Origin of the sequence: Acinetobacter terrae (genome assembly GCF_013004375.1) — a bacterium.
Taxonomy (GTDB): domain Bacteria; phylum Pseudomonadota; class Gammaproteobacteria; order Pseudomonadales; family Moraxellaceae; genus Acinetobacter; species Acinetobacter terrae.
Map to the genome: position 1 here is coordinate 1 of NZ_JABERI010000001.1, position 57,671 is coordinate 57,671.

At 41.1% G+C, this 57,671-nt stretch carries 49 protein-coding genes; 24 read left to right on the plus strand and 25 right to left on the minus strand.

The window, feature by feature from the left end; genetic code table 11:
- Positions 1 to 407 precede the first annotated feature (407 nt).
- From HLH14_RS00005 to HLH14_RS16180, 6 genes are all read left to right on the plus strand, one after another.
- Entirely contained in the window at positions 408 to 1,361 is a 954-nt protein-coding gene (locus HLH14_RS00005) for an MlaA family lipoprotein (protein ID WP_067721793.1), read from the plus strand.
- A gap of 110 nt (positions 1,362 to 1,471) precedes the next feature.
- A complete protein-coding gene (gene gigA / locus HLH14_RS00010) occupies positions 1,472 to 2,440 on the plus strand; it encodes an RsbU family protein phosphatase GigA (protein ID WP_067721794.1) in 969 nt (322 codons plus the stop codon).
- A 113-nt stretch (positions 2,441 to 2,553) separates the two neighbouring features.
- Positions 2,554 to 3,072, plus strand: a complete 519-nt coding sequence (gene gigB / locus HLH14_RS00015; protein WP_067721795.1) for an anti-anti-sigma factor GigB — start codon at positions 2,554 to 2,556, stop codon at positions 3,070 to 3,072.
- Positions 3,073 to 3,094: 22 nt separating this feature from the next.
- A complete protein-coding gene (locus HLH14_RS00020) occupies positions 3,095 to 3,919 on the plus strand; it encodes a carbon-nitrogen hydrolase family protein (protein ID WP_067721796.1) in 825 nt (274 codons plus the stop codon).
- A gap of 111 nt (positions 3,920 to 4,030) precedes the next feature.
- A complete protein-coding gene (locus HLH14_RS00025) occupies positions 4,031 to 4,456 on the plus strand; it encodes an organic hydroperoxide resistance protein (protein WP_067721799.1) in 426 nt (141 codons plus the stop codon).
- A 276-nt stretch (positions 4,457 to 4,732) separates the two neighbouring features.
- A complete protein-coding gene (locus HLH14_RS16180) occupies positions 4,733 to 4,813 on the plus strand; it encodes a DUF4951 domain-containing protein (RefSeq protein WP_328703805.1) in 81 nt (26 codons plus the stop codon).
- Between the two features lie 73 nt (positions 4,814 to 4,886).
- On the opposite strand, the gene gspE is transcribed toward HLH14_RS16180, so the two are convergent.
- Positions 4,887 to 6,374, minus strand: coding sequence for a type II secretion system ATPase GspE (gene gspE, locus HLH14_RS00030; protein ID WP_067721804.1), 1,488 nt, complete (start codon positions 6,372 to 6,374; stop codon positions 4,887 to 4,889).
- 108 nt (positions 6,375 to 6,482) lie between these two features.
- Between gspE and HLH14_RS00035 the strand changes: the two genes are divergently transcribed.
- Together HLH14_RS00035 and HLH14_RS00040 are read left to right on the plus strand one after the other, a co-directional pair.
- Positions 6,483 to 7,295 carry a hypothetical protein gene (locus tag HLH14_RS00035; RefSeq protein ID WP_378320488.1) on the plus strand — a complete coding sequence of 271 codons (813 nt, stop codon included), beginning with the start codon at positions 6,483 to 6,485 and terminating at the stop codon, positions 7,293 to 7,295.
- Between the two features lie 8 nt (positions 7,296 to 7,303).
- Positions 7,304 to 8,230: a mechanosensitive ion channel family protein gene (locus HLH14_RS00040; RefSeq protein WP_067721808.1), complete on the plus strand. Its 927-nt coding sequence runs from the start codon at positions 7,304 to 7,306 to the stop codon at positions 8,228 to 8,230.
- Positions 8,231 to 8,330: 100 nt separating this feature from the next.
- Here the strand turns inward: HLH14_RS00040 and HLH14_RS00045 are convergent, their stop codons facing one another.
- On the minus strand, positions 8,331 to 11,036 hold the full coding sequence (locus HLH14_RS00045; protein ID WP_067721815.1) for a DUF2339 domain-containing protein: 2,706 nt from the start codon (positions 11,034 to 11,036) through the stop codon (positions 8,331 to 8,333).
- Positions 11,037 to 11,198: 162 nt separating this feature from the next.
- Here HLH14_RS00045 and polA point away from each other — a divergent pair, with 162 nt between their 5' ends.
- Positions 11,199 to 13,964 carry a DNA polymerase I gene (polA, locus tag HLH14_RS00050; protein ID WP_067721818.1) on the plus strand — a complete coding sequence of 922 codons (2,766 nt, stop codon included), beginning with the start codon at positions 11,199 to 11,201 and terminating at the stop codon, positions 13,962 to 13,964.
- A gap of 211 nt (positions 13,965 to 14,175) precedes the next feature.
- Here the strand turns inward: polA and HLH14_RS00055 are convergent, their stop codons facing one another.
- Genes HLH14_RS00055 through ppx form a run of 5 tightly spaced genes read right to left on the minus strand, consistent with a single transcriptional unit; the run spans position 14,176 to position 19,313 of the window.
- A complete protein-coding gene (locus HLH14_RS00055) occupies positions 14,176 to 14,745 on the minus strand; it encodes a YggT family protein (RefSeq protein WP_067721822.1) in 570 nt (189 codons plus the stop codon).
- 27 nt (positions 14,746 to 14,772) lie between these two features.
- On the minus strand, positions 14,773 to 15,603 hold the full coding sequence (proC, locus tag HLH14_RS00060; protein WP_067721823.1) for a pyrroline-5-carboxylate reductase: 831 nt from the start codon (positions 15,601 to 15,603) through the stop codon (positions 14,773 to 14,775).
- A 28-nt stretch (positions 15,604 to 15,631) separates the two neighbouring features.
- Positions 15,632 to 16,981, minus strand: coding sequence for a tRNA lysidine(34) synthetase TilS (tilS, locus tag HLH14_RS00065; protein ID WP_081406174.1), 1,350 nt, complete (start codon positions 16,979 to 16,981; stop codon positions 15,632 to 15,634).
- On the minus strand, positions 16,918 to 17,742 hold the full coding sequence (locus tag HLH14_RS00070; RefSeq protein WP_067721830.1) for an acetyl-CoA carboxylase carboxyltransferase subunit alpha: 825 nt from the start codon (positions 17,740 to 17,742) through the stop codon (positions 16,918 to 16,920). Before HLH14_RS00070 ends, tilS begins: the two co-directional genes overlap by 64 nt.
- Positions 17,743 to 17,792: 50 nt before the next feature.
- Complete coding sequence (gene ppx / locus HLH14_RS00075; protein WP_067721832.1) at positions 17,793 to 19,313, minus strand: exopolyphosphatase; 1,521 nt, start codon at positions 19,311 to 19,313, stop codon at positions 17,793 to 17,795.
- 258 nt (positions 19,314 to 19,571) lie between these two features.
- On the opposite strand from ppx, the gene trxA reads away from it, so the two are divergent.
- The 3 genes from trxA (at position 19,572) to HLH14_RS00090 (ending at position 22,186) form a co-directional block, all read left to right on the plus strand.
- Positions 19,572 to 19,898 (plus strand): thioredoxin, encoded by a 327-nt coding sequence (gene trxA, locus HLH14_RS00080; protein WP_067721833.1) that lies wholly within the window; start codon positions 19,572 to 19,574, stop codon positions 19,896 to 19,898.
- Between the two features lie 329 nt (positions 19,899 to 20,227).
- The gene (rho, locus tag HLH14_RS00085; RefSeq protein WP_067721834.1) at positions 20,228 to 21,496 is read left to right on the plus strand and encodes a transcription termination factor Rho; all 1,269 of its coding nucleotides are present in this window, start codon (positions 20,228 to 20,230) and stop codon (positions 21,494 to 21,496) included.
- A 420-nt stretch (positions 21,497 to 21,916) separates the two neighbouring features.
- Positions 21,917 to 22,186: a hypothetical protein gene (locus HLH14_RS00090; RefSeq protein ID WP_067721835.1), complete on the plus strand. Its 270-nt coding sequence runs from the start codon at positions 21,917 to 21,919 to the stop codon at positions 22,184 to 22,186.
- Positions 22,187 to 22,374: 188 nt separating this feature from the next.
- Here HLH14_RS00090 and HLH14_RS00095 read toward each other — a convergent pair whose 3' ends face one another.
- From HLH14_RS00095 to pheS, 3 genes are all read right to left on the minus strand, one after another.
- Complete coding sequence (locus HLH14_RS00095; RefSeq protein ID WP_004649746.1) at positions 22,375 to 22,671, minus strand: integration host factor subunit alpha; 297 nt, start codon at positions 22,669 to 22,671, stop codon at positions 22,375 to 22,377.
- Positions 22,668 to 25,049, minus strand: a complete 2,382-nt coding sequence (gene pheT / locus HLH14_RS00100) for a phenylalanine--tRNA ligase subunit beta (protein WP_067721836.1) — start codon at positions 25,047 to 25,049, stop codon at positions 22,668 to 22,670. Before pheT ends, HLH14_RS00095 begins: the two co-directional genes overlap by 4 nt.
- Before the next feature lie 147 nt (positions 25,050 to 25,196).
- Positions 25,197 to 26,177, minus strand: coding sequence for a phenylalanine--tRNA ligase subunit alpha (pheS, locus tag HLH14_RS00105; protein WP_067721841.1), 981 nt, complete (start codon positions 26,175 to 26,177; stop codon positions 25,197 to 25,199).
- 156 nt (positions 26,178 to 26,333) lie between these two features.
- On the opposite strand from pheS, the gene HLH14_RS00110 reads away from it, so the two are divergent.
- A complete protein-coding gene (locus HLH14_RS00110) occupies positions 26,334 to 27,377 on the plus strand; it encodes a hypothetical protein (RefSeq protein ID WP_067721842.1) in 1,044 nt (347 codons plus the stop codon).
- Positions 27,378 to 27,557: 180 nt separating this feature from the next.
- Here HLH14_RS00110 and HLH14_RS00115 read toward each other — a convergent pair whose 3' ends face one another.
- From HLH14_RS00115 to orn, 3 genes are all read right to left on the minus strand, one after another.
- Entirely contained in the window at positions 27,558 to 28,067 is a 510-nt protein-coding gene (locus HLH14_RS00115) for a pyridoxamine 5'-phosphate oxidase family protein (protein ID WP_067721843.1), read from the minus strand.
- A gap of 401 nt (positions 28,068 to 28,468) precedes the next feature.
- Complete coding sequence (locus HLH14_RS00120; protein ID WP_067721845.1) at positions 28,469 to 29,254, minus strand: tRNA threonylcarbamoyladenosine dehydratase; 786 nt, start codon at positions 29,252 to 29,254, stop codon at positions 28,469 to 28,471.
- Between the two features lie 195 nt (positions 29,255 to 29,449).
- Positions 29,450 to 30,004, minus strand: coding sequence for an oligoribonuclease (gene orn, locus HLH14_RS00125; protein WP_067721847.1), 555 nt, complete (start codon positions 30,002 to 30,004; stop codon positions 29,450 to 29,452).
- Between the two features lie 125 nt (positions 30,005 to 30,129).
- On the opposite strand from orn, the gene rsgA reads away from it, so the two are divergent.
- The 4 genes from rsgA to secB all read left to right on the plus strand — a co-directional run bounded on the left by rsgA (position 30,130) and on the right by secB (position 32,459).
- Positions 30,130 to 31,188 carry a small ribosomal subunit biogenesis GTPase RsgA gene (gene rsgA / locus HLH14_RS00130; protein WP_067721849.1) on the plus strand — a complete coding sequence of 353 codons (1,059 nt, stop codon included), beginning with the start codon at positions 30,130 to 30,132 and terminating at the stop codon, positions 31,186 to 31,188.
- A gap of 93 nt (positions 31,189 to 31,281) precedes the next feature.
- The gene (locus HLH14_RS00135; protein WP_067721853.1) at positions 31,282 to 31,689 is read left to right on the plus strand and encodes a rhodanese-like domain-containing protein; all 408 of its coding nucleotides are present in this window, start codon (positions 31,282 to 31,284) and stop codon (positions 31,687 to 31,689) included.
- Between the two features lie 21 nt (positions 31,690 to 31,710).
- Positions 31,711 to 31,965, plus strand: coding sequence for a glutaredoxin 3 (grxC, locus tag HLH14_RS00140; RefSeq protein WP_067721855.1), 255 nt, complete (start codon positions 31,711 to 31,713; stop codon positions 31,963 to 31,965).
- Positions 31,966 to 32,003: 38 nt separating this feature from the next.
- The gene (secB, locus tag HLH14_RS00145; protein ID WP_067721857.1) at positions 32,004 to 32,459 is read left to right on the plus strand and encodes a protein-export chaperone SecB; all 456 of its coding nucleotides are present in this window, start codon (positions 32,004 to 32,006) and stop codon (positions 32,457 to 32,459) included.
- Between the two features lie 164 nt (positions 32,460 to 32,623).
- Here the strand turns inward: secB and HLH14_RS00150 are convergent, their stop codons facing one another.
- From HLH14_RS00150 to HLH14_RS00185, 8 genes are all read right to left on the minus strand, one after another.
- Positions 32,624 to 33,430 (minus strand): enoyl-ACP reductase FabI, encoded by an 807-nt coding sequence (locus HLH14_RS00150; protein WP_067721859.1) that lies wholly within the window; start codon positions 33,428 to 33,430, stop codon positions 32,624 to 32,626.
- A 160-nt stretch (positions 33,431 to 33,590) separates the two neighbouring features.
- Positions 33,591 to 34,325, minus strand: coding sequence for a Bax inhibitor-1/YccA family protein (locus tag HLH14_RS00155; protein ID WP_067721860.1), 735 nt, complete (start codon positions 34,323 to 34,325; stop codon positions 33,591 to 33,593).
- A 176-nt stretch (positions 34,326 to 34,501) separates the two neighbouring features.
- Positions 34,502 to 35,323 (minus strand): TatD family hydrolase, encoded by an 822-nt coding sequence (locus tag HLH14_RS00160; protein ID WP_067721861.1) that lies wholly within the window; start codon positions 35,321 to 35,323, stop codon positions 34,502 to 34,504.
- Positions 35,323 to 36,300 (minus strand): RsiV family protein, encoded by a 978-nt coding sequence (locus HLH14_RS00165; protein WP_067721862.1) that lies wholly within the window; start codon positions 36,298 to 36,300, stop codon positions 35,323 to 35,325. The genes HLH14_RS00160 and HLH14_RS00165 overlap by 1 nt, the downstream gene beginning before the upstream one ends.
- A 67-nt stretch (positions 36,301 to 36,367) precedes the next feature.
- Positions 36,368 to 37,192, minus strand: coding sequence for a hypothetical protein (locus HLH14_RS00170; protein ID WP_067721863.1), 825 nt, complete (start codon positions 37,190 to 37,192; stop codon positions 36,368 to 36,370).
- A gap of 94 nt (positions 37,193 to 37,286) precedes the next feature.
- Entirely contained in the window at positions 37,287 to 38,879 is a 1,593-nt protein-coding gene (locus tag HLH14_RS00175) for a peptide chain release factor 3 (protein ID WP_067721864.1), read from the minus strand.
- A gap of 124 nt (positions 38,880 to 39,003) precedes the next feature.
- Complete coding sequence (locus tag HLH14_RS00180) at positions 39,004 to 41,073, minus strand: putative bifunctional diguanylate cyclase/phosphodiesterase (protein ID WP_067721865.1); 2,070 nt, start codon at positions 41,071 to 41,073, stop codon at positions 39,004 to 39,006.
- Between the two features lie 481 nt (positions 41,074 to 41,554).
- Positions 41,555 to 43,753: a carboxy terminal-processing peptidase gene (locus tag HLH14_RS00185; RefSeq protein ID WP_067721870.1), complete on the minus strand. Its 2,199-nt coding sequence runs from the start codon at positions 43,751 to 43,753 to the stop codon at positions 41,555 to 41,557.
- Positions 43,754 to 43,953: 200 nt separating this feature from the next.
- On the opposite strand from HLH14_RS00185, the gene nagZ reads away from it, so the two are divergent.
- Together nagZ and HLH14_RS00195 are read left to right on the plus strand one after the other, a co-directional pair.
- On the plus strand, positions 43,954 to 44,976 hold the full coding sequence (nagZ, locus tag HLH14_RS00190; protein ID WP_067721871.1) for a beta-N-acetylhexosaminidase: 1,023 nt from the start codon (positions 43,954 to 43,956) through the stop codon (positions 44,974 to 44,976).
- A 182-nt stretch (positions 44,977 to 45,158) separates the two neighbouring features.
- Positions 45,159 to 46,019 (plus strand): class I SAM-dependent methyltransferase, encoded by an 861-nt coding sequence (locus HLH14_RS00195; RefSeq protein WP_067721872.1) that lies wholly within the window; start codon positions 45,159 to 45,161, stop codon positions 46,017 to 46,019.
- A gap of 28 nt (positions 46,020 to 46,047) precedes the next feature.
- Here the strand turns inward: HLH14_RS00195 and HLH14_RS00200 are convergent, their stop codons facing one another.
- Positions 46,048 to 47,379: an alpha/beta fold hydrolase gene (locus tag HLH14_RS00200; protein ID WP_067721873.1), complete on the minus strand. Its 1,332-nt coding sequence runs from the start codon at positions 47,377 to 47,379 to the stop codon at positions 46,048 to 46,050.
- Between the two features lie 302 nt (positions 47,380 to 47,681).
- On the opposite strand from HLH14_RS00200, the gene HLH14_RS00205 reads away from it, so the two are divergent.
- The 4 genes from HLH14_RS00205 to pta all read left to right on the plus strand — a co-directional run bounded on the left by HLH14_RS00205 (position 47,682) and on the right by pta (position 53,202).
- Positions 47,682 to 48,947: a glutamate-5-semialdehyde dehydrogenase gene (locus HLH14_RS00205; protein WP_067721875.1), complete on the plus strand. Its 1,266-nt coding sequence runs from the start codon at positions 47,682 to 47,684 to the stop codon at positions 48,945 to 48,947.
- A 122-nt stretch (positions 48,948 to 49,069) separates the two neighbouring features.
- Positions 49,070 to 49,471 carry a hypothetical protein gene (locus HLH14_RS00210; protein ID WP_067721877.1) on the plus strand — a complete coding sequence of 134 codons (402 nt, stop codon included), beginning with the start codon at positions 49,070 to 49,072 and terminating at the stop codon, positions 49,469 to 49,471.
- Between the two features lie 313 nt (positions 49,472 to 49,784).
- Positions 49,785 to 51,005: an acetate/propionate family kinase gene (locus tag HLH14_RS00215; protein ID WP_067721879.1), complete on the plus strand. Its 1,221-nt coding sequence runs from the start codon at positions 49,785 to 49,787 to the stop codon at positions 51,003 to 51,005.
- A 55-nt stretch (positions 51,006 to 51,060) separates the two neighbouring features.
- A complete protein-coding gene (pta, locus tag HLH14_RS00220; protein WP_067721881.1) occupies positions 51,061 to 53,202 on the plus strand; it encodes a phosphate acetyltransferase in 2,142 nt (713 codons plus the stop codon).
- Positions 53,203 to 53,304: 102 nt separating this feature from the next.
- On the opposite strand, the gene HLH14_RS00225 is transcribed toward pta, so the two are convergent.
- Together HLH14_RS00225 and HLH14_RS00230 are read right to left on the minus strand one after the other, a co-directional pair.
- Complete coding sequence (locus tag HLH14_RS00225) at positions 53,305 to 53,748, minus strand: GNAT family N-acetyltransferase (RefSeq protein ID WP_067721883.1); 444 nt, start codon at positions 53,746 to 53,748, stop codon at positions 53,305 to 53,307.
- Positions 53,749 to 53,962: 214 nt separating this feature from the next.
- Complete coding sequence (locus tag HLH14_RS00230; RefSeq protein WP_067721885.1) at positions 53,963 to 54,637, minus strand: class I SAM-dependent methyltransferase; 675 nt, start codon at positions 54,635 to 54,637, stop codon at positions 53,963 to 53,965.
- Positions 54,638 to 55,275: 638 nt separating this feature from the next.
- On the opposite strand from HLH14_RS00230, the gene HLH14_RS00235 reads away from it, so the two are divergent.
- Positions 55,276 to 56,802: a fumarate hydratase gene (locus HLH14_RS00235; protein ID WP_067721886.1), complete on the plus strand. Its 1,527-nt coding sequence runs from the start codon at positions 55,276 to 55,278 to the stop codon at positions 56,800 to 56,802.
- 110 nt (positions 56,803 to 56,912) lie between these two features.
- Here the strand turns inward: HLH14_RS00235 and HLH14_RS00240 are convergent, their stop codons facing one another.
- Positions 56,913 to 57,626 carry a DUF2846 domain-containing protein gene (locus tag HLH14_RS00240; protein WP_067721888.1) on the minus strand — a complete coding sequence of 238 codons (714 nt, stop codon included), beginning with the start codon at positions 57,624 to 57,626 and terminating at the stop codon, positions 56,913 to 56,915.
- Positions 57,627 to 57,671 lie beyond the last annotated feature (45 nt).

The following is a 57,671-nucleotide window of genomic DNA, read 5'->3' on the forward strand; positions in this document are numbered from 1 at the left end:
CAAGTTGTTCTTCATAATCTCTTAATGATCTTCTTGCTACTTCGTCAGCAGCAAGCTAGGTCGGCTATATTACTCTCTATTGAAAGAAAGTCAACAGGTTTTATTGATTATTTTTAAACTTCTTCAAGACTTCAAGATTCAAACCCTTTAGGCTAAATCCTTGTTTCTCAACAAGTTTTAATCAACATCACCGCCGATGGATGTGCATTCTACAGTATTTCAGGCCAGGCGCAACCCCTTTTTCCAACCTTTCTTACCACATGGGTATTTTTTAATCGTTTTATCTTTTTTTCCTACATAATTTGATCAAATTTGTTTTAATACCATCATTCAAAGAACTGTTAATATACTTTATTAGGTATTTTTAGCTTTAAGCACTGGCTTACGATAAAGCTCTAGGATTTTTTATGCGTCACTTTCATTATGTTTGGGCTAGCCTTCTATCTTTAGGCTTGATTTCTCCTGTATGTGCAAATGATTCGATTGATACTTCTGAATCTTCGGCAACAGAAGACCTAAAAACTTCTACAGCAAAAATCCAAACAGCTCAACATCCTCGTCTTGAAGCGTTAAAAGAATTAAAAAATGTTAAAGCGAAAGATTTAAAAGTAAATGCAAATGCAACCCAACCCGAAAGTCAAAAAGATCCCTTACAACCTTTGAATAGACAGATCTTTGCTTTTAATGATGTGCTAGATCGTCATGTAGCTCGTCCTTTAGCCGTTCAATATAAGGATAAAGTACCCTCTGATGTTCGTGGGTCGTATCGTCAGTTTCGCAAAAACTTAGGTGAACCTTGGAATGTGGTAAATCAACTGATTCAAGGTCGTCCTGTTCGTGCTGCAGAATCTTTAGGACGCTTTACCATTAATACGATTACCTCTTTAGGCTTTGCCGACCCTGCGCGACGTCTTGGTTTGTCTGCTGAAGAAGAAAATTTTGGTACGACATTAGGTTATTACGGCGTTCCCTCGGGTGCATATTTAGTTTTACCGCTTTTTGGTCCAAGTACATTTCGTGACGGATTGGGTACCATAGTAGACAGTCAGGCGCGCCCACAAAAATACCTTCTGGAAGATCATGATGGGATTTATTGGGCAGACCAAGCTTTGCGCGGCATTGATGCTCGTTCGCAACTTTTAGATATAGAAGATGTCTTACAAGGCGATAAATATGCTGCAATTCGTGATATTTACTTGCAACGTAAAAATTTCGCAATTGCAGAAAAAAAAGGGCTAGAATCTGAAAGCATGTTCATTGAAGATGATTTAGATAACACTGAAGATGAAGTGCCAGAAGATAATCAAAATAACAGCACAGATGAAATGCAAAACGATGATGTAAACCCAACAACTAAATAAGTCTTTTCCATTTATTAAAAATATGATCAGTAGAGCGTCTTTCTTTGCTGATCATTAGCTTGTTATAGTACAACCATACGTTATCACCTTAAGGATCATACAATTTCTTTATGTATTTCATTCAACCGACTCGCAATATTCCTTATTTAGATCAGGTTCTAAGTACACTTCCCAGTGTACAAATGATTCACATAGATGATATTGATTTGTATGATCCTACAATTTTAGCGATTGCGGATGTACAAGACTATCTGACGCATCAATGGTCACTACCCACCATTGTGTTGGCTTTTGAAAATGAAGGCACAGCTTTAGCCCAAGCTTGGGAGCTGGGTGCTTTAGCGGGCTGGATTTGGAATAAATTGCCGAGTGATCCAGAAGCATCATTACTGAAAATTGATGCGCAATATAAACGTAATCAAGATAGTCGCGACCTACCCTCAGCTGCACATTTGCAACAGTGCCTACTTCCCAATCCGATTGAACTAATGAATTATAAAGTTGAAACCCTGTTTCAACCTTCTGCATACCTGTCAGGTGATTGGTACGATTACTGGAAAATCAGCGATAAAGAAATTATGTTTTATCTGGCTGATGTTTCTGGGCATGGGGTCACCAGTAGTTTATTAACTTCTTGGATGGCTGCCTTTCATGGTCGATCTAAAACACCGCGCGAGTTGATTAAAAAGCTCAACGGGATGCTGGTTCAAGAAAATATTGAAAAACATATTACGATGATTGCCGGGGTTCTAAATTTAGAAACTCATCAGCTACGTTGGTCCAGTGCCGGACATTATCCTCCTGCAATTATCTTTGAACCGAACCAACCACCGCGAATTTTAAATACCAGCAGCTTTCCTTTGGGACTCACTGAAGATCTTGAAGTTGAAGAATTTGAATGTGTGTTGAATCGTCAGGCCCGGTTTATTATTTGTTCAGATGGTGCACTTGAACCTTTTGATGGCGGACTGAATGAACAATTTGAAAAATTAGTCTTCCATTTACAGAATCAGTCCTTCCAAGCCCCTGAACATGTTGCAGACGATATTGCGATCCTAAGTTTACGCCGAATGAATTAATCATATAATCAATACGTTAACTTTCAACTAAGCGATATACGACTCTTGAGCACTTGAGTCTGTAGTAGCCCTATGTGATAATTTTAGAATCCTTCTCTGCAAATGGCATTTATATGTCAACAGGTCATGTTGAATATGCAAGCTTGAATGGAACGCATATTTTTAAGCTTATTGGCGAAGTGCGTGCCCAATCTTGTATCAGTCTAGACAAACTCCTTAGTAAAATTGAACAGCAATCCAATGTCGTTGGGGCAATCGTAGATTTAACCCAAACTACATTTATTGACAGCACTGTCTTAGGTATACTTGCCAAGCTTGGTTTAAAGCTGAAACAGACTCACCAAATTCAGGCAGTTATGTTATCCACCAATCCAGATATTACTACCTTGGCCAATAGCATGGGCTTGGGTCAGGTTTTTGTGATCTTAAATTACTGCGGTGATCCAAAAGTATGTACCCGTGAATTAATCGAAGAACATATTACTCATAACGCAATGTTAACCACTGTTTTAGATGCACATAAAACATTGATGAAGTTGAATGAAAGTAACCAAAACATGTTTGAGCCTTTAGTTAAACAATTACAAAAAGAACAGGACACCTTAGAACAAGTGTCTCAACAAAACGTATAAAATTATTATTTAGAGCCATCACATGACTTTACTCTCTGTTGTACAAATGAATTCCCAAGATGATATTGACGCCAATTTCATCGTGATCGAGTCTTTGATACAACAAAGTAAAGCAGATGGTGCAGAGCTGATTGTTTTCCCTGAAAACTTTGTCTGTTTTGCAGGTGGAAAGCAACGCGAAACCGCAGCGCAGTTCGAAGCGATTCAACAGCGCTTAGAAAAACTTGCACATCAATATCAAATCTGGATTGTGGCGGGCACTCTCCCATGCCCGTTCCGTCCAGATGGCTCTGTTATTACGGATGGTCGTGTACGTACGGTGAGTTTATGCATTAGCCCCGAACGTACTGAAGCGCGTTATGACAAGATTCATTTGTTTGATGTTCAAGTCGGTGATGCTGTCGGTGGCTATCAGGAATCTAAATTCTTTGAACCTGGAACAAATGTAGTCGTTGCAAAAACACCTTTCGGCAATATTGGGCTAATGGTGTGCTATGACTTGCGCTTTCCTGAACTGGCACTCACTTTACGTAGCCAAGGTGCAAATATACTGACTGCACCTGCAGCATTTACCTACACCACTGGTCAAATGCATTGGCAGTTACTGTTGCAAGCACGTGCGATCGATAGTCAATGTCATGTTTTAGGAGCTGCTCAACAAGGCTGGCATGGTGAAAAGCGTCAAACTTGGGGACATGCAGGTGCTACCAATAGCCGTGGTCAAATTTTAAATATCATTGATACTGACGGTGCAAGTTTAATTACGGTTCCTTTTGACCTTACTGAACAAGAGGCTGTTCGTGCATCTATGCCTTTAATTCAGCACCGTAAAATTATTAATTTTTAATTCAATTCAGCTTTAAATTTTTACTGTATAAAAATTACAAAATCCCTGCTTATTCTTTCATCAAAATCCCACACGATAACAGCTCATATCAGAATCACAGGGATCATAAAAATGCCTTTAGAAAAAGCAGTCTATACAGCAAAAGCAAAAGCAACCGGTGGACGTGATGGGCGTGCAACATCATCCGATGGAATTTTGGATGTCCAGTTAGCCGTACCTAAAGAAATGGGCGGTGCGGGTGGCGGTACCAATCCGGAACAACTTTTTGCAGCCGGTTATTCAGCGTGTTTCCTCGGTGCCATGAAATTTGTCGCCAACCGCGATAAATTAAATATCAGTAAAGATGCCTATATCGAAGGTGAAGTGGGGATCGGCCCCATCCCGACAGGTTTTGGGATTGAAGTGACCTTGAGTATTCATTTAGAAGGTATGGATCAGGCTGAAGCGCAAAAACTGGTCGATGCCGCACATATTGTTTGCCCTTATTCCAATGCAACACGTGGCAATATTAATGTGACTTTGAATGTGATTACCTAAGTAGAATCTAAATCTATCCTAAAATGAATCAGGTAATTTTAGGATAGAGTCTATTGATCACTCCTCAACTCTCTCATCTACATGAGCTAGACCTAGTGATCTGATTCACTCAGTAAAGCAAGGTAAATTTCAGGTGGATCTAGCCATTCGGTAATTGCCCCAAAAAACGCATAAAATTTACTGAATTTTATTAAAAGATAATTTGCTGAGAAAAGTCTTAACAGCATCATTAACAGATATAAAAAGCTCAAAACCTAAGATATTTTTACTTTAGAGATGATTCGAACCTGGCAGAAGTTTTATGAAAATGAAATCCAGCGCAATTCAGGTAACCCGACTGTGTCATTTCGTCTATAGCTGATGAAAAAATTGCCGAACTTTGTTAAGTTCAGCAATTTATCAAATCATAAATAGTAAACAGAATTTGGTTTTAGTCCGCCGCTTCATTGGTGACACGCAGTACTTCTTCCAAGGTGGTTTTTCCTGCCAATACTTTGCGTAAACCATCATCACGAATAGAACCTGACTGTTTGCGTGCATAAGCTTCAATTTCATATTCCGCAGCATTGCCATGTACCAAACGGCGCATTTGATCATCGACAGGGACAATTTCATAAATGGCGGTACGCCCCATAAAACCGGTATGCGAACAGTGTTCACAACCTTTCGGTTGCGGTAACTTCAGTTCAGTAGCGACATCCAAATGGCGGAAAATTTCAGTTTCAAAAGCATCAGCTTCATGCCATGTGACACAACGTGGACATAAGGTACGCACCAAACGCTGGGCAATCACACCAATCAAAGAACTGGCGAGCAAGAATGGCTCAATACCCATGTCTTTTAGGCGTGTGACCGCACCAATTGCAGTATTGGTATGTAAGGTTGAAAGCACCAAGTGACCTGTCAGGGATGCTTGCACTGCAATTTCCGCTGTTTCCAGATCGCGAATTTCACCCACCATTACCACATCAGGATCTTGACGCAGCATGGCTTTTAAAGCACGCGCAAAGGTCATATCCACTTTGGTATTAACCTGAGTTTGTCCTATACCTTCCAATTGATATTCAATTGGATCTTCGGCAGTCAAAATATTTTTTGAGCCATCATTCAGGTCAGACAATGCCGCATATAAGGTGGTAGTTTTACCCGAACCTGTCGGTCCGGTCACCAGAATAATGCCATGTGGACGATGCACCAGATGGGTTAAACGCTCATAATCCGGCTGCATCAAGCCCAAATGTGTCATATTCAAACGCCCGGCTTGCTTATCGAGTAAACGCATAACCACACGTTCACCATGTGACGATGGCAAAGTCGATACACGCACATCCACTTCACGCCCTGCCAGTCTTAAAGACATACGGCCATCTTGCGGGACACGTTTTTCGGCAATATCCAATTTTGCCATGACTTTAATACGTGACACCAAAAGTGGCGCCAATTCACGGCGGGGCTGGACAATTTCACGCAGTTGCCCATCGACACGTAAGCGTACGGATAATTTTTTTTCAAAAGATTCGATATGAATATCGGAAGCACCGACGCGAATTGCTTCAGACAATAATGCATTGATCAAACGTACAATCGGCGCATCATCTTCCTGATCCATCAGGTCTTCAGCTTCAGGCACTGAGTCCGCCAAACTGAGTAAATCGGGATGATCTTCCAGACCTGCAGCCACTTGTTGCGATTCGCCAGTATCTCCGGCAAAGCTTGAACTGAGCAATTGATGAAATTCTTGTTCGCTACATAATTGATGCTGTGCAGCATGGCCTAAATATCGACGTGCTTCTTGTATAGCCAGCAATGGTGTATTTTCACGGCGCACAATAAATGCCTGATCACCCTCGTATCGAAGCAATACGCCATGACGCTTGGCAAAACTATAGGGTATTTGTAATTGTTTAAGTACTTGCATCAAAGTTTATAATGATGAATAAATTGATTTGAGTGTACTCTAAGCATAAGACAGCGTGAAGTCTGTTTTTACTGATTAAGCAATAAAGGAAATGTGCCGTTGTCTAAAATCAATGAATTGATCGAACCAGAGCACCCGAATTTGAAATGGTGGGGTGAACACACTTTTGAATTGAATCAGCCTAAAGCATGGCAGTTTGGTTCACTGTTATTTCGTCTTACCCGTGGCTTACAAGAATGGCGGCTGGAATTTCATCGCCCGCCAGTTCAGTACGACTATGAACAAAAGTGGCATCAAATTGAAGATCCGAATTTTGGTTTTCCACAACCGGTCAAAGTAGAACGCTATATGTTCAAGTCAACGCAAAATAAGTTACAGCTTATGCCGCGTTTGGCAGATCGTTCCGTGGTGATCAAACCGGTTGATCCGATTTATATTCCTGCCGGACAACGTGGGACACTTTATATTAGTACCCCATTATGGATTGCCGGTTTTGTCGAAGGACAAAAAGATCCGCTGTTTGATATTCCAGTGATTCTGCCAAAAGACACCTGGTTTGGCCCGAATCATCGCACTGGGGAAATTTGCTATGCCACTTCGGTCGATGGGCGTACCGAATTACATCAGTTAAAACCACGTGCTTTTCGCGCTGTCACCCCAATTGAATTTCATAATACCAGTCATCAACAATTGCGTTTTGACCGGATGAATGTGCCTGTTTCTGCACTTCCCCTATTCTATAGCGAAAGTACCGGACGGTTATGGACTTCACAAATTAAAGTCTTGCATGAAGGTTCGGATCGACCGCCGCGAATTCGGATTGAAAACCGCACCCCACCCCATGCAGGCGAAGTGATGTATCTGCATCCGCCACGTGCTCCCGCAAGTGCTTTGTTTAATATGTTTGATTCATTTTTCTAGGGGGCAATATGGCAGATTCAAATATTCCAAAAGAAATTACCCAAAGCGTCAAAGGCATTTTTACCAATATCAATACGGAACGCCTGACTGAAATTATCGTTGCGGTGGTGCTGTGTTTTATCGGTTTTTTAATTGCCCGTTTTGTTTCAAATACTTTTATCCGCACCATCGGTTCACGTTTTAATGCACACCAAAGTCTGGTTTGGCGACGCGGTATTTTCTACTTCATCTTCCTGATTTTTGTGATGGCCAGTTTAAAAGAAGCCGGCTTTAAACTGAGTGTATTTTTGGGTGCAGCGGGAATTTTAACCGTAGCCTTGGGTTTTGCTTCACAAACTTCTGCTTCCAACTTAATCAGCGGCTTGTTCCTGATTGGTGAAGGTTCTTTTGAAATTGGCGATACGGTGCAAATGACTTTAATTCGTGGTCATACCATTGAAGGTGAAGTCATTTCGATTGACTTGCTCTCGGTGAAACTGCTGACTCAGGATAATGTCTATGTGCGTGTCCCGAATGAACAGCTGATTCGGGCACCCGTCTATAATCTGTCCAAGTTTCCCATTCGGCGTATTCCAATTACTTTAGCCATCAACTTTCATGAAGACATCATTAAAGTTCGTGAAGTTCTGCTAGATGTTGCCAATAAATATCCACTGGTTTTAGCTGATCCGAAACCTGCCGTTACCGTCACAGCCTTCCGTGAATCATCCATTGAACTGTTATTTGCGGTTTGGTGTGACCGTGAAAACTTTTTAAAAGTGCGTGATGAGATGCAGGAACGCATTCGTAATGGTTTCCTGGACAATCAGATCGAAATTCCTGTACCGAAAATGGGCTTTGTCGATCGTCCTGCGAATGTTCAGCCTTTAAATGAGGAAGATATTGACCAATATGCCAATGCCAAAGAAGTGAAGCGAGAGGCGGATTTAAAATAGTTTTTTAATCATTTAATCCTCCCCAACCCTCCTTTAAAAAGGAGGGAGAATCCAAGCAAACATTTATTTAGACTCGAGTCCCCCTTTATCAAAGGGGGATTTAGGGGGATTTTTCAGTCAGATGGCTTTCAGGAATCGGGGCAATATAAGCAATCACCAACATCACAAAGCCCGCACCCAAGAATGAAATAACGCGGGTTATAGTTCCGATATGTGACAAATCAAACAGCACCAACTTCAAGGTGACAATCACCAAAATACTGCCACCCAAAATCCAGACTGAACGTAGTTGTTTTCGGCTGGCAAGGCTCATGGTCATAAAGGCCAAACTCACCCACAGCAAAGTCAAACTGAGTTGAACGGTGCCATCTTCCCATAAAGCGAGTTCGTTAAACGGCGTATCTAAATACATGTGTAATGCACGTAGCACCATATAACTGCTTAACCAGAGCAGACTGAGTACCATCAGTACCGCCACGATGCCTTTATCTAAGCCCGTTTTAACCTGCAATGACAACATCCAGATAAAGCACGCCAGCATGGCAATACTGACCAAATCAAATGAATTAATAATCGGTAGAAAATAGCTTTGGAATGCTTGTTGAGTAAACAGTTGCGAACAGATAATCCATGTCGCCATCAGCACTAAACTACTTCGCGCTTGCCAGAACATTTTCCAGTCTGGATTATCCACCTGCCAATAACACCAAGCACAGAACAGCAAAGGCAAAATCACCACACTGATATAAGGCATGCTCGGAAGCAAAGTTAAGCTGGTCATGGCAAGGCTGGTTAGCGTCCCAAAACTGACCCATTCTTTTTCATTCCGTACGCCCAACATCGGACGTAGCCATAATGCAGTTAACATCAAGCCAGAGAGGGCAAAACCAATGCGATCAAACATAGATTCCCAAACAATAATCCCTTGCTTGCTCTGATCAATCACAATGATCAATGCAAAAACAAAGACTGGAATTAAGCCCAGCCATTTAGGAAATAGCCATGACCATGTGGCTTTGCAACGTAGTATGACCTCATTCATCAGCAGATATAATCCACTGACAATCAACAGACTCATCACAAGCTGGTGAGGACTGTCAATTTCATCAAGCAACAACACAATGAACATCGTGGTTGCAGACAACATCTGTAAACAGTGAAAAGCAATGGTTGAATTGGTCAGCTGATTTCTAAACGATTCTCGGCTATTTGCGACCACGACCACAGCAAAATAGCTCAGGCATAATCCCCAATACATCTCACGTGGGAATTCATTCAGTTCCACCAGATAATACAAACTGGATAATCCGGCAACAATCAGCAAACCCATGGCAAGATAACGACTGATCTCCGACTTGCGATACAAGGCATAAGTAAAAATGATCAGTCCTTCCACTGCCCAGCCAATGACACTCCATTGTTTGTGTAAAAGAATTGGTGGAATCAGGGCCAGGAAAATCAGCATTAAACTAAAATAGCTTTGTGAAATTAGCTGCACTGCCTGATTGCGTTTAGAGAGTTGATACAAACCTGCATAAACGGCTGCAAACGCCAGACTTGCACCTGCTTGTCGTAGCATTTCATCAAAATACATTAAATAAATAAAAATATAACCGACAATCGGTGCGCCAAAAATAAGGGCAATATCTAAAGCAGGTTTGAGTTTGAATTGGGCAAGATCATCTTTGGCAATCAGCTGGCTAAAACGAAAACTCAGCCATACAAATATGGCAGTATGGATCATGACCAATAAGGTTAAAGTATTGCATTCTTGCTCTTCCCCCTGATAAAAGGCATAGCCTCCACCGACAATCACGGTCATTAAAAAAGCAATTTGATTGAGGATTTTCCAGGGGCGTAATGTGCTTAGCACGACAACGGCAAGATTAATCACCACATAATAAGCAATCAATTCAATGGCGGTGGCATTGCGAACTGGCAAGGTAAATGGCGCAATATAGGCAATGATCATCGCCATCAGTGCCAGTTCAATCGATTGTTGTTTTAAGCTTAGACCGAGGGTCACGCTCATAATGACAGCAAAGCACAATGCAGCCATGCCTAAGGTTGGAATCACGGCATTGTAATAAGCAAAGAATAAGGTCAAAAATAATGCCGCTAAACCCAAGCCTTCTAAAGCCAGTGCAAAACTGCGGTTTTTATTCTGGAACCAATACCCCAATGCTGTAACTGCGACACTAACACTGGCCACAATCGCCAGTTTCAAGGCAAGACTGAGTTGCCAATGTTCGGTCGCAAAACGTAATAATAATACAATACCAATCACCAACACCAATATTGCCGCTTTTAAAACAGGATTTCCTTGAAAAATCCATTGTTTTAGCTGATCAATCAGTTCTAATGAAGGGGAAGCAATTTGAGATTCAGGAAGTTGAGTGGGTGGATTTTCGACAGTAGAAGGTAGGTTTATTGGCGTCTGATGTAAGCGCGTTTGCACTTGGTTTAATAAACCTTCTAAACGGCGTAACCATCTCAGAAAGAAAAAAATCCACGCCGTGATGCCAAGCCCCACGACAAAACCCCACTCCATTGCACCACCGACAATGGCAACAATTGAAGAAAGATATAAGGGAACTTTAGAGGTTTCCTGAACTGAAAGTTTTGTTTCTGCAGCAATTTTCACTGTGGGTGTCTGGATGGCATCGACATATTGCATCACGCTCATGACAAAGGCCAATCCACATAAATACGTGAATATGCGTAGCTCTAAAAACCAAGACCCCACCCCGACAATAATTAATACCATCAGCCAAATCATCCGGATTTCGCTCTGCCCTTTGTGCATCTTTTCTTTATCTCAATCCTTTTGACCCGATCATACAACAGCTCGGACTTTGATTTTTAAGCATTCATCAGATATTCGGTAACACGCTTGTTTGATGATGAGTCTATGTTCATGTGCAAAATCACGTACAATAAGCCCGATATTTGAATTAGGAATCCTTCAATGCCACCATTTGTTTTGGTCGATGGCTCATATTTTTTATTTCGTGCGTACCATGCACTGCCACCACTAACCACTTCGACTGGTTTACAGACCAACGCAATTCGTGGTGCCATTTCTGCGATTCAAAAGTTGATGCGCCGTATTCAACCGACCCATATGGCGGTGATTTTTGACACGCCTGAACCGACGTTTCGTCATGCGCTTTCACCGATTTATAAAGGTGACCGTCCAAGTATGCCGGATGAACTTTCTCAGCAGATTCCCTATCTTCACAACCTGATCCGTGCTTTAGGTATTCCTTTGTATACCCTTCCAGGCGCTGAAGCAGATGACGTGATTGGAACACTGGCTAAACGTGCTGAAAAAGAAGGTTATCAGGTGCTGATTTCCACGGGCGATAAAGACATGGCTCAATTGGTTACCGACAAAGTAACCTTAGAAGACAGCTTTAAAGACAAACCGATGGATGTCGATGGCGTGTTTGAAAAATTCGGGGTGTGGCCGAATCAAATTATCGATTATTTAACCCTGATGGGCGATGCTTCTGATGGTATTCGTGGCGTACCCGGCGTGGGCGCTAAAACCGCAGCTAAACTTTTGACTGAATACGGTTCAATTGGTGGCATTTTAGAAAATGTCGATCAAATCAAAGGTAAAGTCGGTCAAAACATTAAAGATAATGTTGAAGGCATTACCCTGGATCATCAATTAGCCAGTATTGTTTGCGACCTTGATATGGGCCTCACTTATGAAGATCTTAAACTTCTTGACCCCAATGTCGAAGAACTGCGTCGCCTGTATACCGAACTTGAATTCCGTAACCAGTTACAGTCTCTGGACCATCCAAATAATCCGAATAATTCAGTTTATAAACAAAATTCTAAAGTCATTGAGAAATCTGCACACTCAGAAGTCGTAATTGAAACTGAAGATCAGGCCGATATTACCAGCGTAGATGATCAACTGGGAAAAGCGAATTATCACACGATTTTAACTCAGGCGGATTGGGACAAACTCTTCACACGTTTAAGTACTGAAAAACGCTTTGCTTTCGATACAGAAACCACCAGTCTGGATTATCGTGTCGCTGAAATGGTCGGCTTTTCACTGGCTTTTGATGCCAACGATGCCTATTACATTCCGCTGGCACACGACTATGAAGATGCACCGGAACAGCTGAATCGTGAAACCATCCTCGCGCAAATCAAACCGATTTTAGAAGATGATTCCGTTGAGAAAATTGGACATCATTTAAAATATGATGCCCACATCTTGCAAAATCACGGCATTGAATTACAAGGCTGGTATTTCGATACCATGCTGGCTTCATACGTTTTAAATTCTGTGGCGACCCATCACGGCATGGATGATGTTGCGCGTTTATATTTGAGTCATTTGACCACAACCTTTGAACAAATTGCCGGCAAAGGGGTTAAACAGAAAACCTTTAATCAAATTGAGATTGAAACAGCAGCGCATTATGCGGCTGAAGATGCGCATGTCACTTATCGTCTGTATGAAGTTTTGTCTAAAAAGTTACAGGCCATTCCTGAGCTGAACAATATTTTGCACAATATTGAAATGCCGGTTGCCCGTGTTCTGACCATCATGGAAGAAAACGGTATCGAGCTTGATCTGAAATTCTTGGATCAACTAGGTGTGGAATTTTCAAATACCATTCAAAACCTCGAAAACCAGATTACCGAATTGGCAGGACAAAGCTTTAATGTCAGCTCGCCAAAACAGGTCGGTGAAGTGTTATTTGACAAGCTTGGACTCAAAGGTGGCAAGAAAACCGCGACTGGCCAATACAGTACCAGTGAAAGTATCCTGGAAAAAATTGACCATCCGATTACCGCTTTAATTTTGGAATATCGTGGTCTTTCAAAACTGAAAAGTACTTATACCGATGGTCTACAAAAACAAGCCAACAATGACAGCGGTCGTGTGCATACCAGTTATCATCAGGCTTTAACGACAACAGGTCGCTTGTCATCGACTGATCCTAACCTGCAAAACATTCCTGTTCGTGAAGAAATTGGGCGTCAAATTCGCAAAGCCTTTATTGCACCTGAAGGTCGTGTATTGCTGGCAGCCGATTATTCACAAATTGAATTGCGTTTAATGGCGCATCTTTCACAGGATGAAGCCTTGGTTGATGCCTTTAAGCATGGACAAGACGTACATCGTCGTACCGCTGCCGAAGTTCTAGGTATCGCACTTGAAGACGTGACCAATGACCAGCGTCGCCAAGCCAAAGCGGTTAACTTTGGTCTTTTATACGGTATGTCGGAATTTGGTTTGATTCGTCAACTCGGCTTTACCCGCCAAGAATCGCAAGACTATATCAAGCAATATTTCCATCGCTACCCGGGTATTTATGAGTATATGCAGCGTACTCGTCAGGTGGCTTTGGAACAAGGTTTTGTCGAAACGATTTTAGGTCGTCGCCTTTATACACCGGATATCGATGCACGAAATATGATGGTGCGTAAAGGCGCTGAACGTGCGGCAATCAATGCACCGCTTCAAGGCAGTGCAGCCGACATCATCAAGATGGCGATGATTGAAGTCGATAAAATATTACCGAAAGATCAAGCCAAAATGCTGCTACAGGTACACGATGAATTGGTATTTGAAGTGGATGCCGACATTGCCGATGAACTTGCACCGAAACTGGCTGAAGTAATGCAATCGGTGATTCAGCTTTCTGTACCGCTGATTGTCGAAGTGGGTAAAGGTATGAATTGGGATGAGGCGCATTAAAGAAGTAGAGAGTTCCCTCTCCTTTTAGGAGAGGGTTAGGGAGAGGTTAAATTTTTTAATATCCCTCTCCTCACCTCTCTTGCGCTTTACTTGAAAGCAGTGCTTTCAAGTAAAGCGCAAGAGAGGAACTCTCGAAGCCACTACGTTTATATAAAGCGTTTAACAGGCAATAAAAAAGGACTCCATCGAGTCCTTTTTTATTGAACAAATTTTAAAGCCCTGTTAAAAGCACAATTGCCACTTGATTCATGATGATTTCAGCAATATACAAAGTCAAAAATGCAATAATTGGAGATAAATCAATCATCCCCATATTCGGCAAAATACGACGGAATGGTGCAAGCAATGGTTCTGCCAGTTCTTGAATCACTTCAATATAAGGCGAGCGAGATTGTGTAAACATCACCACCCAACTTAGAATAATCGTTGCAAAAATCAAATAACGACAGAAACGGATCAAGTCCTGAATCATGGTGACAAAAGTCAAAATCACCAAATGTACTGGACTATTCGGCATGGCACCGGATAAATACATCACCCCAAAAATCTTGAGTAAATATAAAAGTACCACCAACGCCAAAGCCGCCAGATTGACACGACCTTTTGCTACAGTGGGGAAAATACGACCAAAGACATCCACGATTTTCGTGGCTTTAACCGTAGACATGACCACTGGATTATAAGCATTCACCGCTGCCAACTGCATGAGAAAACGGAAGAACACGAGCAAAATCGCTACGTTAATGATAATGCCAAAAATTAGCGCAGAGTTTGCACCCATACTGGAACTTTCCTAAATAAAAACGAGTTATTTGCTACTTTCACTTAGCTCTTGAGCAAGTTCTTGACTGCGCTTTTGAGCTGCAGCCAAAGCGGCCTGAATATTTTGCGAGATTTGTGCACGATCAAATACTTCGAGTGCAGCCTGTGTTGTACCGTTTGGAGAGGTCACATTTTTACGCAACTCAGCAGGTGTGTTTGCACTGGTGATCGCCATTTGTGCAGCACCTAAAGCCGTTTGCAAAGTCAGGGCTGTCGCCACTTTCTCATCTAGGCCCAAGTTTTTCCCTGCACGAATCATGCTTTCCATCATATAAAAGAAATATGCTGGACCAGAACCAGATACCGCAGTCACTGCATCAATCTGTGCTTCTGAATTTACCCAAAGGGTTAATCCCGTTGCAGCTAAAACCTGGCTTGCAAGCTCACGGTCTTTTGCATCAACCGCATCAGTGGCATACAAACCATGTGCCCCTGTTTGTACCAAAGCAGGCGTATTCGGCATTACACGAACAATTCGATCGGTGTCTAACAGATTTGCGATGGTTGCAATTTCAGCCCCCGCAACAATCGACATCACCAATTTACCGTCGAATAAGCCTTTCAGCGGTTTTAATACGCTCGCCAACACTTGTGGCTTCACCGCAAAAAGTACGATATCGGCATCACGAATGGCAGCAATATTGTCATCGGTCACATGCACATCTTTTTCTTCTAATAAAAGACGTACTTTTTCGACCGGATCAGAAACTGTAATACGTGTTGCTGGCAAACCACGCGAAATGAGCCCGCCAATTAAGGCTTGAGCCATATTACCGCCACCAATAAAACAAATATTACAATTTAAAGCTGCATTCATGAATCATACTCGAATTAGAATTTTTTAACTAAGAGATCAAATTTGGTTGCCAACCACCGACTTCACAATATTCAGATTGAGCCAACCAAAACCCTTTCGGTGTAAAAACACCAAGCATAACATTATCTATGCTTAATATTTGAATTCTATGACGCTGCCAAGGAAAAATTTGTGCTTCCTGAATGGCTTTTTTTAACGGCCAAGCACCAATTCGTCCATATAAATGAATTTTTTCTCCACCTTGGCGCATCACCAGATTCAATTCTTTGCCTAACAATGTCGCTGACAATCCTATTTTTGCAGTTTCAGCAACATACTGTCCTGAAAGCACTTCTATCTTTTTATTTAATTCCAAACGAATCACTTGCGTGGAAATATTAGATTCACTTTTTTCAGCCAGGTATTCTTCAGGCCTTAAACGAAAAAGTTTTTGCTGATAACGCACATAATAATATTGATTCCAGTGCAATGCAGCTTGCGCATCGGATTTAGATTCAATCACTTCATGCAACAAGCGTTCCACCATCTCAAAACTCGGGCGATAGGTATCCTGCCCTTTCATCCAAGCAGATAACAGTTGTCTTTGACGCGCCTTTGATAATTGGGATAATTTTTTTAAATCAAGTTCTGTTGCCGATCCGCAAAGTGCCAAATCTTGTTGTAATACTTCTTGCAGAATTTCATCAGCATCTTGCATTAAATAGCTGGTGCGGCTGAGTGCCTGTTGCATTTTAGGATAGCGTTTTTGCAACACTGACCACAATTCATGACGGCACCAGGCGCGATCATAATGGGTGTCTAAATTGGTGGGATCTTCAATATTTTGCACATTGAGGTGGGTTGCCCATTGGCAAATCTGCTCACGCGAGATATCGAGCAGCGGTCGCCAGATGGTAAATTGCTCACGAACATCGACCTGTTTCATGGCAGCTAGACCATGCACTCCGGCACCGGAGAGCAAACGCAACATTAAAGTTTCCGCTTGATCTTGCTGATGATGCGCCAGAACTAAAATTTCATTGGGTTTTAAATGTTTTGAATAGGCTTGATAACGTGCCGTACGTGCCTGATGTTCCAAGTTGCCGGCTTGCACTTTGACCGCTTCAACAATACAAGGCACATTCAGCGCTGCACATTGATCAGATACAAACTGTGCCCAATCTGCACTATTTTTTTGCAATTGGTGATCAATATAGATGGCACGGATTTTTTCAGGATATAAATAAGACATTAAATGCAGCAGCAGCATGGAATCCATGCCGCCACTACATCCAATTAAAAAAGTGCTTTCAGGAGGAAAGCACTGGATTTGATTTAAGACGCCAGACCTAAATTGTCGCTGCCAAACTTCATTAAACGCTGGTAACGTGCTTCGCATCTCTCATTCGCATCCATCGATTGCAATTCTTCTAAAGCCTGTTGTAACACATCTTTAAGATCTTGCATCACTTGTTCAGGCTGCAAATGTGCACCTTCACCTTCGTCAACCACATATTCCACAATACCCATTTTTTTGAGTTTTTCAGCAGTCAATGCCAAAGCTTCACTGGCTTGTTCGGCTTTTTCAGCTGTTTTCCATAAAATGGATGCACAACCTTCAGGTGAAATCACTGAATAAATACTGTGAGACAGCATCACCACACGGTCTGCCACACCAATACCCAGTGCACCACCTGAACCGCCTTCACCCAATACTGTTGCAATCACAGGAACTTTCAAGCTTGAAAGCTGGGCAAGACTGGTGGCAATCGCTTCTGCCTGACCACGTTCTTCTGCACCCACACCTGGATATGCACCCATGGTATCGATAAAAGTAAATACCGGCAGGTTAAAACGTTCAGCCATATCCAGCAAACGCTGTGATTTACGGTAGCCTTCAGGATTACTCATCCCGAAGTTGTGTTGCAATTTTTCACGCGTGCTACGGCCACGGTGTTGTCCAACAATCATGACAGGCTGACCATTAAAACGTGCCAAGCCACCGATCATTGCACCATCATCACCAAACAACCGATCACCATGTAAAGCATCGAATTCAGTGAAGATTTCACCAACATAATCCAAAAATTGCGGACGTTCCGGATGACGTGCAATTTGAACCGTTGTCCATGCCTTAGATTGAGCAGCTTTATTTTTCATAGGTCGACCATTATCCCAAAACTAACAATAGCTTGTTAACCAATAACTTGTTAATAGATAAATTGTTCCGACTGAATATTCAATTCAATATCCCAATGCTTAAACTGCACTTGTTCATCGTGCAAGTCTGCTACAAGCAAAGGCCATTGTTTGGCATCGCCAGAAACGCTTAGTTGCCATTGTTGCTCATTGTCGACACTTAATTCAATGGCAGGAAGCATCTCATCGCTACGACTATGATTCAGCAAAACTGCAAGACGAAGCAATAGACTTAGGTAAACTAATTTGCTACCACCCACCTTCATTACATCCACCCGGCTGTCACTGCGTAACTTGCGACGATGATGTGCCACGAGGTGTGAAAGGTGGTTTTGGTCAATTTGTGAGAAGCCGGCAATATCTGAATGTTGTAATAAATACGCTCCGTGACGGTGATAACCCGCATGACTAATCGCCAAGCCAATTTCATGTAAATATGCAGCGCGACGCAATAAATCACTGTCTTCACTGTTTAAATTCAGTGTCTTAGCTACACCATCAAATAAATGCTGCGCAGTTTTCACCACCCGCTCAGCCTGTTTGGGATCTGCGTTATAGCGTCCCATTAAAGCTTGCACACTTCGGTCGCGAATATCTTCATGCTGGAAACGTCCCAGCAAGTCATACATCACCCCTTCGCGTAATGCACCATCGGAATACACCAGCTTATTCAACTCTAGTACATCGAACACAGCATATAAAATGGCAACCCCTGCTGGCAAAACTGCTCGACGGTCTTCTTTTAAACCATCAAAATCGACTTCAGAGATATGTTTAAATTTGAGTAATTTTTCTTTGAGTTTTTCTAGACCTTCGCGAGTCAAGTTCTCCTTCTCATCGCTCCAGCCCATATTGACGGTAATTTGACGACAGGCTTTAATGGTGCCGCTTGAACCGACAACCGTATCCCAACCCGCTGTTTTGTAAGTGTTAGCAATACCTGAAAGTTCTTTACGTGCAGCAACGACTGCTTTATCAAAACTTTTCTGATTAATTTCACCTTCACTAAAATAAGCTTTGGTAAATGCTACACAGCCCATTTGCAAAGATTCTGTATGAATTGGCTCGAATTCTTCACCAATAATCAGTTCTGTAGAGCCGCCACCAATATCAATTACCAGACGACGACCACTATTGGCCATGGTATGCGATACACCCAAATAAATCAGACGCGCTTCTTCACGACCGGCAATGATTTCAATCGGTTTGGGTAAAATTTCCGCAGCTTTTTGAATAAATTCATGACCATTCTTGGCTTGACGCAAAGCATTGGTCGCTACAATTCGCATCCGGTTCGCCTGTACTGAGCTTAAGCGTCCGACAAAGCGTGCCAAACAAGCCAAACCCCGTTGCTGTGCGGCTTCAGTCAGGTTTTTATTTTCATCCAGACCTGCAGCCAATTGTACTTTTTCTGACATTGAAGCAACTTTCTTCACTTCGCCATGATCTACACGTGCAATAGCAAGATGAAAACTGTTCGACCCCATATCGATGGCAGCAAGTAACTCTTCATCAATCAAAAAATCAGACATTATTCAACGAACCTATAAGAATTATGCTTAGAGTAATTCACATACAGGCAATTTAAAAGCCATTTATCAGCTCAAATGAATCAGTTTTTATGTTTTTATAATTGACAATTGCATGACACGATTATCAATATCGTGAGCATCAATTAGACAAACTCAATATAATGTTTGAAAATCTACAGATCCCACTACATAGTTAAACGAGGCTATGTAATACTTATAGATATAGAACTATCTTAAAATTTTATCTGGAGCATATCCATGTCTGGCAATATCGTAAACACAACTGATGCAAACTTCGAAGCTGACGTTTTACAATCTGACGTTCCTGTACTTGTAGATTTTTGGGCAGGTTGGTGTGCACCATGTAAAGCCATTGCACCTGTATTAGAAGTATTATCTGCAGAATTCGAAGGTAAAGTTAAAGTTGTTAAAGTTGACGTAACTGCTTGTGAAGCAACTGCCGTGAATTACAACATCCGTAACATTCCTGCATTATTAATGTTCAAAAATGGTGAAGTAGTCGCTCAACAAGTAGGCGCAGCACCAAAATCTAAATTGACTGCATTTATTGAAGAAAACATCTAATTCAAAAACAGTACAATTTAATCCAATACGCTATCTCCGGATAGCGTATTTTTTTCGTCTATAAATTGACAAAAGTTGTATTCTCTCTTATATTGCATGTTCAAGGAATAAAGGATTTTCAATCCGCAATTTTCTTACAAGACACAACACATAAGATCGCCGCTCGGCAACAGAAATTGTTTTTACACTTTTTTCTTCGAAACAATGAATCAGACCTCTGAATTGTTATTGTGCAAATACAATTACGTTACTTTTATTGCGTGCAAGCGGCTGAATGTTGCTCCCTTTCCTCATCTCTATTCCAGAATTTTGATTCTATCTGACCACCTATGAATTTAACTGAACTCAAGAAAAAACCGATTGGCGAACTCATCAAGATTGCCGAGTTTATGGGCCTAGAAGGAATGGCTCGTAACCGTAAGCAAGACATCATTTTTGCCATCTTAAAGCGCCATGCAATGAATGGCGAAGAGATTTTTGGTGATGGTGTTTTAGAAATTCTATCTGATGGTTTTGGCTTCCTCCGCTCTGCAGCAGGTTCATATCTTGCAGGTCCTGATGACATTTATGTCAGCCCATCTCAAATTCGTCGCTTTAACTTACGTACTGGCGATACGATTACAGGAACGATTCGCCCACCGAAAGAAGGCGAACGCTATTTTGCCTTATTAAAAGTTAATCAAATTAACTACGACACGCCTGAAAACTCTCGTAACAAAATCCTGTTCGAAAACTTAACTCCATTGTTCCCAACTGAACAATTAATTATGGAATTAGGCAACGGTACCACTGAAGATTTAACTTCACGTGTGGTTGACTTGGTTGCACCAATTGGTAAAGGTCAACGTTCAATTATTGTTGCACCGCCTAAAGCCGGTAAAACAATGTTATTGCAAACAATCGCGCAGTCGATTGTGCGTAACAACCCTGAATGTTTCCTCATTGTGCTTCTCATTGACGAACGTCCAGAAGAAGTTACCGAAATGGAACGTACGGTTCGTGGTGAAGTAGTTGCATCAACATTTGATGAAGCACCTGCTCGTCACGTACAAGTCGCTGAAATGGTCATCGAAAAAGCAAAACGTTTGGTAGAACACAAGAAAGATGTGGTGATTCTGCTTGACTCGATCACCCGTTTAGCACGTGCATATAACACTGTTATTCCTTCATCAGGCAAGGTACTTACTGGTGGTTTGGATGCACATGCACTTGAACGTCCAAAACGCTTCTTCGGTGCAGCACGTAATATTGAAGAAGGTGGTTCACTGACCATCATTTCTACTGCCTTAATTGAAACAGGCAGCAAGATGGATGACGTGATCTACGAAGAATTCAAAGGTACCGGTAACCAGGAAATTACCCTTGATCGCCGTATTTCTGAAAAACGCGTATTCCCTGCCATGAATATCAAGAAATCAGGCACACGTCGTGAAGAACGTCTCATGAGCGAAGATAACTTACGTAAAGTTTGGATTCTGCGTAAGCTGCTTCACCCTATGGATGAATTGGCAGCAATGGAATTCTTGCTTGACCGCATGAAAGAAACCAAAACCAATGATGATTTCTTCGATCAAATGAAACGTAAAGCAACCAGCTAATTCGATTCATTATTATTTTATGTATAAAAGGCTATCTATAACGATAGCCTTTTTATTTGGTTGACTTTACTTACATAAAGCTACAATTGACCTTTTTCTTTGTAAACTTTTATGCAAGTTTATGATTGTTAAAATATTCATTGAAAAAATACTATAGTTTTTAGCAAGTTATTTAGTACTTCTCCAATATAAACCCTCTACTTGATTGTTATTTTCTGTTAATAAATTGCTTATTTTTCATCATTTTTTGCATTTTTTGCCTGCGCCCTAGTAGTAATTAAAAATGCGCAGTGATAGCATATTTGCAGACCAGTTAGACTGCCTTTGCATTGTTACTGCCTAACAAATATTAGGAAGAATAAAAGCACTCAACAGGCTAACATAGGTTTTTTTTAATCTCATATTTTAGAGAGTGATGCCATGTTATTCAAAAAAATCGCTATTGCTGCTGCAGTTGCTACTACTTTAGCTTTCGTTGGTTGTGCTAAAAAAACTGAAGAAGCTCCTGCTGCTGACGCTGCTGCATCTGAAGCTGTAGCTGCTGCATCTGAAGCTGAAGCTGCTGCTTCTGCTGCTGCTGTTGAAGCTGCTCCTGCTGAAGCTGCTGCATCTGAAGCTGCTGATGCTGCTTCTGTAGCTGTTGATGCTGCTGCTGACGCTACTGCTGCTTCTGAAGCTGCTGCTCAATAATCTTTACGATTATTAAGTAAAAAAAGAGAGCCTTTGGCTCTCTTTTTTTATGTCTCAAATAAAGATCAATAAAATAAAAATTATCCAATCTTATGTTCAGCTACAATATTACTTCCGGTCACAGCCAACTTACTCCCCACTCATTCAAGTGATAGAGTTTCGCAAATTTTAAAATAAAAAAAAGCAGATCAATCGATCTGCTCATTTCCTACGCGCTGGCGGAATTTCTGCCCTGCACGGAATGTGACTACCCGGCGTGCAGAAATTGGAATTTCTTCACCCGTTTTCGGGTTTCGACCTGGACGTTGACGTTTATCACGCAACTCAAAGTTACCGAACCCCGAAAGTTTTACTTGTTCGCCTGAGATTAGCGCCTGGCTAATCTCATCGAAGAACAACTCGACCATTTGTTTTGCTTCACGACGGTTTAAACTCGTGAGCTCACTTAAATGATCAGCCATTTCTGCTTTTGTTAATGCTGTCATGAAGCCCTCAATGTCGCCTGATAAGTGTTTTGCAACACTTCGATTATTTGATCCATACCCGATTTAATTTCAGCGTCTTCAAGTGTACGTGATGGATGTTGCCATAACATTGCAAATGCTAATGAGCGTTTACCTTCTTCGACACCTTGTCCAGTGTACACATCGAACAACCAAGTCGAGCCTAATAACTCTCCACCCGTTTTTCCGATAAGTTGCTGAATTTCGCTAACATTAATCTTATCACTAATTAAAAGCGCAATATCACGTCTAACCGATGGAAAACGTGATAATTCTGTAAAATTAGATACATAAGTTTGCAAAACAGCCTGTTGATCGAGTTCTGCCACCCAAGTGATGCCCAAATCAAGCTCATCTTCTAAAGATGGGTGTAAACGACCGAGGTAACCGACAGACTTGCCATCTACTAAAATTTCAGCAGATTGACCAGGATGTAACCATGAACGTTCTGAACGAACATATTCAACTTTTACACGTCCAGCAGCTAAAATTTCTTCAACTTCACCTTTAAGATCAAAGAAATCCATCGGCTGTGCTTTACCATGCCAAGATTCAGCGGTTTTAGCACCCACAGCGATTAAAGCCAAAGTCGGGATTTGTTTCAGATCATGAATGCTTTTTGCATCTTGATAATCAAAACGTAAACCGAGTTCAAAGAAACGTACCCGGCTTTGTTGACGGTTAATATTATACTGCACGCATGGAATCAAGCTTGATAACAAAGTCGAACGCATCGCCGCCAATTCGCTTGAGATTGGATTCGCCAACATCAATGGATTAACATTTGGATTCAATTGTTTTTCAAGTTTGGCATCGGCAAAGCTAAAGCTGATCGCTTCTTGATAACCTAAAGTGACCAATGTTTGACGAAGTTGAGGCAATTCAAACTGATCTTGATGTTTTGCAAGCTTCACATCAATTACAGGCAGGCTAATTTGAATGTTGTCATAACCGTGAATACGGGCAACTTCTTCAATCAGGTCTTGATAAATGGTCATGTCATAACGGTGTGAAGGAGGAACAACGCTCCACTCGCCTTGTGCTTTTACCGTTACGATACAACCGAGACGTTGTAACGCATCAGTAATAAAGTCGCTTTCAACGCTATAACCCAACAATTGATCCACTTGAGCTTGATTCAATTCAATCGCATCACGGGTTGGTAAAAGTTCAACCTTTTCTGCAACAGTAATCGGACCGAATTCACCACCAGCAAGATCAGCAATCAATTGAGATGCTCGGTTCATTGCGATCAATGGCAATTCAAAGTCGACGCCACGTTCATAGCGTTGTGATGCATCGGTATGTAAACCATAACGACGTGCACGACCTGCGATGTGCAATGGTGCGAAGAAAGCAGATTCCAGGAAAATTTCAGTGGTAGCATCAGTCACTGATGAAGATAGACCGCCCATGATGCCGGCAATCGCCAAGGCTTTTGCATCATCTGCAATCACCATCACATCTTCAGTGAGTTCAACTTCTTGTTCATTTAACAGAACCAGTTTCTCTTGAGCAGTTGCCTGACGCACATGTATTGCACCTTGAACTTTACCGCCATCAAATGCGTGTAGCGGCTGACCAAGTTCAATTAAGACATAGTTGGTAATATCGACAAGGATACTGTGCTGACGGATACCAGAACGAGCAAGCGCACGCTCCATCCATACTGGTGTCGCAGCTTTGGTATTGACGTTTTTGATCACACGGCCTAAATAACGTGGGCAACCTTCAGTATCAACAACCACATTTTTAACATCTGGGATTGTTGCAGCCACTTCCTTGATTTCAGGTGCAGTTACTTGAAGTTGATTGATTACCCCAATTTCACGAGCAATACCACGGATACTGAAACAGTCACCACGGTTTGGCGTGATACTGATATCAATAACGTTGTCATCAAGGTTTAAGTATTCACGAATATTGATACCAACAGGTGCATCTGCAGGAAGCTCTAAAAGGCCATCAATTTTATCTTCAAGGTCAATTTCAGAAGCACCACAAAGCATGCCTTGGGATTCAATACCACGAAGTTTGCCTTTCTTGATTTTAAAATCACCCGGCAATACTGCACCAATGGTTGCTACAGGGGCTTTCATACCTGCACGTACATTTGGCGCGCCGCACACGATTTGTAAAGGCTCACCTGAACCAATGTTCACTGTGGTTACACGTAAACGATCTGCATCCGGATGTTGTTCTACAGTCAGAACTTCACCTACAACGACACCTGTAAATGGTTTAGCCGCTGGAGCCAACTCATCAACTTCCAGACCAAGCATAGTCAATTGATCAGATAGTTTTTCACTATCAATAGCTGGGTTGACCCAAGTGCGTAACCAATTTTCGCTAATTTTCATTTCTATAAAAACCTATAAATCTAATTTTTTGAATCCCTCTCTACCCCCCTTTGAAAAAGGGGGAGAACTCCAATCATTTCGCGGAGTCCTCTCCTTTTTTAAAGGAGATGAGAAGCACTGCTTCGCAAGAGAGGTTAATAAATTCGTTTAAGCAAATTGGCGTAAGAAACGCACATCATTCTGGTAGAACATACGCAAATCATTAATGCCATAACGCAACATGGCAAAACGTTCCACCCCTAAACCGAACGCAAAACCTTTATATTTTTCAGGATCGATCCCGGCTGCTTGAAGCACGTTCGGATGCACCATACCGCAACCTAAAACTTCTAACCAACGACCGCGTTCATCCATGATATCCACTTCCGCACTTGGCTCAGTGAATGGGAAGTAAGATGGACGGAAACGTACGGTTAAATCTTTTTCGAAGAATTCATTTAACAGGTTAATCAATAAACCTTTCAGTTCCGCAAAGCTGGTATTTTCCGCAATGTATAAGCCTTCAATTTGATGGAACATTGGCGAATGGGTTTGATCCGAATCACAGCGATAAACACGGCCCGGGCAGACAATGCGAATCGGCGGTTGTTGAGTTTCCATGGTACGGATCTGCACACCTGAAGTATGCGTACGCAATAAATGATTTACATCAAAATAGAACGTGTCATGCATGGCACGTGCCGGGTGATGACCCGGAATATTCAATGCTTCAAAGTTGTGATAATCATCTTCAACTTCAGGACCTGTCGCAACCGTAAAACCCGCTTTGGTAAAGAATTGGCAAATACGTTCTTGCACTTGAGTCACAGGGTGGATACTCCCCACGCTTTGACCACGACCTGGCAAGGTAATGTCGATCATTTCGCTAGCAAGTTTTTGTTCTAGTGCAGCTTTTTGTAATTCCGCCTGGCGTGTCGTTAATGCACCGGTAATGGCTTCACGTACAGCGTGAATTTTCGCCCCAAAAACTTTACGTTCTTTAGGGTCCATTTTACCGAGTGCCTTCGATTGTTCCGCGAGCTGGCTTTTCTTCCCTGTAAATTGCACTCGTACTTGATCGAGTGTAGCAAGGTCTTGAGCTGCTGCAATCGCAGCGAGCGCTTCAGTGGTCAGGGCTTCCAGTGACATAGTAACTCTCAAAGCAACAATTTAAAAATATAATAAAACCCCATATTCTAACAGTTTTTGAACGTATTGATGAAGTTCCCTGTAGAGGAAAATTAGATTGGCATCCAGATTTATAAAAAGTATAAGATAAAGCCATTATTCATGAGATCAATAACAATGGCACTCGATCCAATTTGGAAACAACAATTGACTTTGGTCACCTATGGTAATGAGTATCTCAGCCAGAATTTAAGCTTTAATCATTGGGTACAGCATTCCATTTTTAACCAGCATAACTTGCGTTTCCGTGATCTCATGTCACAACATTTACTGGCGCAACATTTTCAAATCTGGCTGGAAGGCCTGAAAAAACAAGGCAGTCACCGCATTAGCTTGCATAGTTCAAGTCTTTTAATTGACGAAAAAAATCCAAATGCCAATGTAGAGCTTCTCGCCATTCCACATTTTATTGTCAGCCATGAACATAACAAAAAAACCGCATGGATTTTTGGTAAAGAATTACCCGAATGGTATAGCGCTGACAATGACTATGAAGCGCCGAAACCGCAACAAGAACAATGCCGTCAGGAAACATTTTGGCGTTTTGAGTTAAATCCAAAGCTTGCAAAACGTGTAGATGCCGATTTACAACAGCCGAATTGGGATGATATTCAGACCTATACCGATAACGAATTATTTGATAGCAAATTTGCACAAGGCTTTAGCGAACCCGCAAACCGGGATTTTCCTTATTACGGCCTTACTCAAGCGGACACCGAAAATTCCGATGGCTCGCCCTTGCTCGAAAGTAAATATCTGCCTTTACTGCCAACCGAATATCAAGCAGATTATGCACATACCACGTTACATCGCTTAGAAGCATTATCGACTTATATTCAGCACAAACTGCAACATCCGTTTCATGCTGATGACACTGAACTTACAGCTGATGAACAACTGAATCTGCGTCACTTTTCGCAAAAACTGGATGATTTAAGAGCAAAATTTATTGTCAAGGTCGCCAATCATTATCAGTCTGCAAAACTGAGCAAAGTAGAAATTGCCAATCCTTTGGATGGAACACATACGATTCCCCCCGCATCACCCCATTTAAAAACCCATAAAGCACATGCCCCTCATAAAGTCGGTGCATCTGGGGTGATTAAACTGATTTTGCTGACCATTGTGATTTGTCTGTTGGCTTATTATTTTGGACTCTAATTTTGATAAAGATGCTAAAAAATTCAGCTCAATAGATATAAAAAGAAGAACAGGTATTTTTATCTATACGTGTTCTTCTTAATCTATTATTCTTCATCACCCTAAAAATAAAATGAATGAAAATTTATAATAAACCTAAATACTTAGCCTATCTTTTAAACAGCCTCCAATATGAGCGGATTATAGGTTGAGTTTTTTGTGATCCGCTTCGACTCCACCAGCATGGCCAGTAAGACTGCCTTTAAGTAGTTTAAATAGCTGAGTCACTTTATTGTCAGTCACGTTCCAATATTCTGCACTGACTGCTGCAGCCACCAAGATGCATACACTCGGATCTTCCTTTCCTTCAAACCAGTTTTCAGCCCACGGGTTCCAGAGTTGATCAATCAAGGTAGCATCTGTGCTGATATGGGCATGTGCACTAATCGAGACATAAATGCTGTCAGAGGGCTTGGCAAAAGATAATCCAATTTTATTACGACCGGAATTGACTGCATTCACCAGATCATTGCTATCACTCAAGATAAAATACAGATTGTGACTTTCACTCATCTGCTCAGTCTTCTCGGAATTCAGCATAGTCATCGGTTGTGAATGTAATTCCTGCGTTTCAGTCGTATGACTGATCATGGCATATCGTACTTCCTTGATCAGTTGCCATAATTTTTCGCGATTATGATTATCCGTCATTGCTCTTCTCCTGAAGCTAAACTTTAGAAATAAGAAATTATTTAATTTTGTGCATTCACTTCTTTTCTAGAGTAGTGATATTTTTCGCTTTAGATATCTCATCTTACTCAACTTATACATTTGAATAATAAAAGATTGGCTTAAAGATCATAAGAAACAACGAAAAAGAATTTGCTTATAAAGAGAGTTAGGAAGTCGAATTTATCTTTAGATTTATTAAAGGCTCATTAACGATAAATTTTACAGTTGCTCAAATACCTGAACTATTTTTAACTTGGTTAAATGTCTCTGCTTCAATTGTTTTAATTTTTATGAATAGCAGTAATAGTCTGCTGAAATTTAACAGGAGCATCCAAATGTATTGAATGCTCAGCTTAAAGATCAACAGACTCGGGTTTACATCATGATTTTGATGCTTCCGTTTTTGCTTTTTTAACCGTCAGCTTTTTCAATACCTCTGACACAGCCACCATGGCAAAACTTGAAGTGACCACAACAGCTGAACCATAACCACCGCAACGTAAGCCGGCACTTGGGCATACATCTGCACTTGAGAATGGATTATCAATCGAATACACACAGGTAATGCCAAATTTCTCTTTGGGCTTTTTGCAAATCCCTTTGGCACGTAACTGACTACGCAATTTTGCCAACATCGGGTCCTGTTCGGTTTTAGACAAATCTGCAACACGAATTTTTAATGGATCAAGCTTGCCACCTGCCCCACCCGAGACAATCAATGGAATTTTATTAAATCGGCAATGCAGCATTAATGCCAGTTTGGCTTTGACATCATCAATACAGTCTAAAACCACATCAGGTTTATTTTCTAAAAGTTCTTTGACATTGTCAGGCGTTAAATAGTCATCCACCAGATTGATCTTGATCCGTGGATTAATCGAATGACAACGCTCTGCCATCACCTCAATTTTTTCACGTCCCAAGGTCGAACTCATGGCAGGCAACTGACGATTAATATTGGATGCAGCAACTACATCCATATCAATGATCGTCAGCTCACCAATGCCGGTACGTGCTAAAGCTTCAACTGCCCAAGAACCGACACCGCCAATTCCAATCACCATCACATGGCTGTGTTCATACTGACGAAAAGCTTCATCTCCATAAATTTTTTCCACACCTGCAAAGCGGCGCTCATATTCATCATCTTCAGGAAGATCAGTCATTCGTCATCTGGTATCTAAAAAACACCGGCGCATTTTATCAAATTCCGCCCCAATTCGATAATCTATATCTTCAGCATTATTAAGCCGATGAAATAAACATAAAAAATTGCTCATAAAATATAGAGATAGACTTTTTACGACATAAAAAAAGAGGCTTTCGCCCCTTTTTCTCAATCTTTATAAATAAGTCATTCTTTACTTATTGGTAATAAAGAAATACTCACGATAATATTTTAATTCCACGATCGAATCACGAATATCATCCATCGCCAAATGTGAGGCATTCTTTTTCAAGCCACTCATTATTTCTGGACGCCAGCGTTTCGCCAACTCTTTCACTGAAGATACATCAAGATTACGGTAATGGAAGAACTGTTCCATTTCTGGCATTAAACGGTGCAAGAAACGACGGTCTTGGCAAATGGAATTACCACACATTGGTGATGATTTTGGGGTCACCCATTTTTTCAGGAATTCTAAGGTTTGTTGTTCGGCATCTTGCGCAGTGAGTTTACTACGGCGTACGCGTTCAATCAGACCTGATTGTCCATGTTGACGGGTATTCCATTCATCCATCGCATTTAACACACGATCTGACTGATGCACAGCAAGCACAGGGCCTTCCGCCAAAATATTGAGGTTATCATCCGTCACAATTGTTGCAACTTCAATAATTTGGTCGTTATCTGTATCTAGACCTGTCATTTCAAGGTCAATCCAAATGAGGCGAGTATCAGGAGTGCTGCTCATAAATGTGCAATCTTATTAGGCTTAAAAACGGCTATAGTAGCAAATTTATTGCATCTTGGCTGTAACTCGTACCCCGCTTCATGCTATTTTTGACATCCTTAGTTCATGGTTTTTTTAGGATATGAATGGCTTTAATTCGTAAACGTCGTTTAACTGAACAGCAGCAACGTCGCATTCAGAAACAACATCAAACACGTCAAGAAGAACTCGACACTTCAAGTGATTTAGAAGGCTTGGTGGTACAGCACTATGGTCGTCAACTTGAGGTTCAAGCCCTATCAACGCCTGATGAGCATCCGATCAAACCTGAAGTACCCGCAGGTGAACCAGAACCTTTCTGGAAGCCGATTGAACTCGGCAGTGTCTGGCGCTGTCATACACGTACCAATTTAGAAGCACTGGTCACCGGTGACCGGGTGAAATGGCAGGCTGATCCAAATACCGGACTCGGCATTATTACTGCGATTCATCCTCGTCAATCACTGCTAACACGTCCTGACCGCTACCATAAAGTTAAACCGGTAGCAGCCAATGTCAGTTTAATTGTGATTGTGTTTGCATCCTTCCCCGAAGTCGCGCCAAGCTTAATCGACCGTTATATCGTAGCTTGTGCCGATGCAGAAATTCCCGCGCTACTGGTACTGAATAAAGCCGATTTAATCAAAGAAAATGATCCGATTTTGAGCCTAATGAAAGAGTATCAAGCCTTAGGTTATGAAATCATTCAAACTCAATCTGATGGTGATTTAACTGAACTCGCAAATCGTTTGGCTGGTGAAACCGTCGCTTTTGTGGGACAGTCGGGTGTCGGGAAAAGCTCGCTGATTAATGCCATGGTTCCGGATGCAGCGCAAAAGACCAATATCATTTCGGAAAACTCTGCGCTGGGTCAGCACACCACCACTTCTACGCGTTTAATTGCGTTTGGTGAAGGTGCGGCACTGATTGACTCGCCCGGAATTCGCGAATTTGGTTTATGGCATTTAAACCCCGACAAAGTTCAGCAAGGTTTTCCTGAAATTGAAAATCTGCTTGGACATTGCCAGTTCCGTAACTGTACCCATAAGCACGAAAAACAATGTGCTTTGCGTCAGGCAGCGCAAGCGGGTGAAATTTTGCAACGTCGTTTAGACAGTTATTTACGTTTAACCGATGAAATTGCTGAAGCACAGCAAAAAAATTAGTTTTTCTTAACCCTTAGCCCTTGAAGCGGTGATTTTGATCGCCATATTTATGAGCTATACTCTACGCAATTTAAAATTGTACTTAGGTGACTTGTGGAACGTTGGTTGGAATTTATGGGGAATCACCCCTTCTTGTTTGGAACACTTGGGGTTCTCATCGTTTTGTTCTTCGTTTTAGAAGGACAACGCAATGGTCGTAAGATTTCACCACAATCTTTGGGTATTTTAGTGAAAGCTAAAAATGCCATGCTGATTGATTTACGTGATGCCAAAGACTTCCGTGAAGGTCATATCAGCGGTAGCCGCAACATTCCGTATAGCCAAATTACAAGCCATCTTGAAGAGCTAAAATCTTCGGATCGTCCACTGGTGTTCATTTGTAACCTCGGTCAAATCGCAGGTACAGCTTTGCAACAAGTGGGTCATGCTGATAGCTACCGTTTAGACGGCGGTATCAACAACTGGAAAGTCCAAGGCTTACCACTGATTAAAAGCAAGTAATTCGCTTAAGGAGATATATTAATGGCTGAAGTAATAATTTATTCAACGACTGTATGCCCTTACTGCGTTCGCGCAAAACAACTTCTTGAGCGTAAAGGCGTTGCATATAAAGAAATTAATTTATCTAAAGAAGCGCCTGAAGTACGTGTTGAACTGATGCAACGCACCAATCACCGTACTGTTCCACAAATTTTTATTAACGACCAGTTTATCGGTGGTTTTGATCAACTTTATGCTTTAGAGCGTGAAGGAAAACTCAACGAATTATTGGCTTAACACTTTTATTAAGTCACCCTCATATTAAGGATTAAAAAATGAGTGAACAACAAGCTCAACCGCAATTAGCACTTGAACGTATTTATACTAAAGATATTTCTTTTGAAGTACCTGGGGCTCAAGTATTTACCAAAGAATGGCAGCCTGAATTAAATATCAATCTGTCTTCTGCTGCAGAAAAAATTGATGCAACACACTATGAAGTTTCATTACAAGTGGTTGTTCAAGCGAATAACGCAGGTGAAACAGCATTTATCGTTGATGTAACACAATCAGGGATCTTCTTGGTTGATAGCGTTGAAGAAGAACGTCTTCCTTATATTCTGGGTGCATACTGCCCAAATATCTTGTTCCCATTCTTACGCGAAGCTGTAAATGACATGGTGACTAAAGGAAGCTTCCCGCAATTGCTTCTTACCCCAATTAACTTCGATGCTGAATTCGAAGCGAATATGCAACGTGCTCAAGTTGCCGCTGCTGAAGGTCAAGCTTAATCGTTTAAGCTAACCTCATATAAAAAAGACCGCTTTTGCGGTCTTTTTTATTGGCTTTTACTCCTCCCTTTATCAAAGGGAGGTTGGGAGGGATTAAAAAATCTGGATTATAATTTCCATAACTTTAATCCTCCCCAACCCTCCTTTTTCAAAGGAGGGAGTTTTTATTCAGAATCTGCCATCAAATCTGCACTCATACCAACGGTATTAAAGCCAGCATCTACATACATAATTTCGCCAGTAATACCATTTGCCCAAGGTGAGCATAGGAATAATGCCGCATTACCCACATCTTCAATCGTCACATTACGTTTAAGTGGCGCAACTTTTTCATTTAAATCTAACATTTTACGGAAAGATTTAATGCCTGATGCTGCCAGTGTACGAATTGGACCCGCTGAAATAGCATTGACGCGAATACCATCGCTACCCAAGCTTGACGCTAAATAACGTACACCTGCTTCCAATGATGCTTTAGCCATACCCATCACGTTGTAGTTTGGCATCACACGTTCAGAACCTTGGTAAGTCAACGTCAGCAAGCAACCTTGGCGAACTTTGAGTAAAGGTTTCGCAGCACGTGCCATTGCAACAAAACTGTATGCACTAATGTCATGGGCAATGTTAAAACCTTCACGGTCGGTAACATCGGTAAAGTCACCATCCAAAGTATGCGCTGGTGCGAAACCGATTGAATGAACCACACCATCCAAACCATCCCAATGTTTTGCCAAATCTGCAAAAGCTTGGTCAATTTCAGCATCAACTGCCACATCACAAGGGAAAACCAGCGTTGAACCAAATTGTTCAGCAAAATCATCAACACGTTTTTTTAATTTTTCATTTGGATAAGTAAATGCGAGTTCCGCACCTTCACGGTGTAAGGCTTGAGCAATACCAAATGCAATGGATAACTTACTTGCAACACCTGCGATTAAAAAGCGCTTACCCGCCAATAGTCCTTGTGCCATGTGAATCTCACTCAAAATAATTTACAAGCATAATGCCAAGTCTGGAGCATTTGCGAAATTGCATAATGCGCCTTTTTTAACATGTTCTGTAAAAATCATAAAAAAATGCCCCCAGGATCTGGGAGCATTTTTATTTAGATGCATTTTACTTTTAAGATGATTAATCATCGCCTTGTAATAAACTGAGCAAACGCAAGAATGAATAATACATCCAGACCAAAGTCGCTAATAAGGCAATACCACACAACCATTCCATCGCTTTTGGGGCGTATTGTGCAGCTGATGATTCAATCAGGTCAAAGTCGAGTATGAGGTTTAAAGAGGCAATCACAGCAACAAATGCAGCAAAGCCAATCCCGAGCCAATTGCTTTCAAAAATGTAAGGAATGCTTGAGCCAAAAGCCAAACGCATGACAATTTGCACCACAAAGACAATTGCGATCGCAATGGAGGCTGACAAAACCACGGCTTTAAATTTTTCTGTGGCACGAATAATTTGAAAGCGATACAAGGCAAACATCACCAAGGTGGTGATAAAGGTCGCCAGTAACGCCTGTAAAGGTACGCCCGGAAATTTCACCTGGAAGATCACCGAAATTCCGCCTAAAAAGGCACCTTCAAATAAGGCATAAGGAATCGCCAATACCGGTGCTGTCTTCGGCTTAAATGTCGCAATGAGTGCCAAGATCAATCCACCGACCGCACCGACCATTGCACCAGCATAGGCCAGTGATAAATTTAAGGTGATGAAGCTATAAAAAAATAGGGACAAACCTACTGCAGCAGCAATTACTGTCAATAACACAGATTTTTGAATTGCGCCTTGTACAGTCATGGTCTGGTTATAATCACTGTGGGTTTCCACCCGGGTTAAAATGGGGTTATTACTTTGCATAATTCACTCATTATTTTTCATTTAGATTTTTAAAATAGTATAGACAGGTTTTAAGTATAGAAAATGGATCTTTTCAACATTCCATAAAAACAGGATGACTCAACAAAATATATTCATAGCAAACGATGAAATTAAATACCAATATTTATGGATAAAAGGTTATTTCATAACATTTTTTAAGCATCAAGCTGTAAAGCATGTAGTGAATTTTGCCAGAGTTGTAGGGCAAGAATATCTGGTGCAAGATGAAGAGATTGTGCCAAGCCAGTTAAAACATAAGGCAAATTGACCGGGGTATTGCGGGTTCGCTGCTCCGTTGAGCTTTGACAACATAAAGGTGTCATGTCGGGACAATCGGTTTCCAACACCAAATGTTCAGCACCAATCGCCTGAACCACGGCATGTAATTTTTTTGCATTGGGATTGGTAATCTGCCCGGTGACACCAATTTTAAAACCCAGTTTAATAAAAGCCTTGGCTTCTTCTATGCCGCCACTAAACGCATGGGCAATACCGCCCAATTTAAACTGATGCTGCTTCAAAATTGCCAATGTTTCAGCATGTGATTTACGAATATGTAATAACACAGGCTTATCAAATTGTTGTGCCAATTCAAGTTGTGCCGAGAAAAAATCTTGTTGCTTTTGAAAAATGTCTGCTTGCTTGTGCTGTTTTAAAAATGTATCCAGACCAATTTCACCAATGGCCACGCATGCTTCAGTTGTTAAAAGTCGCTCTAAATCTGCAAGGTGAGATGCTTGATGCTGTTCAATATAAACAGGATGCAAACCCGGCGCTAAATAACTTTGCGGGGCATCCGGCAATTGATTTAAAAAGTGCTGAGTCTGAACTAAATCTTTAAAGCGAGATTGCACAAAAGCAATCAAAATCAACCGTTCCACCCCCACTGCTTTTGCAGCATGCGCCAGTTGCTCCCGATCCTGATCAAAATCGGGAACATCAAAATGGGTATGGGTATCAAACAGCGGATAAGACATTAAGGTTTAGCTTTATTTGCCGCAGGCGTACTTGCAGGCGCTTCAACCTGAGGTAAATACTGTTTCTTCAGCACAGTTTGCAATTGATCATAAGGAATGGTCAAACGTGGCAATCCCACCACATAAGGACCAATTTCATATTCGCCATATTGCAAAATTAAGCCTTGGCTGGATAAATAAAAATTATCTGATAAGGTGAATTTCCATGCCTGTTCATATTCTTCAACGCTATTTGCCAACTTGGATTCAATCACCCAGGTTTTAAATACTTCATGCGCTTTCTTTTCCAAAGCCGCTTTTTGATTTGGCACTAAAATATCATTCAGTTCAACCTGTTTTTTCTTTTCCAAGTCAAAGTTATAGTAGCGCTGTGATGATGAACCATGTGCCCCACCCAAATAACTACTCGAATTCAAAACAACCGTCGCCAAAGGCACGTCTGCATTTAAAATTTTCGGCTTGATCATCAAGCTGATTTGATGATTGGCGCTTAAAGCCTTCAATTCCTTATCCAATGACAAGAAATTCACTAAATAAGGTGCAACTTGTTGTTCCAGTTTTTGCTTTGGCGTTTCAATAGCTACTGATGCAGCTTGTTCAGCAGCTTGATCCTGAGCTTTTGAAGCTTTCGGATTTTCTGCTGTTGTTGCCTGTTGATTTTCTTTTGCCAACTTTGGAGAAATATCTAAAATATGATCCAATTGTTTTAAAATTTGCTGGTCAATAAATTCATCAATAAAAGCCTGATTACTGGAAAGACGTTCTATCGAAATTTCAGGACAACTATTGCCATCACACTCAGGCAAATCTAAAGTTAACTTTTCAGAATCCCCTGCCAATTTTAATACTTCAGCTTGAACCGCTTCAGATGCTGCCGTTTGATCCTGTTTAGGTTCGGTCTGTTTAGGCTGGCATGCACTCAATGCAATCGCTGACGCAAGAATACTGATGGTAAATATTGTTGTATTTTTTAACATGAGGCTGACCTATAACTTTAATCGGGTAACGTGACTTCTGTTAGATGGCTGTATTTAGAATGGATAACTAGAACATATGCTGATAAACATCAACTTTCAATAACTGTTGCGTTTGTTCTTTGGTTAAATAAATATCCAGTTGTGCTCCATCTGCAACAATTTCATGGGTACGATAATGTAAACCAATCCCTTCCTGATCAAAGAACCAGTCGGCTTGTCCCCAATACAGTTTTTTAGGCGCCTTCTGCTTCACTTCAGCCGTTTGTTCTTTTAACCATTTTTGATAAGCCTCTTGCACAATGCTATTCATACTGTTTTGCTGTTTCGGTTCGACAACATCCAATAAAGTGACCGCTTGCTGTTTTTTACGATCGGCTACAAAGAAGTAATAACGTTCCTTAACCTTAATGCCTTCTTGATTGCTATCCACACCCAATTGCATCAATACATATTGATTACGCTGATAGGCAATTCGGGTATACATCGAGAGCTCATAAGCTTTATTTTTGGAAAATTCTGCCTGCCATGCATCCGACTTTTTCACGTACGCATTGATGGCTTGTTGCAGGCTCATATCTTGCTTCATGCCGATTTGATCTTGAATCACTAGCGCCTGACTTTTCGCAATCCAGTCATTTAACCAGGCATCTTCGGTATGTACGGTTTGAATACTCAGATCGATACAATTTTTGGTTTCACAAAAGGGCAAAGCAATTTTTGCATCTTGTTCTTGAATATTTAAATACGGCAACACTTCTGCTTGCTCAGTTTTTAATACTGAAATTTCAGACTTTTCATGTGATGGGTCTGGTTGTTCTTTTTTTGAAGCATCGCAAGCACTGAGTATCAGACCAATGGCGATCACTGATGCACCCACTATTTTCCCGTTCATGCTCACAACTCTTTTTTTAAAGTAATTCATCTATATCAATGATTCTACATAATAAAACAGCCTCATAAAGAAGCTGTTTTATTTTTCGTTATGTTTAGTGTTCGCGTGTAGCACGGAATTGAATATCCGGATAACGCTCTTGCATGAGTTGCAAGTTGACACGACTTGGCGCCAGGTAAGTCAAATGACCACCGCCATCAATGGAGAGTTGGTCATGCGCCTTTTTCTTAAATTCGTTGAATTTCTTTTCATCATCACATGAAACCCAACGTACAGTATTGATGTTTACAGGCTCGTATACACAGTCAACTTTGTATTCTTCTTTCAATCGGTACGCCACCACTTCAAACTGAAGCACACCAACCGCCCCTACAATCAAGTCATTACTGATTTGCGGCATAAATACCTGAGTCGCACCCTCTTCAGAAAGCTCTTTCAAACCTTTTTGCAGCTGCTTGGATTTTAGCGGATCTCTTAAACGTACACGACGGAACATTTCTGGTGCAAAGTGTGGAATACCGGTGAAATGAACATTTTCACCCGATGAAAAAGCATCACCGATTTGAATGGTACCGTGGTTGTGTAAACCAATGATGTCACCTGGCCACGCTTCTTCGAGCTGTTCACGTTCACCCGCCAAAAAAGTTAGTGCATCACTAATCCGTACATCTTTACCCAGACGGACATGATTCATTTTTAAACCTTTCTCATACTTACCGGAACAGATTCGCATGAATGCAATACGGTCACGATGTTTCGGATCCATATTGGCCTGAATTTTAAATACAAAGCCGGTGAAACCTTCTTCAGTTGCTTCTACAGTACGTTCTTTGGTTGGATGCGCCTTAGGTTCAGGTGCCCACTTGATGAAAGCATCCAGAACATGATCCACCGCAAAGTTACCTAAAGCGGTACCAAACAAGACTGGGGTTTGCTTACCTTGCAAAAATAGCTCACGATCAATTGGATCATTGGCCATTTGCACCAGTTCCAAAGATTCTTCAAAGGCAGCAAAAGCAAGATCGCCGACTTTTTCACGCAAGTCTGGATAATCATAACCGTCACGAATTTCAATGTCGGTAATCGTTGAACCAAAACCGGCTTTGTAGACGTAAAATTTTTCTTCTAAAAGATTATAAACACCGGCGAAATCACGTCCTGTACCCATAGGCCAAGTCAGTGGCACACAACGGATTTTCAATACGTTTTCAATTTCGTCAAGCAATTCTAATGGCTCGCGGATTTCACGGTCCATTTTGTTGACGAAAGAAATGATTGGCGTGTCGCGCATACGACACACTTCCATCAATTTAATGGTACGTTCTTCGACCCCTTTAGCACCGTCAATGACCATGAGTGCAGAGTCAACCGCAGTTAAAGTACGGTAAGTATCTTCCGAGAAGTCTTCATGTCCCGGGGTGTCGAGCAAGTTAATGACATGATTTTTATAAGGAAACTGCATAACCGAGGTGGTGATGGAAATACCACGTTCTTTTTCCATTTCCATCCAGTCAGAAGTTGCAGCACGGTCTGACTTACGGCTTTTGACCATCCCGGCAACCTGAATCGCTTTACCCCATAACAACAGTTTTTCTGTCATGGTGGTTTTACCAGCATCGGGGTGGGAAATAATCGCGAATGTCCGTCGCTTCGCGACCTGTGCCGCTAATTCGTCTTTAAAACTCATGAAAGATACCTACTGCAGAATGGCAGTGTAAAAGATCAGAACTGATCAATATAAAAATTTGGCGATATTGTAGCAGATCATCAAACTTTTGAAATGAACTAAACTTGTTCAAAGCTCAGCAATCTTAAACAGGCAGCGCGTATTTGCTTTCTTCCAATCGATCAACATTCACCGGCATGCCTAGCAAATATCCTTGCAATTGCTGGCAACCTAAACGGGTCAGGATGTCTGCCTGCAATGGCGTTTCCACCCCTTCCGCGGTAACCACCAAACCCAATTTAATGGCTAATTTGATAATACTTTCTAAAATAATTTCATCTTTTGAACCAACGGACAGATCACGAATAAACTCTCGATCTATTTTCAATTCATCCACAGGCAAGTTCTTTAAATACAAGAAACTGGAATGCCCAGTCCCGAAGTCATCAATGGCCAGCTTGATGCCCATCTGACGCAGGCGCTCAAAACTCCGAATGCTGGCATCAATATGATGCATCGCGGTAGATTCAGTAATTTCAATGGCTAAATGATTGGGATTAATTTGATATTTACCAAATAAGCGCTCAAGGGTTGAAAATAAATGCTTATGTTCAAACTGTACCGCCGATAAATTCACCGCTAGCGGGAAATAATTTGAATCATTCTGTTCCCAAATTTGAATCTGCTTGCACGCTTGCTCGAGTGCCCAATAGCCCATTTGAATAATGAGTCCGGTTTTTTCAGCACCATCGATAAACATATTGGGGGTCAACAGTCCCAAGCTGGGATGGTTCCAGCGAATCAGTGCTTCCACACCACAAATTTCATGGCTTTTGGTGGTAAATTTGGGTTGATAAAACAGAATAAACTGTTGTTCTTCAACCGCTTTGTACAAATCATTGATCAACTTGGTCTGGCTTTTGGTTTCTTGTTGATCAACACTGTAATTAAACACCGAATAGGTATTTCTGCCCTGATATTTAGACATCAACATTGCAGCATCGGCATTGATCAGCAAATCTTGTAAATTATTGCCATGATCTGGATACATCGCTATGCCGATACTACTGGAAATATTAATCTCTTTGCCAGCAATCAAGAAACTGTCTTGGATCAGCCTTAATACTTTTTCTGACTTTTCGATCGCCTGTTCAATGCTTGCTCTTTCGAGTACCATCAAAAATTCATCGCTGCCGATACGAAGCAGTTTTTCCTTTTCTGCGAGTATGCGCTGAATGCGTGTAGCGAGTTGCACCAGCAATTGATCACCAACATGATGACCAAATACATCATTTACTGCCTTAAAGCGATCTAAATCAATATAAAGAAATGCAATTTTGTCATCTCGATAACGATGCTCAGTAAATAGCAAATGTGAATATTCAGCCAGGAATAAACGATTCGGTAACTTGGTTAAATTATCTTGGACTGCTTGATTGGCAAGCTCACGATTGGCTTTAGAAAGCTGTTTATTGCGCGCTTCCAAGCGTAGTTCTAATACAGCTACTGTAAATGCAGCAACCAGGATTAAACTGCTTACAAAGATTACGCTAAATAAAATTAACCCTTCTCCAGTTTTATAATTCGAAACCAGTTGATTCGCATCAATAGCATAAAAAGCGGCAGAGGCCATACCAGTATAGTGCATACCCACAATGGTAAGTGCCATCATGAAAACAATAGAGGTTTTAATATGCAGCAATTTATGTACTGCCTTTTTATATTTAAAGGTCAGCCAAAACGTTAAACCAGAACCAATAATGGCGATCAAGACTGAAAAAATGGTTAAGCGCGGATCATAATAAATTTGATGTTGATCAACGACCAAACCCAGCATCCCGGTATAGTGCATCCCAGCGATGCCTAAGCCCATCAGTACCGCGCCTAAGACAAGACGTAAAAATGGTAAGGTTGCACGGGTCGTTAGCCAAACAGCAAAGGTAGCAGCAATAAACGCGATCACATAAGAAAGGAAAGTAAGTCCATAGTCAAAAGAGTAGCTAGCAGGTAAATGGCAGGCGAGCATGCCCATAAAGTGCATACACCAAATTGCAGCACCCAACATGCAACCACTTATAACAAGAAGAATTTTTTCATATTTCTGACGTAAGCCACGGAATAATGATTGTTCAATCGACACTGCAAAATAACAGGCCAAAACAGCAACAATAACTGAACCTACCACGAGGCTAAAATCATAATGTATATGAGCCATATTAAGCTTCCGTATAGGTTATCTTTCTTGTTTTAATCCACGTTATTAATACCATTTATCCTTTCACAAAAGCTTTTCGTTCATTAAAGAGTACTTATAAAAACAATCAATTAAAACAAGCATCTAATACTATTCTATTTTGGTCAAGTGATTATTACTCTATTCATTTTTATTACTAATTTATTTATTTAATTAATCAAAGATAGATCAAACTTTTGATCATTATCCCTACACCAGTCATATTTCCAGCTGTTCAAGGCATTCAATATGTTTCTCCATAAAATTCAGCGCTAATAAAAAATCTGGTTGCCAATGACAAGCAAAAGTCCAATCGGATGCATTACATTTTGTTGTATAGCCCGTTATTTGAAAGGAGACTATTTCAAATTCAAAACCACCAATACACAGACAAATAAAAAACCAGTCAGCTGACCTGACTGGTTTTTTGGATATTTAAAGGAGTAACGTGTAATGAGTAAGCTTAGTTTGCAGTCGCTTTACCAGACTGTAATTTCGCGTAATCCAATAAAATATTGGCAGATTCTGTGACAAACGCTTCTTCTTCAGGTAAATAAGGTCGTTGAGTTGCCTTCATTTTTGCACGTGACTCAATCAATGCATCCATAGAAGCCTGGTAGCTTTCCCAATTGGCATAAGGCTTTTGACCTGTCACCGCACGACGCTGATTTTCTGCCTCTAAAGTTTTCTGTTCCAGTGCATTTAACTCCGCTTTACGCTGATCAATATCAAGAACCACACGTTTTTGCTCTTCGGTTTTTTTAGCAATCGCTTTGCGTTGTTCTAAATATTTAAATTGCGGATCAGCCACTACGCGTTGTTGCGACATTTGTGCCAGGTTTTGCACATACGGTTGTACAGAACCTTCACGCTTAAATGGTGCAGTTGGAATAGTATCCCATTTCAAGGCATTCTTGGCTTTACGCTCACCAAACTCTTCGTTGTAGATATCGACCAGTTTGATGTCAGGCACTACGCCTTTATTTTGGGTACTACCACCCGTGACACGATAGAACTTTCGTTGCGTTAAGGTGGCTTGACCATGCGCCAGAGTATCCAGTTGAACTTGGGCTGTACCTTTACCTGTAGTGGTACTACCAATCACGATACCGCGTTCATAATCCTGAATAGCCGCAGAATAAATTTCACTAGCAGATGCTGATGCCAAGTTCACCATGACTGCAAGTGGACCTGCATAAGTTTGTGCCCCGCCATCATCATCTTCAAACACGCTGACATTGCCATTACCATCACGAATTTGCACCACTGGACCTGACTTGATCACCTGACCCAGCATGCGCGCCACTTCTTCAAGTGAACCGCCCGGGTTATTACGTAAATCAATAATAATCCCGGTCACATTTTTCGCAGCCAAAGCTTTTAAAGCGTTGTTGGTGTCTTCAGAAACCGAGCGATAATCCGTACCTGCACGGCGCGCACGATAGTTCAGATAGAACGATGGGATTTCAATCACACCGAAAGTATAGTTTTTACCATCACGCTTAATATCAACCGTACGTGAACGTACACCGGCATCTTCTTCCTGAATTACATCACGAACCAAGCTCACAGTCCGCGCCTGACTCATGGATGCACCGGCACCCAGTAAACGTAGGCTGACTTTGGTTCCGCGCTTACCACGGATTAAACCCACTACTTCGTTACTTGCCCAGCCGATGACATCGACCATTTTTTCGCCGTCTTGTGCAACACCGATAATGCGATCGCCTGATTTAATCTGACCTGATTTACTGGCTGGACCACCTTCGACAATGGTTTCAATCTTGGTGTAATCTTCATTACCGCGTTCTGGACGAATCGAAACCCCAATCCCCTCTAATTGCAAGGTGGTTTGACGATTCAACTCCATTGCATCTACAGGCGGGAAATAGTTACTGTGCGGATCATAGGTCAACATCATCGCATTTAAAGTTTTGTCCAAGACATCGTCACTTTTAACGCGGGTAATTCGTTCAAGTTGACGGGTATAACGCTTGGTCAAGGTTTGAACAGGCGTTAAATCTTCGGGACTGGCTAAATCCTGACCATTGGCTAAAGCTGGATCAGCTTTTAATGCTTTCTGCTTCGCAGACTCTTCTTCTTTACTAATGTTTAAGTTGATGAGTTGCGACACCAGCATTTTTTGCCAATGTGCGCGTTGCTCTGCTGCAGATTTGAAATAAGGTGCTTTTTCGCGATCGGTATCAATATAGACATTAGTTTGTTTCAAGTTTTGCGGCTTTTTCAACTCAGCCAACATGAACTCATAAAACTGTTTTAAACGTTCACGATATTGGGCATGAATCAAATATGGACCGGATAAATCCCCGGCTTTTAGCGCAGCACCAAAATTGGCACCATAATTTTTCTTATATTGTTCAACTTCAGGTGCTAAAAATAATGAATGATCTGCATCTAGGCTATCTAGATAAAAATCAAGAATTCGATTAGAGGTCGCGGCATCTAAACGTTGATTTAGGTAATGCTGACGGTCAACCAACGTCGCCAATTGGCGCGATACAAGCGCTTGTTCTTGCGTTGGCTGTATAGATTGAGAAACTGCAACAGTCGTATTTGCAGCAATTGCCTCGTTTACTACATGAGTAAAGAAAAACCCTCCAGTCGCAATTGCAACTGCACAAGCTAATGTCTGAAGTTTCATAAATAATTCGTAATTCCTTGGTCTTTGACCAATATTCCAGCGTCATTTTTCAACATGAATGCAGTATATTCAAAATCTTAAACAACTTAATATGTGTATGTCGTGTAGTTTTATCATATTCTGTACTGTCAAAATGTAGCAAATCATTGCAAAATTCGGGTATTGTTTTTTCTTTATAAAATTCCAACACGGACACCGATATGATTGGCGCATTGATGCTAGACATCGCTGGCACAGAACTTACTCAAGAAGATATTGAACTATTACGAACACCGCAAGTAGGTGGCATGATTTTATTTTCACGAAATATAAAATCGCCACAACAAGTTCGTGCTTTAACCGATCATATGCGTCGTATCAGACCCGATATTTTAATTGCCGTGGATCAGGAAGGCGGTCGCGTACAACGCTTAAAACAGGGCTTTAGCTTGCTTCCTGCAATGGGTCATTTAGGCGAACTCTATCTCACCGAACCTGAAAAAGCGGTTGATTTAGCTGAGCAAAGTGGTTGGCTTATGGCAACCGAAGTCCTCGCTGTTGGCATCGACTTTAGCTTTGCACCAGTATTGGACTTAAATGATGTCAGTGATGTAATTGGCGACCGTGGCTTTGCCAAAAATATTCAGGATATTGTCCCGCTTGCAAGTGCATTTTTAAAAGGAATGAAACGTGCAGGCATGGCCAATACAGGCAAACATTTCCCGGGTCATGGTTCAGTCAAAGCGGATTCGCATGTGGCAGCACCTGTAGATTCACGTTCTTATGACGAAATCTACAACAAGGATATGCAGACGTTTATTCAGCTGATGCCGCAACTGGATGCACTCATGCCAGCGCATGTGATTTACGATCAGGTCGACCCCAACCCTGCCGGTTTCTCACCTTACTGGATTCAAAACATCTTACGTCAAGAGTTAAACTTTGATGGCGTGCTTTTCTCAGATGACTTAACCATGCAAGCTGCCTGTGTAGCCGGTGGCGCTGATGCACGTATTCAGGCTGCACTCAAAGCCGGTTGTGATATGGGCTTAGTCTGTAACGACCGTTCAGCGGCTTGTCTTGCTTTAGAAGGTATTCGTGACTTAGCTTTACCGAATCAAAAACGTCTGGAACGCATGCGTGGACAGATCCCACAGATTACCGTAGATGAAACGCTTAACTTAGGTGATGAATGGAAAAAAGTTCGAGATAATATCGAAAACTTTAAAAAATCATTTAATTAATGCGACAAAAGGAACACGACAAGGTGTTCCTTTTTCTTTATGATAATTAAAAAGAAAGTCATAGACTTCTTGTAGATATTTGCTGATATTAACTTTTAAAAGATACGAATCAGCTATATAAGAAGCCTATCAAACACTCACTTATATATTCAAAACTACAAAAACATACAGGTCAGGATGACATGACACAACCGCTTTCAGAACATCGACATATTTCATTTACTGCACATTACACCGGCTATATTTGGTACACCATGGGGATTTCACACCCGGTTTTTGCAACATCTAAAGGCAAAATGCTCGCCAAATTGGTTCACCCTTTAGAAAGTTGGGCTGAAAAATTTGTCGGTGGCAGTATGCGTACCACGCTAAAACAACGTCACCGCATGATTGATCAGCATCTCACGCAACTGATCGAGCAACATCCAGATTTACAGGTCCTTGAAATCGCTAGTGGACTTTCTCCACGCGGTTGGAACTTTCGACAAAAACACCCCAATATCGATTATCGTGAACTTGATTTACCCGGTATGGCAAAAGTCAAAACTCAAGCCTTGAAACAAATCGATGTGAATAGCCCTGAAGTTTTATCGGTTGATTTATTCACTGCAGATTTTGAGCAAGCTTTTCAAGTATTTGACTCAACTCGCCCATTGGTGGTGATTAGTGAAGGACTAATTAATTACTTTAATAAAGACATGCTATTGCAATTGCTGCAAGCGATTACACATTACGGTCAGGACTTTAAAGAACTGCATTACCTGACTGATATTTATCCGGAACCGGTCAAAAATAAATTAGCTAATTTTATTTGGGCAAGCAGTAAACTACTGAAATGGATGTCACGTAGCGCGTTTAGTTTCCATTTTATTAATCCTCAACAAGCGCAAGACTTTTTCCAGCAAGCAGGTTTTGAAAATATCACTGTTGTTCAACCTAAACAGTATTTTCAAGACCAGCCGACGAATGAATCCCCTAGTGATGAACACTTGGGGGATTTGGTATGGATGATTCATGCGAGCAAAAAAAACAGCGTTGAATAACGCTGTTTTCATCCTGGCAAGGAAGCGCTTAACTGACTGATTCCAGTACCAGCATCGCTTCTTTTTGTCGTTGTACATAACGCAATAAACGTTCTGCCACTTCAAAACTGCCATGTTTAAATAAGGCGCGAATTTGTGTTGCATCTACCTCAAAAATCAAACATTCAATCTTGAATTGACCTTCTTCATCTTCCAAATGCAAGGCCAAATCACGTGGATATTGCTCAACTTTTGCAGTTAGACCTTCAGCAAATTCAAGTAAAACCCCAAAGAAGTTTAGATCAATAATATGAGTGGGCAATTGCAACTCTGAATGGCGATGGGTCAATACAGTCATTGGGTTTTGTACTGCAATGCGTTCTTCACCGCGACGTTCCAAGGTCAGCAATTGCGCCCGTGTCATCGGGATAATTCCTTCCACAGTGTGAAGCGGTTGACCCTGCAAGAACGTTGCAAACAAACTCATGGTTTCCTTACGGCGCTGTAATTGCGGTACATGATCTGCATTGGCAATCATTGCAAATTCCATGTCTGGACATTGCAAGGCAAAATTTGCATTTTCATGTGGCAAAGTAAAACTGTCATATTGCCCACAAGCCACCAGTACTTTACATTCAGGAATTGGCACGTCCGTTAAACGCAGTAAACGGCTACAGTTAATTTCATAGCGATCTTGCTCGGTTGCAGTAAACTCAGCCATCTGTTTAAAGAATAAACGTTTCGCAGTGGGTGACATGCGGGTTTGATCAATTTTGGCATGATTGACCAAATACAAAATTACCGCTTGGCCAAACTCGTCCATGCGTTGTTCTTTCATTAAATGCAAAGACTCTTCCAGCAACATGCGCCAGCTTTTACGGGTTTTTTGCATCACACCCATCAAGATCATACGGTCAATCAATTCAGGGCGTTGATGTGCCAAGCCTGAAGCGACCACTGAACCTAGCGACATCCCCATGACCGAAACTTTGGACAAATTTTCTATATCCAGCCATTCACCGAGCATACGTGCCAAATCCGGCAATTCCAAAGTTCCTGCAGAAACACCGGTATCACGATTGGTAATTTGTTGATTCGCGCCCATAGAAGGTAAATCAATGAGGATAATCGGACCTGCACTGAGCAATTGTTCAACACAATATTTATAAGAGTTGAAGTTTTGAAATGCCCCGCCAATGATGACGATTGGAGTATTGTGAATCGTTTCAGGTTGAGTAATCGCCATATATTCAATTTTCCAGCCCTTGATCCACGTTGTACGTGCAGGCTCTTTAAAACTGTTTCTATGGTAAAGATCAAAAAAGCCAAAACTCGTGTTTGATTCTTGTACTTCCGAGTCCATTTGGATCATGGAATTCATATCCCTTCCTCCATTCCTGCCTTATTGTTATTTTGCAAGAAAATAAATATAGAATTTCTGCGCTGTACTGCATCCATTCATTTGCTTTAATTATCAGACATCAATGTCACTATTTTTTATTCTATACAGAGGATGATTTAACACGCAACTTATTCCATGACCACTCATCTAAATTTACAAACTAAAGAATTTAAAAATATGAATCGCTTGAAAAGTTTCAAAAATTTTTTCCAGATAGATGCTTCATTGTCTTGTTCCAGACTGTTACTATCGAAGGTGTAATTTCTAAGTGATCAACCGCTATGCAAGATTCAATTGAACAATATATGCAAACGGTAGGACAACAGGCACGCCAAGCTTCTCGCGTGTTAGCAAGCGCTTCTACCCAAACAAAAAACAATGCTTTATCTGCAATTTACACTGCTTTAGAAGACAGTGAAGCTGCAATTTTAGCTGCGAACCAAATTGATATGACCCAAGGTCGTAACAACAATTTGGACAGTGCATTACTTGATCGCTTAGAACTTACCCCCACACGCTTTAAAGGCATGTTACATGGCTTAAAAGATGTGATGAGCCTGGTTGACCCTATAGGGGAAATCACCGATTTAGCCTTCCGTCCTTCCGGAATTCAACTCGGTAAAATGCGTGTACCTTTAGGCGTAGTTGGCATGATTTATGAATCACGTCCGAATGTTACTCTTGAAGCTGCATCTCTGGCGCTAAAATCAGGAAATGCCATTATTCTGCGTGGTGGTTCTGAAGCACTGCAATCGAATAAAGCCATTGCTGAAGCGATTCAACATGGTTTAAAAGCTTCAGGTTTGCCTGAAACTTCAGTGCAAGTGATTAACACGGCTGATCGTGCTGCAGTCGGTCATCTGATTACCATGTCTGAATATGTGGATGTGATTGTTCCACGTGGAGGCAAAGGGCTGATTGAACGTGTAAGTAACGAAGCACGTATTCCTGTGATTAAGCATTTAGATGGCAACTGCCATGTCTTTGTTGAAGCACAAGCCGATTTGCAAAAAGCCTTACCGATTGCACTGAATGCCAAAACGCATCGTTATGGCGTATGTAATGCTATGGAAACCTTGTTGGTGGATGAGAAAGTTGCTGAAGACTTCTTGCCAAACATTGCTGAACTGTATGCAGAAAAACAGGTTGAACTTCGTGGCTGCCGTGAAACACAGCGCATACTAGGTTCAACTGTGAAACCTGCCAGTGAAGAAGATTGGTACACCGAATATTTAGGTCCAATTTTGGCGGTTAAAGTCGTGAGTGGTATTGATGAAGCGATTGAACATATCAACAAATATGGTTCACATCATACTGATGCCATCATTACTGAAAACTATAGTCTTGCTCGCCAATTCCTCGCACGTGTTGATTCAAGCTCGGTGATGATCAATGCGTCTACACGTTTTGCAGATGGTTTTGAATATGGTTTAGGTGCAGAAATTGGCATTTCAACTGACAAGATTCATGCCCGTGGTCCTGTGGGTCTGGAAGGTCTGACTTCGCAAAAATGGGTGGTGTTTGGTGATGGTCAAATTCGCCAATAAATCATGAAATGAATAAAAGCATTCCGTGTTCAGCTTCAAAAATGAGGCTGAACATAGCCACTACAATATCTCTCAGCTAAATTTCATAAGATGATAAAAATAACCATAAAAGGGAAAATGCGATGTTTTATTATTTAATGATCTGCACATTTGTATTGGCATTACTGGTTTCCTTTGCCGTAATGAAAATTTTTTCCCATTCTATTAATCAAATTCTGGCTCGAATTATTAACGATCCAATTCATGAAGCATGGGCAAAATACACCAAATTTGCAGGCATGGTCGTGGGTACATCTTCCGGCATTCGTATTTACGATATGGAAAAATACATCACCCCCCTGACCTACACCGATAATGACAAAAAAATTGTCATCGAGCTGACACAAGAACGCTGGGTACTGGAAATTTATCGGACGATTATTGAAACCTTGCAAGGCTTGGCCTGGATGATGCTGGTGTTTTTTATGGTTGCACTGATTGCTTATGTGATCGTACGCTGGTCAGAAATAAAGTATCGAAATTAAGCATTAAAACTACGCTGACATTCTGCTCAAAATTGATCGTCCATGCTATGTTTATAATTCATACAGACGATACACTTTACGATTAAGTACTATTTTATTAATAAATGAAAACTATCAGCTGATAAATTTTAATTATTATTGTGTTACTGGTCGATAGTGCTTAAGTCTAATCTCCTAAAGTCTAGCTTGTGGCTATAAAAAGCTACATGGTACAACTATTAAACAGATCGGATGATGCCTAGCAAAATGAATATCAACGATCAAGGGTAATACAACAATTCAAGTACGATAATTTTCAGTTAAGGAATACGTCATGCCTAAATCAGTACTGGTCATCAATTGCGGCTCTTCATCGATTAAATTTGCATTATTGCTTGAAGATCAAGAATTCCGCATCCATGGTTTGGCTGAAAACTTGGGTACACCTGAAGCTCGGATTAAAGGTGTGACTGTAGGCAATGAACCTGTTGATATTCGTATTCCAAATGCTGATCATAAAGAAGCGCTAGAAGTGGGTTTAGAACGTCTAGCCAACTATAAACCTGACGCAATCGGTCATCGTATTGTGCATGGTGGCACACTCACCAAAGCAGAATTATTGACTGACGACATTATTGAAAAAATCCGTGCAGCAACGCCACTTGCACCGCTGCACAACCCTGCACATCTAGTCGGTATTGAAGCAACCAAGCGTCTATTCCCGGACTTACCGCAAGTGGCTGTATTTGATACCGCATTCCACCAAACCATGCCGGAACACGCTTTCCGTTACGCATTGCCAAAATTCTTATATACAGAGCACAATGTCCGCCGTTACGGTTTCCACGGAACCAGTCACGCCTACGTGTCTGAACGCGGTTCAGAATTGGCAGGCAGCTTTAAACAAGGCGGCTGGTTAACGGCTCACCTCGGTAATGGTAGCTCGACTTGTGCCATTTGGAATGGTCAAAGTGTGGATACCTCTATGGGTCTAACCCCACTTGAAGGCATTGTTATGGGCACCCGTAGCGGTGATGTCGACCCAAGTTTGCATAGCTTCTTGGCTGCTAACCTTGGCTGGGATCTCTATAAAATTGACAAGATGCTTAATAAAGAAAGTGGTTTGCTCGGTTTATCAGACAATCTTTCAAATGACATGCGTACCCTGATTGAAGCATCAGAACAAGGCAATGAAGATGCCACGATTGCTATTGAAGTATTCTGCTACCGTCTCGCTAAATCTCTGGCTGCTTTAAGCTGTGGCTTACCACGTCTTGATGGTCTGTTCTTTACCGGTGGTATTGGCGAAAACTCGGCTTATATCCGCGAAAAAACCATGGCTTACTTACCTCATTTCGGTTTCAAATTAAACAAAGAACAAAACGACAATTTGAAACGCGGAACGGAAGGTCGTATCGATGCCGGTACAGGTCCGCAAATCTGGGTTGTTCCTACCGATGAAGAAGGTCGCATTGCGCAAGAAACTGAGCACGTTGTGAATGAGGTGAGTCAAGCTGCTGCAAAAAAGTTTGAAACCAATGTTGCGATGGCTTAAGCCATCGCACATTTTATGATGCTTATCATTGAATCCTTTTATTTAGAATCAAGCTATGAAAACAATTTTATTAGTTCCAACCGGGGAAGGCGTAGGATTAACTTCAGCCAGTCTAGGCCTAGTTTACGCTTTGGAATGCCAAGGTGTGAAAGCCGGTTTTGTTAAACCTTTTTCACAAGAAAAAAATCAACCAATAGATGGTACAACAGCGCTGTATCGTCATTTATCGAATAGCGAAACGGTTGAACCGATTGCTTATGAAACGCTCATTCAGCGACTGAGTTTGGGTGAAAGTGACGAGTTACTTGAAGAAGCTGTACGCCTGCATCGCCAAATTGCAAAACAGCATGATGTCATTATTGTTGAAGGCTTGGTTCCGACTAGCCGTGACGCTTTTGCATCAGAATTTAATGCAACTTTAGCCAAAGCCCTAGATGCCCAAGTGATTGTGGTGAGCAATGCAGATGTGAATAACCCTGTCGCGACTGCCGACAAAGTGGATACACAATTACGCCATTTAGGCGGTGCTGCCAGTGACCGCACTGCCGGTGTGCTATTTATGCGTACCAAAGGTTTGCCAGAAGATTCTGCACAAATTCCTGTCACGCTAGATCCAAGCCTGCGCCTCATTAGCGATACCAATAAGTTTGTTGCAGCGATTCAAAAAACCCATGCGCATATTGGTTCTGAACATCTTCCAGTGATTGGTTTAGTGCCGTTTAGCAACACCCTGAGTGTTCCGCGCATCTCTGATCTGGCAGCACATATTTCAGCAGAATGGATTAACAAGGGTGAAGCATCACAGCGTCGTGTGTTACACAGCAGTTTAATTGCTTCAAATATTGAACATGAACTGAATAAATTTGTGGCAGGTGAACTGATCATCAGCGCCTCTGACCGTATTGATGTGTTATTGGCAAGTAGCTTGGCAAGTTGCAATGGTATTCCCTTGGCAGGATTAGTCTTGACGGAACACCATGAACCGAATGTAGCCGTTTTAGCATTCTGCCAAGCGGCGATTAAAAATGGCTTGCCGATTCTGCATACCTCATTAAGTACTTTTGAAACTGCACAAAGCCTTTCAAACTTAAGTAATGAAATTCCAGTCGATGATACTGAACGTGCAGAACAGGTGACGCGTTTCGTATCTAGTCACATTAATCTGGATTGGCTGGTACAAATCCTGAATGGTTCATACAAACCACGCTTGTCCCCTTCAGCTTTCCGTCACGAATTGGTTCAAAAATCAATGGCGGCGAAAAAACGTATTGTCCTGCCTGAAGGTGATGAGCCACGTACTATTCAAGCAGCTGCTATTTGCCAATCGCGTGGTATCGCACACTGTGTTTTATTGGCGAAACCTGAAGTTGTAATTGAAGTTGCCAAAGCACGTAATATCGAATTGCCGCACGATCTTGAAATTATTGATCCTGATCTGATTCGTGAAAACTACGTGCCTAAAATGGTTGAACTGCGTAAGGGTAAAATTAACGAATTACAAGCGCGTGAACAACTGCAAGATACCGTTGTGCTGGGTACGATGATGCTGGCACTTGATCAAGTCGATGGACTGGTATCAGGTGCAGTACATACCACTGCCAATACGGTTCGCCCTGCATTCCAGCTGATTAAGACTGCACCAGATTATTCACTGGTATCCTCTGTGTTCTTTATGTTGTTGCCAGATGAAGTCTACGTTTACGGTGACTGTGCAATCAACCCAGATCCTGATGCTGAACAGCTGGCTGAAATTGCAATTCAATCTGCGGATTCAGCAAAAGCCTTTGGTATTGACCCGCGCATTGCCATGATTTCTTACTCAACCGGTACTTCTGGTACGGGCGCAGATGTAGAGAAAGTGGCTGAAGCAACACGGATTGCCAAAGAGCGTCGCCCTGATTTGCTGATTGATGGTCCATTACAATATGACGCGGCATCGGTTGAAAGTGTTGGTCAATCGAAAGCACCGGGTTCTCCTGTTGCAGGCCGTGCCAATGTATTTATTTTCCCTGACTTAAATACCGGTAACACAACCTACAAAGCCGTACAACGTGCTGCGAATGTGGTGAGTGTAGGACCAATGCTGCAAGGTTTAAACAAACCTGTGAATGACTTGTCTCGTGGTGCATTAGTGGATGACATCGTGTTCACGATTGCTTTAACTGCGATTCAGGCGGAACAGCAAGCTGCTCAATAATCCTTAAATTTAAGTTTTCCAAACCATCTGATTGAAAAATTGGGTGGTTTTTTTATGTGGATTTCACATAACCGCCATCATACATATTAAATGGAATAGATTTTAATTTGTTTGTTGATATATTTTCGGTCTATTTATTTCCAAAAAATTTTCAGGTTTAGCTAAATTAGTGAAATCAAATTTACGATATAGACCATGAGCATCAGCAGTTGCTAAAAGAATTCTTCTTAATTCTTCTGATCCACTTTTATCTAATAATGCTTTTATGATTATTTTAGAATAGCCTTTACCACGAAATTCAGCCCCAACATAAATATCCGCAAGATAAGCAAACGTTGCATAGTCTGTAATTGCTCGACCAAAGCCTATTAGTTGATCGTCAAGTAATAATCCAACAGATAATGAATGTTTAATTGCTTTCTGAACTACTTCTTTGGGAATGTCTTTAGACCAATATGTAGTTGTTAAGAATTGATGAACTGTGTCTAGATCTATCTCATTTTTATCATCTGTTATTCTGATATTTTCTACTACTGCATATTCCACTGCTATATGACCTTTTACTAATTATTAAATATGATTAAAATTTTAATCATTGAAATTTAAAAAGTAAAATCAGTAATGATGTAGAGGTTACCCTTGAGAAGAATATCTAATATTCATTCTTTATTTTTTCTAAAATCAACATAATACACCTTATACGAAATGCAGATTTTATTCTGATATAAATCATTTATTTAATGCATATTGAAAAGCCCAATCACCCCTGATTGGGCTTTTTTAATGATTTTCTATGTTCCACATTTTTATTTAGAATTTCTTCATCAATTTTCTTTGCCAACCATACTGTATGTCCTGCACACTCCTTGTCTTCGGCGATCATCTTTACCACTTTAAAACCATGCTGTTTCAATAAAGCTCGATATTCTTCTTGCGACAAACTGGAATGATATAAAGCATCGCCAAACAGATCTCCTATTGCTTCACCATGGCTTGGCCCGCTAGTGAACATCAATACTACTCCCGGTTGGGCATGTTTTTGGAATATCGAAAACATTGCACGCTGATCATCTTGAGTCAAATGAAAAAAACTATCCCACGCTAAAATGCCTTGGAACTTTTGCCCTAAATCCATCTGACGCATGTCTGCCTGAATCCAGCTCTGTTCAGGAAAGTTTTCTTGCGCCATTTCAATCATGACAGCAGAACTATCGACACCCACCACTGGATGACCTTGTGCAATTAAATAGGCTGCAATAGGTTTCGCTGAACCACAGCCTAAATCAAGGATTGTTGAATGTTCTAGAAGGAGTGAAAGAAAATGATCGAGCCATGCTTTTTCATAAAGGAATTGACCACGCAATTCTGTCCAGGCACGTGCATGTTTTTTATAGATTTCAATAATATTTTGCGCAAGTTCAGACTGATCTTTCATTATCAAAGGCTTAGTATTTTTAAAATAGTATACGCAAATTTAGATCCAGATTTGAAGATTTGAAGATTTGAAGATTTGAAGATTTGAAGATTTGAAGATTTGAAGATTTGAAGATTTGAAGATTTGAAGATTTGAAGATTCAGAATGTTTTTATTTTGATAAAATTTAAAGCAAAAAAAAGAAGATAGAGCTTAAGCCTGATCTTCTTTTTGACCGTAAAACCATGTCGCTGCGATATATAAAGAGAAACCAACGACTGAAACTACTGTAGTAATCATACACTTATAACACTCTAGATTTGATCTAGCTCATTATGTAAAAGTTTTATGACAACTTTATGACAATTTCGTCATATTTAATACAACTTGAAATAATAATATTAATTAATAATTCCAATAACTTAACACTAAAAATAAGTTCAAAATATTTTAATTGATGCTTTAAATGTCATATTTACACTGAAATATGACAGCCTTTTGTCATATTTATGACAGAAATCCTCACAAAAATGACCGTTCACTTGAGTTGAAATTTGCTATTAAACTTTCGGCCAAAAAGCAGTCAAAATGCCCACAAAACTTGCTTTTTATCTTATAATTTAGCCCGCTAGCTAACAGCCCGCTCAAGAGATATTTGATATGACAACTATTATCAAGCAAGATGACTTGATCACATCAGTAAAAGATGCGCTTCAGTTCATTTCTTACTATCATCCACAAGACTTCATCCAAGCGATGAGTCGTGCCTATGATCGTGAAGAGAACAAAGCCGCAAAAGATGCTATTGCACAAATCTTAATTAACTCTCGTATGTGTGCAGAAGGCCACCGCCCGATCTGCCAGGATACCGGGATTGTTAACGTATTTCTTGAAGTTGGTTTAGACGTTAAATTTGATTTAACGATGAGCTTAGACGATGCAATTAACGAAGGTGTACGTCAGGGTTATTTAGAAAACTCGAACATTCTTCGCGCATCAGTTTTAGCTGATCCTGCATTTGGCCGTAAAAATACCAAAGACAACACTCCTGCTGTGATCCACTACAAACTCGTACCAGGTAACAAAGTAGACATTACTGTTGCTGCTAAGGGTGGCGGTTCAGAAAACAAATCTAAACTTGCAATGTTGAATCCATCTGATTCAATCGTGGATTGGGTACTTAAAACTGTTCCAACCATGGGTGCAGGCTGGTGTCCTCCTGGTATGCTCGGTATCGGTATTGGTGGTACTGCTGAAAAAGCCATGATGCTTGCAAAAGAAGCATTGATGGAAGAAATCAATATGGACGAATTGCTTCGTCGTGGACCACAAAGCAAAATGGAAGAACTCCGTATCGAGATCTTCGAAAAAGTAAATGCTTTGGGTATTGGCGCGCAAGGTCTTGGTGGTTTAACCACAGTTCTTGATATCAAGATCAAAGACTACCCTTGCCACGCTGCGGGCAAACCAGTCGGTATGATTCCAAACTGTGCTGCAACACGTCATGCACACTTCCAGTTAGATGGTTCAGGTATTGCGCATATTCAAGCGCCTAAACTTTCTGACTACCCAGCGGTAACTTGGGATTCTTCTACTTCTAAACGTGTTGACCTAGACAACATCACTCAAGAAGAAATGAACTCTTGGCAACCAGGTGACACATTACTTCTTAACGGTACAATCTATACCGGTCGTGATGCTGCGCACAAACGTATGGTTGACATGATCAACAACGGTGAAGAATTACCTGTCGATCTTAAAGGTAAATTCATTTACTACGTTGGCCCTGTTGATCCAGTGGGCGACGAAGTGGTTGGTCCTGCAGGTCCAACAACTGCTACACGTATGGACAAATTTACCCGTCAAGTTTTAGAACATACTGGCTTGTTCGGTATGATTGGTAAAGCGGAACGTGGTCCTACGGCTATTGAAGCGATTAAAGACAACAAAGCGACTTACTTGATGGCTGTAGGTGGCGCTGCTTACCTCGTATCTAAAGCTGTTCGTCAAGCTGAAGTGGTTGCATTTGCAGACCTTGGTATGGAAGCAATCTACAAATTTGTGGTTGAAGATATGCCTGTATCTGTTGCAGTAGACGTGAATGGTACATCTATTCATGCAACTGCTCCGAAAATCTGGCAAGCGAAAATTGGTAAAATTCCAGTGGTTGATGCTGCTGCGGTTTAATTTTCCAAAATAAAAAAAGCACCCATTCGGGTGCTTTTTTTATTTCTATAAACAAATATTTCTTACTCAACCAACTGTTAGTCTTCCATTTCAAATCCAGCGATGTGTATTTACCAGGTCATTGGATTCCATAACTTAAATGGTGTGGTCAGTTGCACATCTTCTGCAGGATCATATTTCCCAGGTTTAAGTTTTTGTGCTTTTTTACGCACCTGACCTGTATTTTGATCTTGGGCCACAAAGTTAAAACTTTCCGACTTTAACTGGGTAAATGCAATTTCGTTTAAGCCTGCTTTTTCAGGCACGATCATCAATGGTCCGGAAACTTCACGACGGGTACTTAAATTTTCTTCATCATATTTAATGAAATAAGACTGCCCTGCTTCCACAGTAAAATCTAAATATTTAGGCTTTTGAAAATGCTGTGCACCCAAAGGACGACTGCTCGATAAACGATACGTTCCTGCTGGCAATTCAATCCAGTAATAATGATTATTCAATAAACTAGGAATGCGCTCACTATTAATAAAAAGACTGGATGCCACAATTTCTTGACGATTCCATTTACTATCAGGACGGTACATATACACAATGGCAGCTTGATCATTTTGTGCTTGTACAGGCTGAAAGCGCTGTCCTAATTTTTGATTGACCCACGCACCAATGGTAAACATACCAAGACGGTGCTGCTCAATAAAGCCTGGCTTGCTGTTAAAATCAACAGGTTTTAAGGTAGATGTTACTTGGGCATGTTCAACAGCAGATTTGCCATGACAACCCAATAAAATAATGCTTGCACAGACCGCAATACAGACTCCACGCATGATTTTCCCTCACCGCGTATTTTTTTATTTTTGTACTTATTTAAG

Bases quoted from the DNA above. Each gene is read 5' to 3' on its own strand.
- HLH14_RS00160 (WP_067721861.1), bottom strand. From the start codon at position 35,323: ATGTCTTATCCGCTGTTTGATACCCATACCCATTTTGATGTTCCCGAT.
- HLH14_RS00040 (WP_067721808.1), top strand. From the start codon at position 7,304: ATGGCAGATTCAAATATTCCAAAAGAAATTACCCAAAGCGTCAAAGGC.
- proC (WP_067721823.1), bottom strand. From the start codon at position 15,603: ATGAATGCAGCTTTAAATTGTAATATTTGTTTTATTGGTGGCGGTAAT.
- tilS (WP_081406174.1), bottom strand. From the start codon at position 16,981: ATGCGAAGCACGTTACCAGCGTTTAATGAAGTTTGGCAGCGACAATTT.
- HLH14_RS00215 (WP_067721879.1), top strand. From the start codon at position 49,785: ATGCCTAAATCAGTACTGGTCATCAATTGCGGCTCTTCATCGATTAAA.
- HLH14_RS00090 (WP_067721835.1), top strand. From the start codon at position 21,917: ATGTTATTCAAAAAAATCGCTATTGCTGCTGCAGTTGCTACTACTTTA.
- ppx (WP_067721832.1), bottom strand. From the start codon at position 19,313: ATGTCTGATTTTTTGATTGATGAAGAGTTACTTGCTGCCATCGATATG.
- HLH14_RS00150 (WP_067721859.1), bottom strand. From the start codon at position 33,430: ATGGCACAAGGACTATTGGCGGGTAAGCGCTTTTTAATCGCAGGTGTT.
- rsgA (WP_067721849.1), top strand. From the start codon at position 30,130: ATGGCTTTAATTCGTAAACGTCGTTTAACTGAACAGCAGCAACGTCGC.
- HLH14_RS00170 (WP_067721863.1), bottom strand. From the start codon at position 37,192: ATGAACGGGAAAATAGTGGGTGCATCAGTGATCGCCATTGGTCTGATA.
- HLH14_RS00025 (WP_067721799.1), top strand. From the start codon at position 4,031: ATGCCTTTAGAAAAAGCAGTCTATACAGCAAAAGCAAAAGCAACCGGT.
- orn (WP_067721847.1), bottom strand. From the start codon at position 30,004: ATGAGCAGCACTCCTGATACTCGCCTCATTTGGATTGACCTTGAAATG.
- polA (WP_067721818.1), top strand. From the start codon at position 11,199: ATGCCACCATTTGTTTTGGTCGATGGCTCATATTTTTTATTTCGTGCG.
- HLH14_RS00005 (WP_067721793.1), top strand. From the start codon at position 408: ATGCGTCACTTTCATTATGTTTGGGCTAGCCTTCTATCTTTAGGCTTG.
- HLH14_RS00165 (WP_067721862.1), bottom strand. From the start codon at position 36,300: ATGTTAAAAAATACAACAATATTTACCATCAGTATTCTTGCGTCAGCG.
- secB (WP_067721857.1), top strand. From the start codon at position 32,004: ATGAGTGAACAACAAGCTCAACCGCAATTAGCACTTGAACGTATTTAT.
- rho (WP_067721834.1), top strand. From the start codon at position 20,228: ATGAATTTAACTGAACTCAAGAAAAAACCGATTGGCGAACTCATCAAG.
- HLH14_RS00175 (WP_067721864.1), bottom strand. From the start codon at position 38,879: ATGAGTTTTAAAGACGAATTAGCGGCACAGGTCGCGAAGCGACGGACA.
- HLH14_RS00235 (WP_067721886.1), top strand. From the start codon at position 55,276: ATGACAACTATTATCAAGCAAGATGACTTGATCACATCAGTAAAAGAT.
- HLH14_RS00180 (WP_067721865.1), bottom strand. From the start codon at position 41,073: ATGGCTCATATACATTATGATTTTAGCCTCGTGGTAGGTTCAGTTATT.
- HLH14_RS00210 (WP_067721877.1), top strand. From the start codon at position 49,070: ATGTTTTATTATTTAATGATCTGCACATTTGTATTGGCATTACTGGTT.
- HLH14_RS00055 (WP_067721822.1), bottom strand. From the start codon at position 14,745: ATGGGTGCAAACTCTGCGCTAATTTTTGGCATTATCATTAACGTAGCG.
- pheS (WP_067721841.1), bottom strand. From the start codon at position 26,177: ATGTCACTGGAAGCCCTGACCACTGAAGCGCTCGCTGCGATTGCAGCA.
- HLH14_RS00070 (WP_067721830.1), bottom strand. From the start codon at position 17,742: ATGAAAAATAAAGCTGCTCAATCTAAGGCATGGACAACGGTTCAAATT.
- HLH14_RS00205 (WP_067721875.1), top strand. From the start codon at position 47,682: ATGCAAGATTCAATTGAACAATATATGCAAACGGTAGGACAACAGGCA.
- gigA (WP_067721794.1), top strand. From the start codon at position 1,472: ATGTATTTCATTCAACCGACTCGCAATATTCCTTATTTAGATCAGGTT.
- nagZ (WP_067721871.1), top strand. From the start codon at position 43,954: ATGATTGGCGCATTGATGCTAGACATCGCTGGCACAGAACTTACTCAA.
- HLH14_RS00115 (WP_067721843.1), bottom strand. From the start codon at position 28,067: ATGACGGATAATCATAATCGCGAAAAATTATGGCAACTGATCAAGGAA.
- HLH14_RS16180 (WP_328703805.1), top strand. From the start codon at position 4,733: ATGATTCGAACCTGGCAGAAGTTTTATGAAAATGAAATCCAGCGCAAT.
- HLH14_RS00195 (WP_067721872.1), top strand. From the start codon at position 45,159: ATGACACAACCGCTTTCAGAACATCGACATATTTCATTTACTGCACAT.
- gigB (WP_067721795.1), top strand. From the start codon at position 2,554: ATGTCAACAGGTCATGTTGAATATGCAAGCTTGAATGGAACGCATATT.
- grxC (WP_067721855.1), top strand. From the start codon at position 31,711: ATGGCTGAAGTAATAATTTATTCAACGACTGTATGCCCTTACTGCGTT.
- HLH14_RS00185 (WP_067721870.1), bottom strand. From the start codon at position 43,753: ATGAAACTTCAGACATTAGCTTGTGCAGTTGCAATTGCGACTGGAGGG.
- gspE (WP_067721804.1), bottom strand. From the start codon at position 6,374: ATGCAAGTACTTAAACAATTACAAATACCCTATAGTTTTGCCAAGCGT.
- pta (WP_067721881.1), top strand. From the start codon at position 51,061: ATGAAAACAATTTTATTAGTTCCAACCGGGGAAGGCGTAGGATTAACT.
- HLH14_RS00240 (WP_067721888.1), bottom strand. From the start codon at position 57,626: ATGCGTGGAGTCTGTATTGCGGTCTGTGCAAGCATTATTTTATTGGGT.
- trxA (WP_067721833.1), top strand. From the start codon at position 19,572: ATGTCTGGCAATATCGTAAACACAACTGATGCAAACTTCGAAGCTGAC.
- HLH14_RS00045 (WP_067721815.1), bottom strand. From the start codon at position 11,036: ATGCACAAAGGGCAGAGCGAAATCCGGATGATTTGGCTGATGGTATTA.
- HLH14_RS00155 (WP_067721860.1), bottom strand. From the start codon at position 34,325: ATGCAAAGTAATAACCCCATTTTAACCCGGGTGGAAACCCACAGTGAT.
- HLH14_RS00120 (WP_067721845.1), bottom strand. From the start codon at position 29,254: ATGACTGATCTTCCTGAAGATGATGAATATGAGCGCCGCTTTGCAGGT.
- HLH14_RS00110 (WP_067721842.1), top strand. From the start codon at position 26,334: ATGGCACTCGATCCAATTTGGAAACAACAATTGACTTTGGTCACCTAT.
- pheT (WP_067721836.1), bottom strand. From the start codon at position 25,049: ATGAAAATTAGCGAAAATTGGTTACGCACTTGGGTCAACCCAGCTATT.
- HLH14_RS00230 (WP_067721885.1), bottom strand. From the start codon at position 54,637: ATGAAAGATCAGTCTGAACTTGCGCAAAATATTATTGAAATCTATAAA.
- HLH14_RS00020 (WP_067721796.1), top strand. From the start codon at position 3,095: ATGACTTTACTCTCTGTTGTACAAATGAATTCCCAAGATGATATTGAC.
- HLH14_RS00095 (WP_004649746.1), bottom strand. From the start codon at position 22,671: ATGACAGCATTAACAAAAGCAGAAATGGCTGATCATTTAAGTGAGCTC.
- HLH14_RS00200 (WP_067721873.1), bottom strand. From the start codon at position 47,379: ATGAATTCCATGATCCAAATGGACTCGGAAGTACAAGAATCAAACACG.